The organism is uncultured Aquimarina sp. (assembly GCF_947495315.1).
Lineage (GTDB): Bacteria > Bacteroidota > Bacteroidia > Flavobacteriales > Flavobacteriaceae > Aquimarina.
This window is the reverse complement of record NZ_CANLYD010000011.1, coordinates 57,672-115,342: the sequence shown is the minus strand read 5'-3', so window position 1 is coordinate 115,342 and position 57,671 is coordinate 57,672. Positions and strand designations below refer to the sequence as shown.

Annotated in this window: 40 protein-coding genes and 1 tRNA gene; 15 read left to right on the top strand and 26 right to left on the bottom strand. The window is 34.2% G+C overall.

Annotated elements, in window-relative coordinates:
• Window positions 1-113 precede the first annotated feature (113 nt).
• From Q0910_RS18435 to Q0910_RS18355, 17 genes are all read right to left on the bottom strand, one after another.
• Window positions 114-2,057, bottom strand: a complete 1,944-nt coding sequence (locus Q0910_RS18435; RefSeq protein WP_366142683.1) for a trehalase family glycosidase — start codon at window positions 2,055-2,057, stop codon at window positions 114-116.
• Between the two features lie 15 nt (window positions 2,058-2,072).
• Window positions 2,073-3,791, bottom strand: a complete 1,719-nt coding sequence (locus tag Q0910_RS18430; protein WP_299219575.1) for a sodium:solute symporter — start codon at window positions 3,789-3,791, stop codon at window positions 2,073-2,075.
• 209 nt (window positions 3,792-4,000) lie between these two features.
• Entirely contained in the window at window positions 4,001-4,930 is a 930-nt protein-coding gene (queG, locus tag Q0910_RS18425) for a tRNA epoxyqueuosine(34) reductase QueG (protein WP_299219573.1), read from the bottom strand.
• 2 nt (window positions 4,931-4,932) lie between these two features.
• Complete coding sequence (locus Q0910_RS18420; protein ID WP_299219571.1) at window positions 4,933-5,454, bottom strand: mechanosensitive ion channel family protein; 522 nt, start codon at window positions 5,452-5,454, stop codon at window positions 4,933-4,935.
• A gap of 30 nt (window positions 5,455-5,484) precedes the next feature.
• On the bottom strand, window positions 5,485-6,807 hold the full coding sequence (locus Q0910_RS18415; protein WP_299219568.1) for a cytochrome P450: 1,323 nt from the start codon (window positions 6,805-6,807) through the stop codon (window positions 5,485-5,487).
• 23 nt (window positions 6,808-6,830) lie between these two features.
• Window positions 6,831-7,853: a Holliday junction branch migration DNA helicase RuvB gene (ruvB, locus tag Q0910_RS18410; RefSeq protein ID WP_299219566.1), complete on the bottom strand. Its 1,023-nt coding sequence runs from the start codon at window positions 7,851-7,853 to the stop codon at window positions 6,831-6,833.
• 142 nt (window positions 7,854-7,995) lie between these two features.
• Window positions 7,996-9,729: a WG repeat-containing protein gene (locus tag Q0910_RS18405; protein WP_299219564.1), complete on the bottom strand. Its 1,734-nt coding sequence runs from the start codon at window positions 9,727-9,729 to the stop codon at window positions 7,996-7,998.
• Window positions 9,729-10,997 (bottom strand): hypothetical protein, encoded by a 1,269-nt coding sequence (locus tag Q0910_RS18400; protein ID WP_299219562.1) that lies wholly within the window; start codon window positions 10,995-10,997, stop codon window positions 9,729-9,731. The genes Q0910_RS18405 and Q0910_RS18400 overlap by 1 nt, the downstream gene beginning before the upstream one ends.
• A gap of 14 nt (window positions 10,998-11,011) precedes the next feature.
• Window positions 11,012-11,467 (bottom strand): hypothetical protein, encoded by a 456-nt coding sequence (locus Q0910_RS18395; RefSeq protein WP_299219560.1) that lies wholly within the window; start codon window positions 11,465-11,467, stop codon window positions 11,012-11,014.
• 149 nt (window positions 11,468-11,616) lie between these two features.
• Window positions 11,617-13,437 carry a cbb3-type cytochrome c oxidase subunit I gene (locus tag Q0910_RS18390; protein WP_299219558.1) on the bottom strand — a complete coding sequence of 607 codons (1,821 nt, stop codon included), beginning with the start codon at window positions 13,435-13,437 and terminating at the stop codon, window positions 11,617-11,619.
• A 44-nt stretch (window positions 13,438-13,481) separates the two neighbouring features.
• The gene (locus Q0910_RS18385) at window positions 13,482-14,558 is read right to left on the bottom strand and encodes a cytochrome c oxidase subunit II (RefSeq protein ID WP_299219556.1); all 1,077 of its coding nucleotides are present in this window, start codon (window positions 14,556-14,558) and stop codon (window positions 13,482-13,484) included.
• A 33-nt stretch (window positions 14,559-14,591) separates the two neighbouring features.
• Window positions 14,592-15,920 (bottom strand): quinol:cytochrome C oxidoreductase, encoded by a 1,329-nt coding sequence (locus Q0910_RS18380; RefSeq protein ID WP_299219553.1) that lies wholly within the window; start codon window positions 15,918-15,920, stop codon window positions 14,592-14,594.
• Between the two features lie 39 nt (window positions 15,921-15,959).
• Complete coding sequence (locus Q0910_RS18375; protein ID WP_299219551.1) at window positions 15,960-16,607, bottom strand: cytochrome c; 648 nt, start codon at window positions 16,605-16,607, stop codon at window positions 15,960-15,962.
• A 5-nt stretch (window positions 16,608-16,612) separates the two neighbouring features.
• Window positions 16,613-17,152 (bottom strand): DUF3341 domain-containing protein, encoded by a 540-nt coding sequence (locus Q0910_RS18370; protein ID WP_298314272.1) that lies wholly within the window; start codon window positions 17,150-17,152, stop codon window positions 16,613-16,615.
• Window positions 17,153-17,156: 4 nt separating this feature from the next.
• Window positions 17,157-18,899, bottom strand: a complete 1,743-nt coding sequence (gene nrfD / locus Q0910_RS18365; RefSeq protein WP_299219858.1) for an NrfD/PsrC family molybdoenzyme membrane anchor subunit — start codon at window positions 18,897-18,899, stop codon at window positions 17,157-17,159.
• A 34-nt stretch (window positions 18,900-18,933) separates the two neighbouring features.
• Window positions 18,934-22,044: a TAT-variant-translocated molybdopterin oxidoreductase gene (locus Q0910_RS18360; RefSeq protein ID WP_299219549.1), complete on the bottom strand. Its 3,111-nt coding sequence runs from the start codon at window positions 22,042-22,044 to the stop codon at window positions 18,934-18,936.
• 56 nt (window positions 22,045-22,100) lie between these two features.
• Window positions 22,101-23,417, bottom strand: coding sequence for a c-type cytochrome (locus tag Q0910_RS18355; protein WP_299219547.1), 1,317 nt, complete (start codon window positions 23,415-23,417; stop codon window positions 22,101-22,103).
• Window positions 23,418-23,639: 222 nt separating this feature from the next.
• Between Q0910_RS18355 and Q0910_RS18350 the strand changes: the two genes are divergently transcribed.
• Window positions 23,640-24,092: an SPOR domain-containing protein gene (locus tag Q0910_RS18350; RefSeq protein ID WP_299219545.1), complete on the top strand. Its 453-nt coding sequence runs from the start codon at window positions 23,640-23,642 to the stop codon at window positions 24,090-24,092.
• Between the two features lie 77 nt (window positions 24,093-24,169).
• On the opposite strand, the gene infB is transcribed toward Q0910_RS18350, so the two are convergent.
• From infB to rimP, 3 genes are read right to left on the bottom strand one after another with little or no spacing between them, the layout of a single operon-like run.
• The gene (gene infB / locus Q0910_RS18345) at window positions 24,170-26,986 is read right to left on the bottom strand and encodes a translation initiation factor IF-2 (protein ID WP_299219543.1); all 2,817 of its coding nucleotides are present in this window, start codon (window positions 26,984-26,986) and stop codon (window positions 24,170-24,172) included.
• A gap of 44 nt (window positions 26,987-27,030) precedes the next feature.
• Window positions 27,031-28,263 (bottom strand): transcription termination factor NusA, encoded by a 1,233-nt coding sequence (nusA, locus tag Q0910_RS18340; RefSeq protein ID WP_299219541.1) that lies wholly within the window; start codon window positions 28,261-28,263, stop codon window positions 27,031-27,033.
• Between the two features lie 12 nt (window positions 28,264-28,275).
• Window positions 28,276-28,743 (bottom strand): ribosome assembly cofactor RimP, encoded by a 468-nt coding sequence (gene rimP / locus Q0910_RS18335; RefSeq protein ID WP_299219538.1) that lies wholly within the window; start codon window positions 28,741-28,743, stop codon window positions 28,276-28,278.
• A gap of 261 nt (window positions 28,744-29,004) precedes the next feature.
• On the opposite strand from rimP, the gene Q0910_RS18330 reads away from it, so the two are divergent.
• On the top strand, window positions 29,005-29,838 hold the full coding sequence (locus Q0910_RS18330) for a universal stress protein (protein WP_366142682.1): 834 nt from the start codon (window positions 29,005-29,007) through the stop codon (window positions 29,836-29,838).
• Between the two features lie 60 nt (window positions 29,839-29,898).
• On the opposite strand, the gene Q0910_RS18325 is transcribed toward Q0910_RS18330, so the two are convergent.
• A tRNA-Gln gene (locus Q0910_RS18325) sits at window positions 29,899-29,971 on the bottom strand.
• A gap of 217 nt (window positions 29,972-30,188) precedes the next feature.
• Between Q0910_RS18325 and Q0910_RS18320 the strand changes: the two genes are divergently transcribed.
• Window positions 30,189-33,491, top strand: a complete 3,303-nt coding sequence (locus tag Q0910_RS18320) for a DUF2723 domain-containing protein (RefSeq protein ID WP_299219536.1) — start codon at window positions 30,189-30,191, stop codon at window positions 33,489-33,491.
• 48 nt (window positions 33,492-33,539) lie between these two features.
• Entirely contained in the window at window positions 33,540-34,178 is a 639-nt protein-coding gene (locus tag Q0910_RS18315) for a polysaccharide deacetylase family protein (RefSeq protein WP_299219534.1), read from the top strand.
• Between the two features lie 23 nt (window positions 34,179-34,201).
• Here the strand turns inward: Q0910_RS18315 and Q0910_RS18310 are convergent, their stop codons facing one another.
• Together Q0910_RS18310 and Q0910_RS18305 are read right to left on the bottom strand one after the other, a co-directional pair.
• Window positions 34,202-34,498 (bottom strand): thioredoxin family protein, encoded by a 297-nt coding sequence (locus Q0910_RS18310; RefSeq protein ID WP_091407947.1) that lies wholly within the window; start codon window positions 34,496-34,498, stop codon window positions 34,202-34,204.
• 82 nt (window positions 34,499-34,580) lie between these two features.
• Window positions 34,581-35,819, bottom strand: a complete 1,239-nt coding sequence (locus tag Q0910_RS18305) for a metallophosphoesterase (RefSeq protein WP_299219532.1) — start codon at window positions 35,817-35,819, stop codon at window positions 34,581-34,583.
• 400 nt (window positions 35,820-36,219) lie between these two features.
• Here Q0910_RS18305 and polA point away from each other — a divergent pair, with 400 nt between their 5' ends.
• Together polA and Q0910_RS18295 are read left to right on the top strand one after the other, a co-directional pair.
• On the top strand, window positions 36,220-39,048 hold the full coding sequence (gene polA / locus Q0910_RS18300; protein WP_299219530.1) for a DNA polymerase I: 2,829 nt from the start codon (window positions 36,220-36,222) through the stop codon (window positions 39,046-39,048).
• A 65-nt stretch (window positions 39,049-39,113) separates the two neighbouring features.
• Window positions 39,114-39,944 (top strand): tellurium resistance protein TerC, encoded by an 831-nt coding sequence (locus Q0910_RS18295; protein WP_299219528.1) that lies wholly within the window; start codon window positions 39,114-39,116, stop codon window positions 39,942-39,944.
• Window positions 39,945-40,037: 93 nt separating this feature from the next.
• Here the strand turns inward: Q0910_RS18295 and Q0910_RS18290 are convergent, their stop codons facing one another.
• Window positions 40,038-40,523, bottom strand: a complete 486-nt coding sequence (locus Q0910_RS18290; RefSeq protein ID WP_299219526.1) for a lipocalin family protein — start codon at window positions 40,521-40,523, stop codon at window positions 40,038-40,040.
• Window positions 40,524-40,796: 273 nt separating this feature from the next.
• Here Q0910_RS18290 and Q0910_RS18285 point away from each other — a divergent pair, with 273 nt between their 5' ends.
• The gene (locus tag Q0910_RS18285) at window positions 40,797-43,343 is read left to right on the top strand and encodes an immunoglobulin domain-containing protein (RefSeq protein ID WP_299219523.1); all 2,547 of its coding nucleotides are present in this window, start codon (window positions 40,797-40,799) and stop codon (window positions 43,341-43,343) included.
• Window positions 43,344-43,451: 108 nt separating this feature from the next.
• Here the strand turns inward: Q0910_RS18285 and Q0910_RS18280 are convergent, their stop codons facing one another.
• Together Q0910_RS18280 and Q0910_RS18275 are read right to left on the bottom strand one after the other, a co-directional pair.
• Window positions 43,452-44,645 (bottom strand): serine hydrolase domain-containing protein, encoded by a 1,194-nt coding sequence (locus Q0910_RS18280; protein ID WP_299219521.1) that lies wholly within the window; start codon window positions 44,643-44,645, stop codon window positions 43,452-43,454.
• 79 nt (window positions 44,646-44,724) lie between these two features.
• Window positions 44,725-47,418, bottom strand: a complete 2,694-nt coding sequence (locus Q0910_RS18275; protein WP_299219519.1) for a DUF5916 domain-containing protein — start codon at window positions 47,416-47,418, stop codon at window positions 44,725-44,727.
• Window positions 47,419-47,692: 274 nt separating this feature from the next.
• On the opposite strand from Q0910_RS18275, the gene rplM reads away from it, so the two are divergent.
• The 8 genes from rplM to Q0910_RS18235 all read left to right on the top strand — a co-directional run bounded on the left by rplM (window position 47,693) and on the right by Q0910_RS18235 (window position 57,497).
• Window positions 47,693-48,148: a 50S ribosomal protein L13 gene (gene rplM, locus Q0910_RS18270; RefSeq protein WP_299219517.1), complete on the top strand. Its 456-nt coding sequence runs from the start codon at window positions 47,693-47,695 to the stop codon at window positions 48,146-48,148.
• Window positions 48,148-48,534: a 30S ribosomal protein S9 gene (rpsI, locus tag Q0910_RS18265; protein ID WP_298541712.1), complete on the top strand. Its 387-nt coding sequence runs from the start codon at window positions 48,148-48,150 to the stop codon at window positions 48,532-48,534. Before rplM ends, rpsI begins: the two co-directional genes overlap by 1 nt.
• A gap of 131 nt (window positions 48,535-48,665) precedes the next feature.
• Window positions 48,666-49,568, top strand: a complete 903-nt coding sequence (gene rpsB, locus Q0910_RS18260; RefSeq protein WP_299219515.1) for a 30S ribosomal protein S2 — start codon at window positions 48,666-48,668, stop codon at window positions 49,566-49,568.
• A gap of 164 nt (window positions 49,569-49,732) precedes the next feature.
• A complete protein-coding gene (gene tsf, locus Q0910_RS18255) occupies window positions 49,733-50,698 on the top strand; it encodes a translation elongation factor Ts (RefSeq protein ID WP_299219513.1) in 966 nt (321 codons plus the stop codon).
• A gap of 453 nt (window positions 50,699-51,151) precedes the next feature.
• Complete coding sequence (pyrH, locus tag Q0910_RS18250; RefSeq protein WP_299219852.1) at window positions 51,152-51,859, top strand: UMP kinase; 708 nt, start codon at window positions 51,152-51,154, stop codon at window positions 51,857-51,859.
• A gap of 51 nt (window positions 51,860-51,910) precedes the next feature.
• The gene (gene frr / locus Q0910_RS18245; protein WP_299219512.1) at window positions 51,911-52,474 is read left to right on the top strand and encodes a ribosome recycling factor; all 564 of its coding nucleotides are present in this window, start codon (window positions 51,911-51,913) and stop codon (window positions 52,472-52,474) included.
• A gap of 84 nt (window positions 52,475-52,558) precedes the next feature.
• Window positions 52,559-55,000 (top strand): DUF5686 family protein, encoded by a 2,442-nt coding sequence (locus Q0910_RS18240; protein ID WP_299219510.1) that lies wholly within the window; start codon window positions 52,559-52,561, stop codon window positions 54,998-55,000.
• Window positions 55,001-55,085: 85 nt separating this feature from the next.
• Window positions 55,086-57,497 carry an efflux RND transporter permease subunit gene (locus Q0910_RS18235; protein WP_299219507.1) on the top strand — a complete coding sequence of 804 codons (2,412 nt, stop codon included), beginning with the start codon at window positions 55,086-55,088 and terminating at the stop codon, window positions 57,495-57,497.
• The last annotated feature ends 174 nt before the right edge of the window (window positions 57,498-57,671 follow it).

Below are 57,671 nucleotides of genomic sequence, written 5' to 3'. Positions count from 1 at the left end.
ACAAAGGTACAAGTCTATGCGAGATGCAAAAGGCAAAACACAGTAATCTTCAAAAAAATTGAAACTTCAGAAAACTATCTATCTTTTTATGAATTATATTGTGAATTTATCACTTATTTACCCTTTCTGATAAAGATATCATCAGGATCTACAAGTTGATCTAATTGAGATTTTAATTTTTTATCTAAAAAACTTAACCCTAACTGATACGATGCATTCATCCATCCAAATCCGCTTGGTGTAATATAATCAAACTCTGTACCTACGTTACCATATTCAGCATACACCTTATGTGTACATTTTACAACATCATATTTTTCAGGGATGGTCCCATTATAATTAACTGCATTTTTTGTGATCATCCATAACCAACGGTATATAAGCTCTTTTGCTTCTTCTTCATATCCATAATCCATAAGACCTCTCCAAATCATCATCTGGTGTGGCGCCCAACCGTTTGGATAATCCCATTGGCGTTGTGGAGCATTAGGATCTTCTTTATTAGCAATATCAGTAGTTGCAGCAACACCGCCTTTCTGAACTAAATTATTGAATAAATTCTTTACCAAAGAGGCAGCTTGTTCTTTAGTACTTAATCCTGCCCAAAGTGGATAGTAATTGGTTGCAGATTCTATTTTTTGTTTTTTCTTGGTCACAAAATTATAATCATAGAAAACCTCTTTTTCGGTATCCCACATTAGATCATTCATTCGTTTTTTCCTTTCCTCTGCTTTCGCTAACCAAAATGAAGACGTATACTCTTTAGAATCTACTTTGAATTTATCTTCAAAAACCTCTCTAATCAAATAGGCAATATCCTGTTCATATTTGTATAGCAGACTATTTATTCCGACAGTATTTAGATGAACACAAACATCATCTAATCTATTAGAGGTATCGTGACCACTTTCTCTCATAGATCGATCGTGGGTAAAATACAAATCAAGCTCCGGATCCTTTATTTCGCCCGAATTATATTTTTCTGTAAACTCTTTTAGACTACCCTTATGTTTTTCTGCATATTTATTCAATATAAAGTCAAAATGACCTTGTTCGGTTTCAGGTGGAATTCCAATCCCTTCTCCATAAAAACGACTTAATCCAGTATTTGTTAGACGTACTCCTTTTTCCATCCATACTGTTTCATATTCTTTAATTACCATTTTTAGATTAGCTGTTAACCAATCTCTCGAAACTTTAGGGTTTTGTTGATATATTTCTTTCAGCAAAGAACTAAAAAAAGGTGGCTGCGTCCTGGTGAGGTAATAGCTTCTATTGGCGTTCAGAATCTTTCCATAATGTTCGATTTGATATCCAAAATTATCTGCCATGGACATAGCAAGATCAGCTCGGCCATCAATTAATAACCCTACCGATTCGAAATAACTATCCCAACCATACATCTCGTTAAACCTTCCTCCAGGAACTACAAATGGTTTAGCTTGATATTTTCCTTTATCATCTTTAGCATGGGCTAAATTTAAAATACCCGGAATTTCATTCAATGTCTTTACATATTCTGGTGTAATATCTTCCGGTAGTGTTATTACCTTAAGCTTAGGAATTTCTGATTTTATAGATTCAAAATACGCAATAGCTTCCTCATCTTTATAAGGCACATACAATCTAAAGGTATCTGTCTCGGATTTAGTGTCTTCTAATACTTTTGCTAATCCTGCTTTATCAACTGATCTGGTGAGATTATCCCAGTATCTAGTTTTTATTAATCTTGAAATTCGATCGCTGGGAGATTCAGTAATTCTATCTAGAGAAATCGTATCATCTTTTTCGGCAATAGCCAATTCCTGAAGCAAATTAGACAACTGATATGTTCCTTTTATTTGGTTCGCTTTTCCATTAATATCAATAAACTCAAATTGCTTTGGCCCATTATCATCAACTGTTATCTTTTTATCTCCATCTGTATCTTCCTGTTTGATCAACTTTTCCAGCATTTGCGTATGACCTAAATATGTCATCTCCTTGTCGTTTTTACAATTGACAACCAATAAAGAAAATAAAAGAATTATGAGATACTCAAACTTAAAATTTCGCATATCTAATTATTTATATTACCAGAAAAAGCCTACTACTACAGCAGTTACGATCAGCAGTATTAAGGACAAAATTCTGTAATTTTTATACCAAGGCAGTCCTGTAAGGTCTTTAGACTCTTCCCTAAACATTTCTCTTTTATACGTATACTCCTTAATTTGTTGTTCTGATTGAGGCTTGGTAGCCAAACTTACGATCATATGTAGCACTACACATATTACGAACAACCAAGTAGCTTTTGCTAAAAAGTGTAATTCATTTACTGCCGGAATCCAATCAAATGTTTGTGACATAATCATTAAAAACGCTAATGAAAAACCTGTCAATAAACTTACGATAGATCCATTACCATTGGCACGTTTCCAGAACAATCCTAAAACGAAGGTAGAAACAGCTGGAGGACAGGTATACGCGATAACTAACTGGAGATATGTCCATAGTGAATCACTAACTCTTTCTATAAAAGGCACCCAAGCAATCGCAAGAACTACTAATATAACCGTTGTTATTTGTCCCACCTTAACCAATTGCTTGCTAGTAAGCTCTGGTTTTAGTTGTTTTACAAAATCCATTGTTACTAAGGTAGAAGCAGAGTTAAAAGTTGCAGAAACGGATGACATCATTGCAGCCATCAATCCAGCTACTACAAGACCTAATACGCCTACGGGTAATAATTGAAATAATAATACAGGATATGTAAGATTAGGGCAATCCGCAAGATTGTTACAAATAGTACCGTCAGTTAATGCATAATTAAGACCTGTAATATCCAAGGTACTAAATAACAACAGGGCTAATACACCTGGAACTACCATGATAAAAATTACAGGTAACTTTAATAAACCTGCAAACAACGCGCCCCAACGTCCGTGATTAAGATCCTTAGCTCCCAAAACTCGTTGTACCATAAATTGATTATTTGCCCAAAAGTAAAATCCAAGTAATGGCACTCCTGTTAATAATCCCCACCAAGGCATGAATTCATCATTACCTGGTCTAACAAGACTAAAGACTTCATCTGAGTTAGCAGGTATATACTTTCCTTCAGCTAAACGATCTCCAAAATTTACTTCTCCGGCAGATAACATACCATCCAGTTTAGCCGTCATTGCAGACCATCCTCCACCAAGCTGATCAAAGGCGAAATAAGTTAACAAACAAGATCCAATGATCAATAAAACTGCTTGTATAACCTCGGTCTGAATTACAGAATTTAACCCTCCTGGAATTGTATAAGCTGCTGCTGCAACTGCTAGTATTACTAAAATCAAAGTAGAATCCATTGAAGGAAACAACAAGGTTAAAACAATCTTACCAACATAAAGACCTGATGCAGTATCTACTAAAATATTACCAACCACCGTTATAAATGAAAAATAATATCGTGATCTTTTATCATATCTTCTTTCTAAAAACTCTGGCATTGTATACACACCTGAGCGCAAATAGAATGGAAGAAAGAAAATAGCAAAGAAAATCAATACGACAACAGCAAACCACTCATAATTATATACATTAATATTGGTTTGATACGCATCTGAAGCTAGTCCCACTAAAGTAGAACTGGATATATTAGCAGAAAACAATGCAATACCAACGATTGGCCATGTCATGGTTCTTCCTCCTAAAAAATAATCTTCTGAACTTCCTCGTTTTGATTTAGAAATTCCATAGATAATGATCCCGATGAGATACACGACAATTACTGCAATGTCGATATAAGATAATTCATTCATGTGTAAAATATTTAATGCTTTATATAATTTTTGGCTTCTTAGAATATTAGTTAAAAAACCTATATGAGTTAAAATTAGTTAATTATTAAGCTAAAAATCTGATGAATATACAAGTTTATCTTAAAATTATTAACGTTTTTATACCAAAAGCAAGTAAAAATACCTATACAACCGTTTGTATTATGGAATCTTCAAAATAATAAAAGTTTTTATTTTAAAAACTTAATATTTCGGTTTAACCCTGAAAACTTGGTTCGTTTCACCGCTGATTTTTGGAATACTTTAGAAAACACTTCTTGGGTAATTTCTTCCCAATCTTTTTTGGTCATTTCTAGCAATTCTGGCTTTGGATTAAAAAGAGGCTCATTATGAGTTTTAGAAAAACGATTCCAGGGACATACATCCTGACACACATCACAACCAAACATCCAGTTATCAAACTTCCCCCTATAATCAGAAGGAATTTCTTCTTTTAATTCAATGGTGAAATAAGAAATGCACTTGCTACCATCTACAACATATGGATCTACAATCGCTTGGGTGGGACAGGCATCTATACAAGCCGTACAGGTTCCACAATGGTCTGTCACCGGAGTATCATATTCCAGCTCCAAATCTACAATCAACTCTGCGATAAAATAGTAAGACCCAACTTTTTGAGTTAGCAGATTACTATTCTTACCAATCCATCCTAACCCACTTTTTGCTGCCCAGGCTTTATCTAAAACAGGCGCAGAATCAACAAAAGCACGACCATGAACTTCTCCTATCGTTTCAGTAATAAATTCTTGAAGCTGTTTTAGCTTCTGCTTTATTACGTGATGATAATCCTGACCATATGCATATTTAGAAATTTTAGGAGCATCTGGATCTTTTTGAGTTTCTGAAGGGAAATAATTGAGTAGTAATGATATCACACTTTTAGAACCCTCAACCAGCTTGGTTGGATCAAGACGTTTGTCAAAATGGTTTTCCATGTATGACATCTGTCCGTGCATATTCTTGTTCAACCACTTTTCCAAACGAGGTGCTTCTTGTTCCAAAAACTCTGCCTTACTAACTCCACAAGACAGAAAACCGAGGCGCTTGGCTTCGGATTTTATTAGTTGGGTATGTTTGGCTTTAGAGTTGAATTGCATTTTTATTGATTATTCATTTCTTCTTTTGGAAATTGATTCATAATCTGAATACCTTTTTGAATTACCAAAGAGGTCGGCAATGTTATATTTTCGCCCCGATCAGTAGTCATAAAAACATAGAAGCCTGTAATATCTTTCACTTCTCCGGTCCAATCGAAATCTTTGTCTAAAATCCGAATTCTATCTCCAATTCTAACTGGATGACTAAAGAACAAAATAATACTTGCTGTAAGATTAGATAATATAGACCACTGCGCAAAAAAAGCAATCCCTATGACTGCTAATACAGAAGAAATAAACACACTAAACTCCTTTAGATCTATACCCCATATAACAATCAAAATAACTCCCGCCAAAAGGTATTGAAATAAAAACGATAGATTAAGTATTAACTTTCTTCTGTTAGGGTTTATAGATTTTAACACAGAAAATTTTCTAATTCCGTGTTTTGTTATTACTAAAATAAAAAATAAAATCACCAAGGTAATAACAGTGAATAAGATTTCATTTTTATAACCAATCATACTTTATAATTTTAAATGAAACATATTAAACTATCGAGGTATAAATTTTAATATTGCATTTACTGGCTTTAACGTAATCAGAGGTTTGATTTCTATTTCGGATATAGAAGTGGAAATTTTATATTTTCTCACCAGTTCGTTAAGCGTATAAATCATTTCATACATCGCAAAATTACTCCCTACACACATTCTTGGTCCCGCACCAAAAGGAAAATACCAATCAGAATATTCTTTCTTATTGTCGGAATGAAATCGATCAGGGTCAAAAACCGTAGGGTTTTCCCAGAAGTTCCTATTTCTATGTATTTCAAAAAACGAAATAAGAACAGTTGTCCCTTTTGGTAATTTTATATCTTGGTATTCGTCGTTTTCTATATTCACACGATCAGAGAAATACGCTGGCGGATATAGACGCATTGCCTCTTCAATAGACTGCGTAGTATATTTACTCTTCTGAAATTGTTCCATTAATGATAATTCTTCTGAACCAAATTCGTTAGCTTCCTTAAATACTTTATTTTGAATTTCGGGATGCAATGCCAATAAGCTTAAACAAAAAGACAATGCATTAGAAGTGGTTTCATGTCCTGCAACAAATAAAATCAATATTTCATCGATCAATCTTTCATTATCCATAGAACTACCATCTTCATATTTAGAGTTCAATAGCATATCTAATAGATCATCATACGTATCTTTCGATTTTCGTCTTTCTTCAATGATATTGTCCAGTATATCGCGAGCTTCTTGGGTTAACTTTAGTGTGCTCTTGATTTGACCACTAAGATGAAACCACCATCTTTTATATGGCTGTCTAATTTCTCTGATTAAAGATTTTTGTGCAGTTTCGGTTATATCCTGCAATCTAGCCATAGTATTACCTGTATCAGTGTAACTGAACAATGATTTTGCTACCACCTTAAAAGCCAAATCATTCATTAATGGATAAATATCTATCATTTTATCCGGCTCTATCCTGGCTAGTTCTTCACTGATAGTTTGCCTTATTGTTTTTGCAATTACATCTATTTTCTTTTTATAAAATGCTGGTTGTATAAGTCTTCTTTGTCTTAACCAATGCTCCCCATTAGAGGTTAACAGACCATTACCTATGTACTTCGCTAAGTCTTTTGTCTGAAGTGGAGACTTATAATACTTACGATGTTGATTTTGCAACATATGCTTTGCAAAACCAGCATCTCTAGTGAAAATAACAGAATTTCCAAATCCCAAGTTTACTTCGAATACATCTCCATGTTTTTCGAAATTCTTATGATGAAATGGCAAAGGGTTACTCAAAATGCTTTTAGCATTTTTGAGAACTTCAAAAAAGGAGACTTTAGGGATTGTCATATTTTTATTTTTACCAAACTGAATTAAAACAATCCTCCTTGGATTCCTCCTTTTACACGACCTAGATGTTTATAAGCTGCTTCTGTTACTTCTCTACCTCTGGGCGTACGCATGATAAATCCTTGCTGAATTAAAAAAGGTTCATATACTTCCTCAATAGTTTCTGCACTCTCACTTACGGCGGTTGCAATAGTAGTCAATCCTACAGGACCTCCTTTGAATTTATCAATCATAGTGGATAGAATCTTATTATCCATCTCATCAAGACCGTGAGCATCCACATTAAGCGCTTTAAGAGCAAATTTAGAAATCTCTATATCAATCTTACCATTGCCTTTGATCTGTGCAAAATCTCGCACTCTACGCAGTAAAGCATTAGCTATTCTTGGGGTTCCTCTGCTTCTTCCGGCTATTTCTATCGCTGCTTCCATAGAGATAGGAACATTTAATATATGTGCGCTTCTTTCTACAATGGTAGCTAATAGTTCTGTAGTATAGTATTGTAATCTTGACTGAATACCAAAACGAGCCCGCATTGGTGCTGTTAACAAACCTGATCTGGTTGTTGCTCCAACTAAAGTGAAAGGATTTAAATTAATCTGAACAGTACGAGCATTTGGACCACTTTCGATCATAATATCAATCTTGTAGTCTTCCATAGCTGAGTATAAGTACTCTTCTACGATTGGACTCAATCGATGAATTTCATCTATAAATAACACATCTCTATCATCAAGATTGGTTAATAATCCTGCTAAATCACCAGGTTTGTCCAAAACTGGTCCTGAAGTAACTTTAATTCCCACACCTAATTCATTAGCAAGAATATGTGCTAACGTAGTTTTTCCTAATCCTGGAGGCCCATGAAATAGTGTATGATCTAGTGCCTCATCTCTTAAATTAGCAGCTTGAACAAAAATTTTTAAATTTTCAAGAACCTGATCCTGTCCTGCAAAATCTTCAAAAGCTAAAGGCCTTAAAGCTCTTTCTATATCTAAATCTTCATTAGAAAAATTATCGCTTGACGGATTAAGATTTTCGTTCATTTTTACAATTAGCTTTTTTTGAAGATAATAGGTTTCCTTTGTATACCTAACAAAGATAACAGAAAAAGAAAAGACTCTGTTACAAATAAGTCTTGCTTATTTTAGTTATATCATTTCTTCATAACTAAATCACAATTCAGATTTACTTTTCTATAAGGTCTCCCTTATAATTATAACTCTTAGCTCCATATCCGAATTTATAAATTCTGTTACCATCACTATCTTCTCCAAAAAAGTTAATATCATCTTCTTCTGTATCTAACAATATTTCACCCTGTATATCGATAAGCTTATAAGTTCCATCTATTTTAACTGCTGTAATTCCTTGTTCAAAATCTTTTGCATCGTCATAAATGGCTGGTATTACTATAGCCCCTTTGGTATTTATAAATCCATACTTACTATCATTACTAACCAATATTCTATCATCAGATAATTTATCACCTACTCTATTTACTCCACTTACCAAACGCTCTTCCCCTTGAGCGGAAATGATATACCACTTCTCGTTTCTATAACCAAAGAGAATCGCACCTACTTCTCTTACATTCCAATATTTTTTATTGTTAATTAGTTCATTATCTGAATTAAATAATGCTATATCATCATCTTTTTGTTCTGGTTGTATTCCTATTATACCATTATCAAAAGTCATAATATCATACACCAAAAGTGTATCTAAACTTTTTTTAGATCTATTTAAATGATAGAAATAGTTATTGTCTTCATAAAAATCTCCCCCAATCTTAGCAACACCTTGATCTAAACCTGTGATTGATATTTCAGTTTCTCCTTTATTATTCAAAAACACAAGTCCATCTTCTGTATTCATTTCAAATAATTCGGCATCGCTAATAAAAGGTTTTACATTATACGCTCTAAACAATGTCTCACGAGTATCAGTTTCTTTAGCAAAATATAATTTTACAGAATTTACTGTCCCGTAATAATAATATTCTTTGTGATAAACTCCATCATTATCATTGAAAAAACCCAACACATTCAGGTTTTTTCTTAAATACTCCTGAAACTCTGCTGTGTTTTTAAAATCATCGTTATTTAATTTTTTCTGAATTTGTTTTAAATACCCAAGCATTTCAGTAAAGATACCTTCTGAGTCATCGGGAGCAATCCCATTATTTGATGAACCGCTATTATCTAAGACTTTACCATCCTCATTATAAGCTTGTATTTCTGTTGCTGAACCAATAGTATCGCTAAGAGTAATGTAGGCATAATTATCCTGCGCTTTTACTAATCTAATTTCTCCTCCTTGATAATTCACTACAGGATTATCGAGAGATACTTCTACCACATCATAATCTTTTAAGTAATCTACTTTAAACAATACATCTACACTATCTATCATTTTTGCCTTTCCCCAATTATCGCTAAAAATAAAATCGACTTCATAATTAGCGATACTATCTGTTTTCACTTCTTTATCATGATAGTAGATTTTTTTCGGAACAAAAGTCTGAGATACTCCCTGTCCTAATTCTAGAGGCTTTCTTTTTTCAGGGTTTTTAAATCCAAAACTTAGTGAGCTCTGATAATCTTCAAACTCCTGACTGAATACAACATTATCAAATTGAAGTAATGATTTACTTACACCAGTTGTATCAATTTTAAACTCTTGCTCATAACGTTCATCCTCTTTACCAATCTTCTTGATTTCGTTTGCAAAAGAACCATCAAAAAACTTAGTAAATGATTCAAATTGTTTAATATTTTTATTTACTTCTTCTTTAATCTCTTCTATTGGCTTATCATCAAATCCGGCAATAAACTCATTTAACTCTGGACTTTCTTTTTTAGATGAGTTAGAGCATCCACAAATGACTACTGTTATGTATATAAATAATAGTTTTTTCATTATCTTATTATTTTAAGTTCATTAGAACCTTCGGGCTGGTATAAATAAAAATTCATTTGCTCACTAAACTCCTTACCTGTAAAAATAATCATATCAGTTTTGTTAGTTGGATATGTCCAAATCAATCGTCCATTAGCATTAAATTCAATCGAATAATTATCTTCAATAGTATATTTGTAGCTATTATTCTGAATTTGTTTTAGCGATTCCCAATATGTTCTTGCGGTTTCAAAATTAACATCTTGATCCAATTGTTGTTTTTCGAATTGTTTTTGATAGAATAAATCATTAATAGCTTTTTCATCTTTTGAAAGGATCGCATCTCCTATCCTCTTATATAGAGTATTGACTTTTTGTTTTAGATTTTTTTCTTTCCGAAGGTTTACTCCATTATTCCAAGCTTTTGGATACCAAGGCAACTTAGGTGTGAAATCTAATGTGAATTCGACAGAAGATTTTCCAGCAATCGATGTTCTTTGGACATCTGTTATCGTTTGCTTCGTTGTTTCATCATAAATTGTAGCAGCGAAAGTTCCATTTTTATCAAATTTTGAATTATCAATAGGTATCACAATAATTTTTAACTTGGATAACTCTCCATCCGTAATATATCTATTAAGATTATGTTCTGTATATTTAGAATTTTCAGCTATAACAATATCATCTAAAATGACTGTATACTTATTACTATAGCTCCTTATGTTTAAAACATACTTAGGCTTAACATCAAATACTTTAATCTTTTTATGAATATTAGCTAAAGGCACATCGTAAATTGGTTTAAATGTTATCTTTAATTCTCCATAATCCTTATCACCGATAGCAGCAAGATGTTTTCCATTAACTAGATTTAACTTAAAATCTAAATCTTCTCTTTCCGTTTTCCAAATGAATTGAATATCATCATTATACGTGTTTTCAGAATTTATCAATCCTTTTTTAGCCTCAATTACTTCTAATAGTTTTTTACCATAATAATTAATAGTATCCGTTGTTAGAAAAGTATAACTATCCGATAACAAGGCTTTTTTAACAGGAACACCATCATAATGCATCCCATCGATCTCAATTTCATTAAGCTTAAAGAAGGAAACCGTATCTAGATCGAAGTCTTTATTTTCCTTTCCTATTTTAACTAATAGCGAATCCATTTCTGATTGTGAATTAGCTTTAGAAAAGTCATATTTAAGTAACAACTTTTTCTTATTAGTACAAGAACTAAACAAAAGAACTATTGTTACTATAATTAATGAGTATATAGTTTTCATATTGTGAATAAGTATTATTTAGTGTTAAATATTACATCTAGAGAATCAAAACTTTTAAATACTCCATCTTCTGTATTAACATTTAAGGACAGCTCTTTTTCATCCACTTTCCATTCATAATTAATTGAATTATCTCTTTGATCTATTTCTGGTTCACCGTATTTTTCAGAAAGTATTTTTTTAATACTTTCATAATCTCTTGATTCATCAAAAAACTTCAATGTCATTGTTCTTCCCCTCCATCCACTTGAAAAACTTACTTTATCAACAATAATAGAATAAAAACGTAAAAAACGTTCATCATTAAGCACAAGATCGTCATATCTATTTTCGCTTGGTAACTCATCAAAATATTCATTTAAATTAGTTTCTATTGTTATTTCTTCGAGATTTTTTATAAGACTTTTATAATCTATCTGAGCATAACTAAAAAAAGAAGCAAACAATAATAAGACCGTTATTCTATACATATCAGCAAGGGTTTAATTGATTTTTCTTTAAAATTTAATTAATAAAAAAATTCACTTTTGTGTTCTCTATCTATTTTATTAGTTTCTATTCACAAAAAAGCCTTTCCATAAAAAATGAAAAGGCTTTATATATTTTACACAAAATGCTGTTAATGATGCATTTCTTCTTCTCCATCTTGTAACGGAGTGATTTGAGAAACATAATCCTGTCCGGCAATCACATATTCACCATCTTCATTAGTCTTACTATAGTCATAAGGCCATCTGTATACGTGTGGAATCGCTCCAGGCCAATTACCATGCATATGCTCCACCGGAGTAGTCCATTCCAAAGTATTTGATTTCCAAGGATTTTGTACAGCTTTCTTTCCGTAGAATATAGAATGTATAAAGTTATATAAGAATACTAACTGCGCAGCAGCTGTAATCAATGCAAAAATTGTAATTAGTACATTAGTATCTGCTAAATCATCAAAGTATGGAAAATTACTGTTTGTATAATAACGACGAGGTAATCCAGCCATACCAATAAAATGCATAGGGAAGAATACTCCATAAGCACCTATCGCTGTCACCCAGAAATGTATATATCCAAGATTCTTATTCATCATTTTACCATACATCTTAGGAAACCAGTGATATACTCCTGCAAATAAACCATATAATGCAGAGATACCCATTACCAAGTGAAAATGCGCTACTACGAAATATGTATCGTGAACATTGATATCAAGAGTACTATCTCCAAGTATAATTCCAGTAAGACCTCCTGTAATAAATGTAGACACTAATCCTATAGAAAATAACATTGCAGGATTGAGCTGGAGATTACCTTTCCATAACGTGGTAATGTAATTAAATGCTTTTACAGCAGATGGTATTGCAATCAATAGTGTTGTAAATGTAAATACCGAACCTAAAAATGGATTCATCCCAGAAATAAACATATGGTGACCCCAAACAATTGTAGATAAAAACGCAATTGCTAAAATCGAAGCAACCATCGCTCTATATCCAAATATTGGTTTACGAGCATTTGTTGCGATAATCTCAGAGGTAATACCTAATGCGGGTAATAATACAATATATACTTCGGGGTGACCTAAGAACCAGAATAAGTGTTCAAAAAGTACAGGTGACCCTCCCTGATTATGCAATACTTCTCCAGCAATATAAATATCACTTAAATAGAATGAAGTTCCGAAACCTCTATCCATAATCAATAATAGTGCTGCAGATAATAATACTGGGAACGATACGATACCAATAATAGCGGTTACAAAGAATGCCCAAATAGTCAATGGCATACGAGTCATTGACATCCCTTTAGTACGTAAATTAATTACCGTTACTACATAGTTTAGTGACCCTAATAACGAAGACGCAATAAAAATTGCCATCGACACTAACCATAATGTCATTCCTGTACCAGATCCACCTATAGCTTGTGGTAAAGCACTCAATGGAGGATAAATTGTCCAACCAGCGGATGCAGGTCCTGCCTCTGCAAAAAGAGACAATACCATAATTATACTACTTAAGAAGAACAACCAATATGAAATCATATTTAAGAAACCTGAAGCCATATCTCTTGCTCCAATCTGTAATGGAATTAAAAGGTTACTAAATGTACCACTCAAACCAGCTGTTAATACGAAGAATACCATGATAGTACCGTGTATTGTTACCAAAGCTAAGTACATGCTTGGATCCATTACACCGTCTTCTCCAAACTTACCTAATAATACTTCGAAAATCGTAAATTTATGGTCAGGCCATGCTAATTGCATTCTAAACAATAAAGACATTGCAATACCGATAATCCCCATAATCAAACCAGTAATTAAATACTGCTTGGAGATCATTTTATGATCCTGACTAAAAATATATTTAGTTATAAATGTCTCTTTATGATGATGTCCGTGATCGTGATCTTCTTCGTGACCATCTACGTGTGCTATTGCTGACATACAGTTATTCTTTTAATAAAATATATTAATTTTTCTTTTTCTTCTTAGTTACTTGCTTGTGCAGATAATTGCTCTTTAAACGTCTGTTGCGTCTTCAACCAAGCATTATAATCTTCCTCTGACTCGACTACAATTTTCATTTGCATATTATAGTGAGAAGCACCGCAAATTTTGTTACATAGCAAATAGTACTCAAATTCATAGGTTTCCAAAGCTTCATCACCAGCTGCAACTAATTGCTTGCTTTTTTCTTTTCTGATTTTATTGATTGTAGCAACTTTTTCTACCATAAACTCGCTATTTTTCATCTCTTCAGAAGTCAAAGTAGGTGTATATGAGAACTCAGTGATCATTCCTGGCACTACATTCATTTGCGCTCTAAAAAATGGCATATATGCAGAATGCAATACATCCTGTGAACGCATTTTAAAGATTACCTTTCTGTTTACCGGTAAGTGTAATTCATTTACGATCTTATCATCCATTCCATAAGAATCTGATGCATCTAATCCAAGAGTATTCACACCTTCAATAAAACGAACATTTGCTTTCCCTAATTCATTATCTTCTCCAGCATATCGTGCTCTCCAATCAAATTGATAAGCATACAACTCAATAATTAATGGATTTCCTTCTTCTTCATCGATATTCATAATATCGGTCCAGGTAAATAATCCATATATGATTAATCCTGCTAAAACAATAACTGGAATAATTGTCCAGATAAACTCTAACTTATCATTGTCTGCAAAAAACAATGCTTTATTGTTTTTATTACCTCTATACTTATAAGAAAAGAAATGTAATAATCCTTGTGTAATAAATTGTACAATAAATATTAAGACCATTGATATAATCATCAGTCTATCATACTCAACACCATGTTCTGAAGCCGATTCAGGAAGGAAAAACGTATGATATTGCACAAAGCAATATATAGTTAAAAGGTACATGAATATTACAAAAGCAAGCATTAACTTACCTTGTAAGTTATTATCCTTGTCGTTAGCTACTTGAGAATTATCAACACCTTTAACTTGAGACAACTTCAATATTTTTGACATCTGCCATAAGGAGATTCCAATAAGCGCTATAACTACTATGGTTAAGAATACAGTCATTTTTTATCTATCTTCTTTTTTACGATCTAATTTTTAATAATGAAAGTGTTTACTTTCTTCTATATAAGGATTACCCTTAGCTAATAATGGTGCTTTGGTAAGCGCTTTGAATACTATAAATAAGAATAAACCTAAGAATAATAATACGGCACTAATTTCAGTAACACCAATGAACCAAGATTCTCCAACCGTTGCAGGCATTACCATATTAAATATGTCCACATAATGTCCACATAAAATAATGATACCAGCCATCACAACAAACCAGTTAATACGTTTGTAATCACTATTCATTAATACTAATAATGGGAAAACAAAGTTCATTACTACCATCCCAAAGAAAGGCAGCTTATAATCTTCTATACGTGTAATGAAATAGGTTACTTCTTCAGGAATATTAGAATACCAGATTAACATAAACTGAGAGAACCATAAGTATGTCCAAAATATACTTACACCGAACATAAACTTAGCTAAATCATGGATATGACTATCATTTACGAAATCCATATATCCTTTTGATTTTAAATATATCGTAATTAGTGCAATCGTAGTAATACCTGAAACAAATAAACTTGCAAAAACATACCATCCAAATAAGGTACTAAACCAGTGCGGGTCGAAACTCATAATCCAATCCCAAGAAGCCATAGACTCTGTATATATAAAGAACACTAGGAATCCGGCTGCAATCTTAAAACTCTTTTTATACCACTTATTACCAGTTGTATCTTCGTCTTGTTTTCTGGAATACTTTACAGCGAAGTGTCTATATAACATCCATCCACCTAAGAAAAATGCTGCTCTAAAAATGAACCAACCACCATTTAACCAACTAGCCTTTCCTTCTAACAATTTATCACCTACTACTTTTGTTTCGTCGGCCCACACAAATAAATGGTTCACATGAAATCCTGATAAGGCAAGTATTACAAAAAGTATAATTCCTCCAGGAACTAAATACGCTGTAATAGCTTCCATCACTCTAAATAAAACCGGAGACCATCCCGCTTGCGAAGCAAACTGGATTGCATAAAATGCCAACACACCTAATGCAATCATAAAAAAGAAAAATGCTGCTACATATAATGCTGCCCAAGGCTTATTCTGTAATTGATGTAAAGTGTGCTCATAATGAGAATCTCCACCATGTGCCTCTTCTTTAACGTGACTTTCATTTGCGTGATCTCCACTTGTTGCTTTTGCATCTCCATGTCCTCCTCCGTGAGCATCGTGCGCTGCCATCTCTTTTACATCTTCGATAGTCTTAGGAGCAGATAGAAAACCATAAGTAAGCCCTAAAGCACCTATAATCACAAGGATGATAGAAAATAATCTTAATTTACTTGATAGCGTATACATATTTATATAATATCGTTATTCTTAACTTTTACTAATGCACTAGTGTGCGTTATCGTGATTTTCTTCTGTTGCTTGATGAGGAGTTTCCTCCACTTTTACTGCTACTACATCAGAATCAATACGAGCCGTTTTGCCTTCCAAATCTGCCTTTAGTTTTTGTACATACTGTACAATCTGCCAACGTTCGTGTTCACTTGTTTGAGCAGCATAGGATCCCATTGAATTAATACCGTAGTACATTACGTGATAGATACTACCTTCTGTAATCGCTCTACCTATATCGTCATAACTAGGAACACCCAGAATCTTTTCTCTCTGAACTAGAGTTCCTTTTCCGTCTCCCTTAGCTCCGTGACAAATAGCACAGTAAATATCATACAAAGCCTTTCCTGCTTCTTCATTTTCCTTAGTGTAGCGTATTGCATTCTTTAAAGAATCTTTAGCCAATTGATAACCTTCTGTAGAATTTTCATAATCATAAGGCATCCAACCTCTCGGAATAGAACCTTCTGCTGGTAACATAGCTTCTTGACCTCCAGGAAAAACTCCGTATTGACCATAAGTTTCATAACCTACTGGTGCATACATATTAGGCATATACTGATAATTAGGTTTTGTATCTTTTTTACAAGAAACAATACTTATCATCATTATTGCTACTACTATTATATTTATACTATTCTTCATTATTACTAATGGTTATCTTCTTGCTTATCTATTACTTTAATCTCTACAGCACCTGTATTACTTAAGAAACTTGTCATCGTATCCACATCGTGATGACTAGCATCTACTTCCATTAAAAAGTGATCATCTGTAGTTCGTACATCAGGATTTTCAGCTTCTTTGAATGGCCATAATTTACTTCTCATATAAAAAGTAATTACCATTAAATGCGCAGCAAAGAATACTGTAAGTTCGAACATAATTGGAACAAAGGCCGGCATATTTTCGATATAACTAAAACTTGGTTTTCCACCTATGTTTTGAGGCCAATCTTCAATCATGATATAGTTCATCATTGTAATTGCTACCGTAAGTCCAACGCATCCGTACATAAATGCTGTGATAGCTAACCTTGTTGGAGCTAATCCCATTGCTTTATCAAGACCGTGAACAGGAAAAGGTGTGTAAACCTCTTCTATATGATAATGCTCCGCACGTACTTGCTTTACAGCGTCCATTAGGACATCATCATCTGTATATAATGCATGTATAACTTTTGATGCCATACTTCTAGTTGTTTTTTAATTTTTCAGCTTGTCCTGCCCAATCGTCGCGTTGTGCTCTTCCTGGGAAAGATCCTGTGATACTATCTAATAAATTGTATTCTGTTTCGGTCATCTTACTTACCTGATCAAAAGTATAAATACCTATCTCATTAAGTTTTTTCTCCATTACCGGACCAATACCATTAACCTTCTTAAGATCATCAGCGGTTTGAGTAGCTGCGTCGAACGTTCCTAAGTTTCCTAATAGATTATTGATATCATCCTGACTTGCTTCAGTATCTTTCGATGGAGCTTTAGTATCTGGCGATGTATCTTCTTTAATAACCTGAGCTTTTACATTAGGTAATTCATCTCTATGATCTATACCAGCTTCTCTAAGTTTTTTATATTTTTCTCCTGAAGATTTCAAAATTGTCTTTACCTCCGCTTGCGCAATCACAGGGAATGTACGAGCATATAGCAAGAATAACACAAAGAAGAATCCTATAGTTCCTATAAATATTCCGATATCTACAAATGTAGGTGAGAACATTGTCCAAGATGATGGTAAGTAATCTCTGTGAAGTGAAGTCACAATAATTACAAATCGCTCAAACCACATTCCTATGTTTACGACTATAGAAATAATAAATGAGAACATTATACTTCTTCTTAGTTTGGGGAACCACATAAACTGTGGTGAGAATACATTACAAGACATCATTGCCCAGTATGCCCACCAATAAGGTCCAGTTGCCCTGTTTAAGAATGCATATTGTTCGTACTCTACTCCAGAGTACCAAGCAACAAACAGTTCGGTTATATACGCTACACCAACTATGGAACCTGTAATCATAATTACAATGTTCATTAACTCTATGTGTTGTATAGTAATATAATTTTCAAGATTGGACACCTTTCTCATTATAATAAGAAGTGTATTTACCATTGCAAATCCTGAGAAAATCGCACCTGCCACAAAATATGGAGGGAAGATCGTTGTATGCCATCCCGGAATAACCGAGGTAGCAAAGTCAAAAGATACAATCGTATGTACAGAAAGTACTAGCGGAGTTGCTAAACCTGCAAGTACCAAAGATACTTCTTCAAAACGTTGCCAATCCTTAGCTCTACCACTCCATCCAAATGAAAGGATGCTATATATCTTTTTATTAAAAGGTGTGATTGCACGGTCTCTGATCATTGCAAAATCAGGTAATAAACCAGTCCACCAAAATACTAATGATACCGAAAGATAGGTTGAAATTGCAAATACATCCCAAAGTAATGGTGAGTTAAAGTTTACCCACAAAGAACCAAACTGATTCGGAATAGGTAATACCCAATACGCTAACCAAGGACGTCCCATATGTATGATTGGGAATAAACCTGCCTGAATAACTGAAAATATAGTCATTGCTTCCGCAGATCTATTTATCGCCATTCTCCATTTTTGACGGAATAACAATAGTACTGCCGAAATTAAAGTTCCAGCGTGACCAATACCTACCCACCAAACAAAGTTGGTAATATCCCAGGCCCATCCTACTGTTTTATTTAATCCCCAGGTTCCAATACCTGTAGATACTGTGTAAATTATACAACCTATTCCCCATAGGAAAGCAAAAAGAGCGATAGAAAACACAATCCACCAAGATTTATTTGCTTTACCTTCAACTGGTGCAGCAACATCCACAGTTACATCGTGGTACGTTTTATCGCCAGTTACTAAAGGTTTTCTTATAGGTGCTTCGTAATGAGACATAATCCTTTATAATTGAATTGATTCTTTATTTAGTTAATTAGGCTTCCGTAGTATTTCTTACTTTCGTCTGATACATCACATTCGGTTTAGTACCTACGTGCTCCAGTAAGTGATACATACGTTTATCCTCTGTTAATTTAGCTACTTCACTATCCTTGTCATTGATATCACCAAATGTCATAGCTCCTGACGAACAAGCTGCTGAACAAGCAGTTTGAAATTCTCCATCCTTGATAGCTCTTCCATCTCTCTTAGCATCCAAAATTGTTTTTTGAGTCATTTGGATACACATAGAACATTTCTCCATCACCCCTCTAGAACGAACGGTAACATCAGGATTTAATACCATACGACCTAAGTCGTTATTCATATGATAATCAAACTCGTCATTTTCATTATACAAGAACCAGTTAAATCTACGTACTTTATATGGGCAGTTGTTTGCACAATATCTAGTACCTACACAACGGTTATATGCCATATGGTTCTGACCTTGTCTTCCGTGAGATGTTGCCGCAACTGGACAAACAGTTTCACAAGGTGCGTGATTACAGTGTTGACACATTACTGGTTGGAATGCAACTTCTGGATTATCAGAAGGTACTTCCATCTCTCCAAACTCAGACAAAGAGCTTCCTAACCCTTTCATGTTATTTTTCTTTTGATTATCGCCATCAAAGCTATCTTCTGAAGAATAATAACGGTCTATACGTAACCAATGCATATCACGAGATCTACGAATCTCTGATTTACCTACAACAGGAACATTATTTTCCGCGTGACAAGCAATCACACAAGCTCCACATCCAGTACATGCATTTAAGTCTATAGAAAGATTGAAATGATGCCCAATTGAACGATCAAATTCATCCCAAAGATCAACTTCCGGAGAAGTCACTTCATATTCTATATGATTCTTACTCACTTCTGGAATTGCGTTCCATTCGTGCTTATCTTTTGTATTGAAAATTTCAAGAGTCGTTTCTTTGATGATATCACCGCGACCCATTAACGTATTGTGCAATTGTACACATGCAAACTCATGTGTACCTTCAGCTTTTGCCAATGTAACAGATTGAACTGCATTCTGATTTTGATATAAAGCATATGCATTTACACCAACTTGCATTTCTTCTTTAAGTCCAGCTTTCTTACCATATCCTAAAGCTAAACCTACAGATCCTTGAGCTTGTCCTGGTTGTATAATTACTGGTGCAGTTACATTAACTCCATTAACCGTAACAGTAGCATAACTTCCATTTAAAGCACCATTAGCTACATTCTCATTTATCAACTCTAAAGATTCCGCGTCCGCTCTGGATACAGTTAAATAGTTATCCCAAGATGCTCTGGTAATTGGATCTGGCATCTCTTGTAACCAAGGATTGTTTGCCTGCTGTCCATCACCTAATGCGGTTTTTGTATATAATGTAAGTTCTAGTCCGTTTGATTTTGCTGTAGACAATCTTCTCGCCGCAGCTCCAACATTAGGACCAACTGGAACCTCTGTTTCTGTAGTATCTCCTTCTGGGGTAGCAATAGCAGTTTCTAATGACTCCTTTGCTAATACTGGTTTCACCAATACTCCATCATGTAACGCTTGATTCCAAGAAGTTCCACCAAGAACACCTGTCCAAGCACTTTTGATATAATCGTTATACGAAGCAGTATTTCCAGTCCACTTTAATAATGTTTCCTGAAACTGTCTTGTATCAAATAAAGGTCGAATAGTAGGCTGCATTAAACTGTAGCTACCTTTCTTTAATTCAACATCTCCCCAAGACTCTAAATAATGAGGGGTTGTGGCAATATAATTACAACTTGAAGCAGTTTCATCATCATGCATACTAAATGCTACTGATACATCCACTTTTTCTAAACCTGCTTTAAACTCAGCCGCATTAGCAAGAGAGTATACTGGATTAACACCTGCAATCAAAAGACCTCCAACACGTCCTGCGTTCATATCTTTTACTAACTGAGCAACTGCTTTTGCATTACCCTGACGTATTTTTCGTGGTGTACTCTCGTTAAAAGCTTTACTACTAATATGCTTATTAATAGCTAAAACCAATAATTGCGCATCTACATCCTGAATTCCCGAAACAACAACAGCGTTACTTCCGGCTTTCTGAATTTGTTTAGCTGCTTTTACAACCGCTGCATCCAATTCAGCATCTAACGATCCTTTAGATCCAGCACCTGTTACATATTTATATAATGCTGCTAACACCTGTTTTTGTTGCGTAGGTGTTGCTTTAATTCTTTTATCAGCATTTGCTCCGGAAAGTGACATATTTGCCTCAAAATGAATATGCCTAGACATTTTTCCATTTTTTGGAATACGCCCTTTAGCATAACCAGAATCATATCCTCCACCTTGCCAATCTCCTAAGAAATCTGCCGCAACACTAACAATAGTATTTACTTTAGAAAAATCATAATCCGCTAGCGCTCTTTCACCATACATCATCTCATATGCGTCCAAAGCTTCACTAGAAGAAACAGCATCATACACAACGTGAGAAACATTGCTGTATTTAGCTTTGAATTCTGCTATTAGCTTAGAAGTTGAAGGACTAGCAAAAGTCTGAGTCAATAAAACAATTTGTTTACCACCAAGACTGTTTAGTTTAGCACCTACTTCTTTATCAAGTTCTTCCCAACTAATATCTTCTCCAGCTTTTTTAGGACCTTGTATACGAGAACTGTCATACAATGACAGAACAGACGCGTGAACCCTAGCATTTGCTTCTCCATTAGAAGTAGCTAGATTATTATTCTCTACTTTTATTGGACGACCTTCTCTTGTCTTAATTAAAACACTTGCAAAATCAAAACCGTCAGCAATTGTAGTTGCATAATAGTTAGCAACACCAGGAACAATTCTTTCTGGTTGCACAACATAAGGTATTGATTTAATCACTGGTCCTTCACAAGCTGCTAAAGATGCAGCTGCTGTACTAAAACCTACATATTTAAGAAAATCACGACGTGAAGTCGAAGAATTTTCCAGAGATGACTTATCTCCTAAAAACTCATCCGTAGGAATCTCCTGAACGAACTCATTTTGTTGTAGCGTCTCAACAATAGAGCTATTTTCTTTTAGCTCTTCAACACTTTTCCAGTATTTCTTGTTTGATGACATATATAATTGATATTAGCTTCTTACTTATTTTCTCGCTTAAACGAATAAATCATTTATTAATAATGGCATTTACCACATTCCAGTCCACCCATTTGAGCAGCGGTTAGTTTATCTACTCCATACTTCTTAGACAATTCTGAATGAATCTTTTCATAATATTCATTGCCTTCTACTTTCACGTTGGTTTCTCTGTGACAATTAATACACCATCCCATAGTTAAAGGAGCATGTTGATACATAATCTCCATCTCTTCTACAGGTCCGTGACATTTCTGACACTCTATCCCTGCAACACTTACGTGTTGAGAATGATTAAAGTATGCGAAATCAGGAAGATTATGAATACGAACCCACTTCACAGGTTCCGTATCCCCTGTATACGATTGCGTGTTTTCATCCCAACCTACAGCTTTATATAGTTTCTTAATCTCTCCATCATAAAACTCTTTAGAGTAATCAGCAGTTGCAGTAGCATCCGCAACCTCACTAATAGACTTATGACAGTTCATACACACATTTAGTGAAGGAATCCCCGAATGCTTAGATACTCTTGCAGAAGAGTGACAATACTTACATTCTATCTTATTATCTCCAGCGTGAATCTTATGTGAATAATGAATTGGCTGAATCGGCATATATCCTTGATCAACTCCTACCTGCATAAAGTAACCATACACAAAGTATCCACTAGCCAACAATAAGAATATTGCTGTTACCAAAACTAAAAATTGATTTTGTACAAATGCTTTCCAGATTGGAGTTCTAGCTTCTGCCTCTGGCAATTCAACACCATTTGCTTCTGCAAAGGATCTCAATGTTTTATTTACCAAGAACAAAACAACCAACAACATTAAAAACACTAACGCTAATGCCGCTAAAACAAGATTAGTGGAAACTCCTGAGTCTGATGCTTCTACTGTTTTTTCCCCTGGAGGTAGAGGAGGTGGATCCGCTTTCGGAACCATAACATAAGACAAGATATTATCTATATCCGTGTTGGTTAACTGCGGAAAAGCATTCATAGCAGTTTTGTTGTACTCTTCGTAAATAGCAATCGCCTGAGCATCACCAGAAGCTATCATCGCTGCACTATTCTTAATCCAAGAATACAGCCATTCTCTTTCATACTTGTCTGCCACTCCAAAAAGCGCTGGACCTGTCATTTTTTTATAACGCTTATGACAAGCAGCACAAAGCGATTTAAATAATGCTTCTCCTTTAGCCACATCTCCACCTGCGGTAGATTCTGCAGCAACAGCTTCAGCAGATACTGCTTCTTCCTGAGCAAAAACTGGATTCAATAAAGAGAACAAAAAAACAGTTCCTAGAAGTAGGAGTTTTGAGGCTGAATTTCGGTATTTCACCTGTTTCATATTATTAAGTAGAATTATCGTCTAAATTTTGGTATGGTTTTTTCACTATTTGCAAAAAACAGGTAAAAACCACGTCCATTTAATTCGACAGCAAAAGTACTATAATAAGTCGATTTTAGAAATGTTAGCGAACTGTTAAGTGCTAATTTATAACAATTCTAAATAATATTTTTGAAGGAATTTGAGTTATTAAACTTTACCTTTGTATCAAATCTATTTGTAATGAGAATTTTAAATAAAAAAAACAACCTTTTACTACTAGGTTTTTGTTTTACAGGAATCACTTATCTAAGCGCACAAGACTCTACGAATTCTGATAATCCGTCGGTTTTTACCACAATAGAGATGACTCCTCCTTCAGAACCAATTGTAACCATCAACCAAGATCCAAGGATCAAACAACTGCTGGACATCAAGACGAAAATGGACAAAGACGGCGTACTTAGCGAGAATTACAGAATCCAATTATATAATGGAAATATGAATGAAGCTCAAAAGGTCCTAAAAAAAGCAGAAGCAACTTTTCCACAATGGAGAACTGATATAAAATGGGAAACTCCAGATTTTAAAGTTTGGATCGGCAACTACCGAAGTAAACTAGAAACAGATAGAGCTTTAAAAGACATCAAAAAAGAATTTGCGGGTGCATTTCCTTTTAAACCGGAAAAAAAATAAACATCATTACACTTTAAAAAAACAAAAAGCCCGATCATATGATCGGGCTTTTTCTATATTATTTATTACTTAAAGTTCTATAATTTTTTCTTCACAGCTACTTCCTGGAAAGATTCAATTACATCTCCTATTTTAATATCATTATAATTCTTGACTTGCAATCCACAATCGTATCCTTTCGATACTTCTTTTGCATCATCCTTAAATCTCTTTAAAGAAGACAACTCTCCAGTAAACACAACTACACCTTCACGGATTAGTCGTATCCCAGCATTACGGATTATCTTACCGGTTTGTACCATACAACCTGCAATAGTACCAACTTTAGAAATTTTAAATGTTTCTCTGATCTCTGCTGTACCTGTAATCTCCTCCTTCATCACTGGAGAAAGCATACCTTCCATTGCATCTTTCAGATCATTGATCGCATCGTAAATAATCGAATATGTTCTGATATCGATTTCTTCTTTATCCGCAACCTGACGGGCATTACCAGCAGGCCTTACATTAAACCCAATTATGATCGCATCAGAAGCTGAAGCTAATAAAACATCACTCTCTGTAATAGCTCCAACAGCTTTATGAATAATATTTACATGAATTTCTTCAGTAGATAATTTTTGGAAAGAATCCGTTAAAGCCTCCACAGAACCATCCACATCACCCTTAAGGATAATATTTAATTCTTTAAAGTCTCCAAGAGCGATTCGACGTCCAATCTCGTCAAGTGTAATATGTCGTTGTGTTCTTACAGACTGCTCTCTGTGTAATTGAGCTCTTTTAGACGCTATATCCTTAGCTTCTCTTTCATCTTCTAATACACTAAATTTATCACCTGCTTGTGGCGCACCATCGAGACCTAAAATTGAAACCGGAGTAGATGGTCCTGCTTCTTTAACATTATTACCTCGTTCATCTTGCATCGCCTTCACCTTACCACTATTCTTACCAGCTAATACATAATCTCCAACACGCAAGGTTCCTGTTTGTACCAAAATTGTAGATACATATCCTCTACCTTTATCAAGGAAAGCTTCCACCACTGTACCTGAAGCAAATCGATCTGGATTAGCCTTCAATTCTAGGATTTCAGCTTCTAGCAATACTTTCTCTAAAAGTTCCTTAACTCCTTGTCCGGTTTTAGCAGAGATATCGTGGGATTGAATTTTTCCACCCCAATCTTCTACCAATAAATTCATAGAAGCCAACTTCTCTTTTATCTTTTCCGGATTAGCTTCCGGTCTATCTACCTTGTTTATTGCGAAAATAATTGGAACTCCTGCAGCCTGCGCATGACTAATTGCTTCTTTGGTCTGCGGCATTACATCATCATCTGCCGCTATCACAATAATAGCTAAATCAGTAACCTGAGCACCACGAGCACGCATCGCCGTAAACGCTTCGTGACCTGGTGTATCCAAAAATGCTATCTTTTGTCCATTTTCCAACTGCACACCATACGCACCAATGTGCTGAGTAATCCCACCACTTTCTCCTGCAATTACATTCTCTTCACGGATGTAATCCAGTAAGGATGTTTTACCGTGATCTACGTGCCCCATTACAGTAACAATAGGCGCTCTTAAAACAAGATCTTCTGGTGCATCAACAATTTCTTCAATTGACTCTTCTATATCTGAAGTTACAAAATCTACTTCATAACCAAATTCATCCGCAACAATAGATAATGTCTCAGCATCCAGACGTTGATTCATGGTAACCATTATACCAAGTGACATACAAGCTGAAATCACCTGAGTCGTAGGAACATCCATCATAGTCGCAACCTCTGAAACAGTAACAAATTCTGTTACCTTTAATACTTTGCTTTCTTGTTCTTGCTGAGCTACATCATCTTCCGCTTTTTGACGGTGTTGATCACGCTTATCTCTACGATATTTTGCTGCTTTAGATTTATTTGATTTCCCTTGAAGTTTTTCAAGAGTTTCTCTAACCTGCTTTTGTACTTCTTCTTCGCTTGGCTCTTCTTTAACAATAGCTGGTCTTTTTCCTTTTGCAGGGCCACGATTTCCGGGACCACGATTTCCAGGACCACGGTTTCCAGGACCACGGTTTCCACCTCTATTACCAGGTCCTCCAGATTTAGCCGCACCCTCTTTACTAATTCTTCTACGACGCTTTTTTGCATCTCCGTCAGAAGATTTATCAGATTTTTCTTCTTTCTTTTTAGGCGGTTTCTGAAATTTAGTTAAATCAATTTTTTGGCCTGTAAAATTAGGTCCATCTAATTTTTTATACTGTGTTTCGACCTTAACCGGCTCTGCCTGAACATCTGGTTCCTGAGGGGCTGCAGCCTCTTTTTTTGCAGTAGGTTGCTCTGCAGGTTTTGCAGCCTTCTTCTGCTCTAAATCAATAGGAGCAACTTTCGCGATTTTTATACCTTTTTTTGCAGGTCTATTAGAAACCACTTCAGGTTCCTGGACTTGCTCCTTTTCTTTTTCTTTTACCTCTTCCTTCTTAGGAACTTCTGCTGCTTCTGTTGCTTCTTTTTCTTCGGACTGTTCAGCAACTTCTTCCTTCTTATCCAATTCAATCTTACCTACTTGCTTAGGTCCTGTTAATTGGGCTTTAGCTTTTACAACTTCACGGGCTTCAGCACGCTTGCGTCTTTCTTCCTGCTCTGTCTCAATCTGCACTCGAAGCGCTTCCTTCTCTTTTCTTTTCTCCTCACCAACCTCTTTTGAAGCCACCTTCTTACTCTTGTCTGTCTGGAACTCATCAAACAACAGCTGATAGATCTCTGCAGAAATTTTTGTGGTAGGACGCGAGTCTATCTCATGACCTTTTGAATTCAAAAAGTCAACAGCCCGATCTAGCGAGATATTGAATTCGCGTAATACCTTATTTAATCTCATTGTTTTTGCTTCAGCCATAAATGCCTTTTATTTTATGCTCAAATATAAATTAATTGAAGTTATTAATCTTCAAATTCTGATTTTAATATTCTAATAACTTCACCTACAGTCTCTTCCTCAAGATCTGTTCTTTTTACTAAATCTTTAATATCTTGTTCTAAAATACTCTTAGCTGTATCTAATCCTATTTTAGCAAATTCTTCTATGATCCAAGGTTCTATTTCATCAGAAAACTCTGATAATTCAACATCTTCCTCTACTCCTTCTCTAAATACATCTATTTCATACCCTGTTAACTGACCTGCTAATCTTATATTATGACCACCACGCCCAATTGCTTTAGAAACTTCTTCAGGTTTTAGCATTACTTCTGCACGACCACCCTCTTCATTTAACTTAATAGATGTTACTCTCGCCGGACTTAATGCCCTAGTAATATATAGTTGTAAATTATTTGTGTAATTAATCACATCTATATTTTCATTTCCTAGCTCTCTAACAATCCCATGAATACGAGACCCTTTCATACCAACACAAGCTCCTACTGGATCAATTCTATCATCATATGAATCTACAGCAACCTTCGCTTTTTCACCAGGTATTCTAACCACTTTTTTAACAGTAATTAAACCATCAAAAACCTCTGGTATCTCAGATTCAAATAATTTCTCTAAAAACAAAGGAGAAGTTCTAGACATTATAATTGCAGGTTTATTACCTTTTAACTCCACAGATTCAATCACCCCTCTTACATTCTCTCCTTTTCTGAAAAAATCAGATGGTATCTGCCTGTCTTTTGGCAAAATAATTTCATTACCTTCATCATCTAACAAAATGATTGCTCTATGACGAATATGATGCACCTCTGCAGTATATATCTCTCCTTCTAATTCTTTAAATTGCTTATAAATATTAGTATTATCGTGTTCATGTATTTTAGAAATTAAATTTTGACGTAATGCCAAAATCGAACGTCTTCCTAAATCTATTAATTTAACTTCCTGAGAAACATCTTCTCCTATTTCAAAGTCAGGCTCTATCTTTTGAGCCTCAGAAAGAGATATTTCCTGATTTCCATCTTCTACTTCTCCATCAGCAACTACAATACGGTTTCTCCAAATTTCTAAATCTCCCTTATCAGGGTTTATAATGATATCGAAATTATCATCACTACCAAATTTCTTTTTTAATGCATTTCTAAACACATCTTCTAAGATCGCCATTAGCGTAACACGATCGATTAACTTATCATCCTTAAATTCTGAAAATGAATCTATTAATGCGATGTTTTCCATATCAATTTATAATTAAAATGTTATCATAACTTTTGCTTCTTGTATTTCTTTGTACGGAACACAAGCTTCCTTTGTTACAGTTATTTTTCCTTTACCCACTGGTTTCGGTTCTCTGGTTTTCCAAACCAATGTTATATTATCATCCGTCACAGAAGTCAATTCACCTTCAATAGTAGTATTTTCCTCTGTCTTAATTTTTAATTTTCTTCCTATATTCTTCTTATACTGGCGCTGATGCGTTAGTCCTTCAGAAACTCCCGCAGACATTACCTGCAATGAAAAATCTTCCTCTTCACGATCCAGATTATGCTCAATTGCTCTGCTCACAGCTATGCAATCTTCTACCGTCACACCTTCATCACCATCAATGATGATCTCAATACTATTACCTGGTTGTATTTTTTGATCAATCAAAAAAAGCGTGGACCTTTCTTCAAGGGCTTCTTCTAATAAACTCTTAACTTTATCTTTTAATGACATAAGTAGATAAAAAGAGGGGACTTTTCGTCCCCTCAATCTGGTTTTTTAATTTCAACGGTGCAAAGATAGTAATAATATCTTAGATTCAAAACCTAGTTAAGAATGAATTTATTCGTAATTTTAAATGACTATTAGGGGATTACCTCTATAATTTATCTAAAACAATACTTATAAGACATATTATAGCATAGCCCTTCCTTTAACCAAAAAATGAAATAAAATTGTCATTTTATTGACGAATTTTCCTAAACACAATTAATCATGATCAAAAAAATTCTAGTACCTACAGATTTTTCTTCTCAAGCCGAAAGCGCACTTAAAGTAGCGGCGCAAATAGCAAAAAAAAATGACTGTCAAATTTATCTTTTACATATTTTAGAAATGCCAGTTCATTTAGTCGACTTAATGTCTTCTGGAGCTTCTGCTCCTGCACCAGAAGCTATTTTTTTCATGAAGCAAACTCATAAAAAGTTTGAGGAAGTCATGGGCAGTGATTACTTACAAGGTCTAGAAATAATTGAAACAGTAAGTTTTGAAGATGTACTTCATGGCATTATGGATTCTTGTAAAAAAAATGATATCGATATGATTATCATGGGATCCCATGGCTCCTCAGGATTTGAAGAGTTATTTATTGGATCAAACGCTGAGAAAGTAGTTCGAACATCTGAAAAGCCAGTATTGGTTATCAAAGAGGATTGCGAAATTTTTAATGTCAATGATATTGTTTATGCTACAAATTTTGATGATGAAGACAAACCTTCTTTAATTGCAGCTCATGAATTTGCAAAGCAATTAAACGCAAAACTTCATTTATTATGGATAAACACCGCCAATAGTTTTAAAACCACAAGCGAAACCGAGGAGAAAATGAATTTAATGATCGCCGACCTTCCTATTGACAACTACACTTTAAACATTTATAATGACATTAATGTAGAGAAGGGAATTCTAAATTTTGCAAATTCTGTAGATGCTGGCTTGATAGGAATCAGCACACACGGAAGAAAAGGGTTATCTCACTTTATAAATGGAAGTCTTGGCGAAGATGTAGTAAATCATGCTAAAAGACCTGTTTTAACTTTTAAAATATAAAACACATAATTTACATCAATAAAAAAAGGAGCAACATTAAATTTGTTGCTCCTTTTTAAGTTGGTCTACTAGGGCTCGAACCTAGACTCTTCTGGACCAAAACCAGACGTGTTGCCAGTTACACCATAGACCAATGTATCTTTGCGGGTGCAAATTTAATATATTCTTTTTGGTCTGCAAACATTTTTTTTAAAAAATTTACTTTGTATTTGTTTTTTAACAGTTTTCACAGGATAAATTTAAATGTAAGTCTTATCAAAATATAAACTTCTGTTAAGCGTTTGCTAAAAAAACTAATAGAGAAGTATTTTTATTACTAAATTCGCCACACTTTATATAACAGTTATCTTATGAGTACATTCAACTTTAAAAAGTGGAATCAAATATTAGGATGGGTAGTTTTTACGATAGCCTTATTAGTCTATTACCTAACCGTTGAACCAACTGCCAGTTTTTGGGACGCCGGCGAGTATATTGCCACCTCTTCTAAATTACAAGTAGGACATCCTCCGGGAGCTCCTTTATTTCAGATGATTGGTGCTTTTGCTTCGATATTCGCATCAGACCCAACTAACATAGCATTTGTGGTAAATATGACTTCAGCGTTTGCTAGTGCATTTACTATTCTTTTTATGTTTTGGTCTATCACTATTCTAGTACAAAAGCTCATTATAAAAGATGAAGAATTCACACAAGGCAAAGCACTAGCAACATTAGGAAGTGCCCTTGTAGGATCTCTTGCATTCGCTTTTACCGACAGTTTCTGGTTTAATGCCGTGGAAGCAGAGGTGTATGCTATGGCTACTTGCATATTATCGATACTATTCTATCTCGGATTACGCTGGGAAAGAGATATGCATAATCCTCGAGGAAACCGTTGGCTAATCTTAATTGCTTTTATCGCCGGACTTTCTTTTGGAATTCACTTCATGGGATTACTTTCTATTCCAGCTATTGGGTTACTTTATTATTTTAAAAATTACAAGGTTACCCTAAAAAGCTTCATTACAGCTAACATTGTAGTTGTTGCAATACTCCTATTCATTTTTAAATTACTTTTACCATCTACCTTAAAATTATTTGGATGGTTTGAAGTAAAATTTGTTAATGCATTAGGGATGCCCTTTAATTCAGGAACTATCTTTCTAGGACTAGTAATAGCTGCCGCATTCTATTTTATTCTAAAATATACCCGAAAAAAAGAATATCCTTTAATTAATTCTGCAATACTTTGCGTACTGTTTATTTTTATTGGATTCTCTTGTTGGATAATGCTACCAATTAGAGCAAATGCAGGAACAGTTATTAATGAAAACAACCCTAATAATGCTCGTGAATTATTAGCATACTACAATCTGGAACAATATCCGGAAACTCATTTGTTTTACGGACCGCAATTTACCGAAATATATGCTGGACTAGATGAGGAAAATCCATATGAAGATGATAAACCTAAATACGAGAAGAATCTTAAAACTGGGAGATATGATATCGTAAATGACTGGAAAAATGCCAGACAAAATATCGATGATGCTCAAAAAGCATTTTTACCAAGAATGTGGAGTACCGAACATATATCAAACTATATGGATTTTACCGGCCCTATCAAGTTTACTATAAAGCCGGAGTATCAGGATGAATCAGAATTATTAGAAGCTGTAACACAGTTTAGAAGAGAATATGCTGTCGGAAAACTTGATAATGATGATTACAACAAATTCTTACGTTCTTTTGGAGATTATCTTAACGTCGAGAAACCTTCATTTAAGTCAAATATACAGTATCTGGTAGAATATCAAATGGGGTATATGTACTGGAGATATTTTATGTGGAATTTTGTTGGAAGACAGGATGACAACCAAGGAAAATATACAGATCTAGAAGGAAATTGGTTAAGTGGTATCAAATTCATAGACGAGATGCATTTAGGATCGCAGGATAATTTACCTACTGATGTAACAAAGAATAAAGCGCGTAATACATACTACTTTTTACCATTATTATTAGGGCTTATTGGTTTTGTGTTTCAAATGCAACGTGATAAAAAGAATTTCTGGGTATTATTAGCTTTTTTCTTATTCACTGGATTAGCATTAAAAATATATCTTAACGAAAGACCTTTTGAGCCTAGAGAACGGGACTATGCCTTAGTTGGATCTTTTTATGTTTTCGCCATCTGGATCGGTTTTGGGGTGTATGCATTATTTGATATTCTCAAAAATTCGTTAAAACCAAAGCTACTAGCACCTATAATAACTACAATATGTTTACTAGCTGTGCCGATTTTATTAGCTGCGCAGAATTGGGATGACCACGATCGTTCTAATAGATATACCGCTCAAGCAATGGCGAAAATGTATCTGCAATCATGTCAGAAAGATGCAATTCTTTTTACTATCGGTGACAATGACACATTTGCCTTGTGGTATGCTCAGGACATAGAAGAATATCGAACAGATGTGAGAACCGTAAATACTAGTCTTTTTGCAACAGATTGGTATATTGATCAGATGAAACGTGCTGCATATGATGGCAAACCTATCCCATCGCAGTTAACTCACGATTTCTATCGATTTGGGAATAATGATGCTATCTACTATAAGCCAGTTACCAATGACACTATGCTTATTAAAAACTGGATGCGATGGATCGAAACAGATGACCCAAGAACCAAAGGTGATTTACAAAACGGAAAACAAGTTAATACATTCCCTACTAAACACATTAGAATTCCTGTAGATAAAGAAGCTGTTCTTAGAAACGGGATTGTACCACAAAAGGATGCTGATCTAATTGTACCTTATATAGACATACACCTAAAAGGAGACTTACTTTTTAAAAATCGTTTACTAATGTTAGATATCATAGCTAATAATAATTGGGAAAGACCTATATATTTTACTGGAGGTAGTTTTGGAGATGACGACTATTTATGGATGAAAGATTACCTTCAGCTAGACGGTGTAACGTATAAATTAGTTCCTATCAGAACCCCAATAGATAAACGTAATCCATACGATATGGGTCGTATTGACACAGATGTTATGTATAAGAATGTAACAAGCTGGGATTGGGGGAACAGTGAAAATCCTAATATCTATCACGACCCGGAGACTCGTAAAAACGCCATAACCTACAGAAGTAATCTGGCAAGGTTAGTAGAAGCCCTTATTACCGAAGGAAAAAAGGAAAAGGCCAAAGAAATTCTTGACCTTGGAATGGAAAAAATGCCTATCGAGTATTATGAATACTATACGCTATTAGAACCTTATGTGAGTGGCTACTATGAAGTAGGAGAAAAAGAAAAGGCGCGCGAACTGTGGAATAAAATTGCTAAAAAATACCAAGAGCAACTTACCTATTTCGGAAGCCTTACATTAGAAAATCAATATCAGTATGCCAGCGAAATTGTTAGTAATGTAGAACGTTACAGAAGCGTTGTCGACCTATTACTTATCAATCAGGATAGAGATATGATAGAAGAAAAAGCAGAAGAGTTTAATAGATATCTTAGACTATTTACCAGACTCTATTCTGAAGATGAAGAATATGACGATCAAGATGCAATAGAGAAGCAAGAACGAGATTTGCAAAAAGAACTTAAGGATAGTCAAAAGCCACTAGATACTTTAGAAAAGGCGCCTAATTCATAAAATTTATTGAGTCTCTTAAAAAAAGAGGCTCATTTTTTTATTACTAGTTTGAAAATAATACCAGCCAAAACACCAGACAGTATTAAACTACTATTCCCAAATTATATTTGGGATCTTTATGCTAGAAAAGAGAAAACGATTTATCTCACCTTTGATGATGGACCCATTCCTGAAATTACTGAGTTTGTGTTAGATCAATTAAACCTATTTGACGCAAAAGCTACTTTTTTTTGTATTGGAGAAAACATTAAAAAACATCCTCAGGTTTTTAACAGAATCATTGCAGAAGGGCATCGTATTGGAAATCACACTATGAATCATCTAAAAGCTAGAAAAAACACTTTTTCTGCATATATAGATAATGTTCGAGAATGTGAAAAAAAAATAAGTGAACACACAGAAATAAAAGATAAACTTTTTAGACCCCCATACGGACAACTAAGCAAATCGAAGCTAACAGAATTAAGAAAAAGTGGGTATCAAATTATATTATGGGATGTTTTATCAAAAGATTGGGATAAAAACACATCTCCAGAAGAATGTTTCAATAATGTAATAAATAATTCAACAAGTGGGAGTATTATAGTTTTTCATGATAGCATCAAAGCTTCAAAAAATCTAGAATTTGCATTGCCTAATGTACTGAAATATTTTACAGAGAAAGGATACGCTTTTGACAAAATATAACCAGCTTTTTGATTACGCTATTATTAAACATATTCTTTCATAAGACCTATCAGTGTGTTGGCATCCTGCTCTCCACTTTGCCTCCATACCATCTCACCTTCCTTGTAAATCATTAAGGTAGGAAGACCTTTGATTCGAAGTGCTGTTGCTAGCTCTTCATTTTTATCCACATCTATCTTTATCACTTTAGCTTTATCGCCAAGAGCAGCAGCTACATCACGCAATACAGGATGCATGGATACAGATGGTTCATTCCATTCAGTATAAAAATCCAGGAGAACCGGAACTTCAATACCTATTAACTCTCCAAACTTTGACATGTTTTACAAATTTTATCTTCTTACTCTGTCATAGTAACGAACAAAGCCTATATATAATTGTAAATATAACATTTTCTATGAATTAAGCCGGCTTAGCACCTTTTCTCAATTCAATCACAGTAATTTCAGGCCAAATTCCTACTCTTCCAGGAAAGGCATGAAAACCAAAACCTCTATTTACATTCAAATAACGTCCCATCTCATCATACATTCCAGCCCATTGCTTATATACATATTGAACTGGGCTCCATTTTAAAAACCCTGGAATTTCAATACCGAACTGAAATCCATGTGTATGCCCACTAAGTGTAAGATGATAATGGTCTTCGTGTTTTTTTACCTCATATTCCCAATGAGATGGATCATGACTCAGTAAAATCTTAAAATCTTCTTTAGAAATTCCTTCTGACGCCTTCGTCAAATCACCCGCTTTTTTGAAATTATGCCCCCAGTTCTCTACACCAACAATAGCAATACGTTCCCCATCTTTTTCTACGAATGCATTTTCGTTAAGCAATAATTTAAAATCAATCTTAGAATGTACTTCTTTAATCGCTTCAAAATTTGCATCCTTTTCTTCCTCCGTATCCCAAGTCACATATTCACCGTAATCATGATTCCCTAAAATAGAGTATTTACCATGAAAAGGTGTTTTAAGTCCTTTAAAAATATCAATCCAATCATCCATCTCACTTGCCATTGTATTCACTATATCCCCAGTAAACACAAGTAAATCACTTTGTTGCTCATTAATTAAATCTACTGCATATTCAATTTTAGCAACTTCATCAAAGCTTCCTGAATGAATATCCGAAATCTGTGTTAAACGAAATCCATCAAATGCATTAGGAAGGTCTTCAAAATAAAGCACATGATTAATCACCTTAAAATTATACTTCCCTCTAAATATCCCATGAACCAGCCCAGCAAAGGGAATTGCTGCCACACCTAAAGCCAATTGGCTAATAAATTTTCTTCGATCCGGCAAATACTGGGTGGCATTTCCGTCAAAAAAGGTATTTGTCAAATAAGTATAACCTGCTACACAAAGTCTTATGATATCTTCACCAAACATAAACAATACCAAAATCAACTTAGGAACCAAAGTAACCAATAATAAACCACTGGCTCTAAGAGAATATTTGGTTGGCCCCACACTCCTGTCATAATTCGCAAAAACATATATTACATAGCCTATAATAAGCACGGAGAAAATTAAATACACTATTTGGAACCATTGATTTTTAGAAATGGTTCTAATCACCTGATAAGCATATATTTCTATTAAAACGTAAAGGATTAATGGGATGATCCAGCGCATACAACTAACAATTTTTTTATGAAACAAAACTATCTTACCTTTTTACAATCATAGCCATATTTAAGTAAAAATTAACGGTTTACAAACAATCCGTAAGAAAATACAGCAGTTAGCTATGCCTAGAGACGCTCAACACTATAAATCTTAGAATTTTCTTTCGTATGTAAATTTTTTATTCGTACCTTCGTTTCACCATTTAACTATGGGGATTTACAAAAAAAATCTACTTTATTTAGAAAATATTACTATCGTATTTATAGCAATTGATAACATTGTTATCAATTTTATTTTGGGGCGAAATGCCGTCATTCATTGACGGCATTTCTTATTTAGTATAATTTTGAAACCATATTCATCAATCTTCTTTTTATATTGCATTTCTAAAAATTGAATACACACTATGTCACAAAAACGTCTTTTCCTTCTGGATGCTTTCGCACTTATTTTTCGCGGATATTATGCTTTGATAAAAAACCCTAGAATCAATTCTAAAGGACAAGACACTTCTGCTGTCTTGGGATTTGTAAACTCACTTTTTGATGTTATTAAAAGAGAAAATCCAGATCATTTGGCAGTTGCATTTGATAAACAAGGAAGTAAAGACCGTTTAGAAATATTTCCAGATTACAAAGCCAATAGAGACGAGACTCCTGAAGCAATAAAAATTGCAGTTCCAATTATACAGGAAATACTTAAAGCAATGCATATTCCTATTATAGAAAGAGCGGGCGTAGAAGCTGATGATCTAATCGGAACCTTAGCTAAACAAGCTGAAAAAGAAGGATACAAAACCTATATGGTTACTCCTGATAAAGACTATGCACAATTAGTATCTGAAAATATTTTTATGTATCGCCCAGCACGGATGGGTAATGGTATTGAGATATGGGGAATCCCTGAAGTACAGAAAAGATTTGAAGTAGAGCGGCCAGAACAGGTAATAGATTATTTAGGAATGATGGGAGATGCAGTAGATAATATTCCAGGTCTACCCGGTGTAGGAGACAAAACTGCCAAAAAGTTTCTTGCCGAATACGGATCCATGGAAGGTCTGTTTGAAAATATAGATCAGCTGAAAGGTAAAATGAAAGAAAAAGTAGAAGCTAACCAAGAATTAGGGCTGCTTTCTAAAAAACTAGCAACAATTATGCTCGATTGTGATGTAACTTTTGATGCAAAGGATTATGAGATTTCAACACCTGATGCAAAAAAGGTTCAAGGAATTTTTGAAGAATTAGAATTCAGAAGACTAACCGATCAATTTACCAAAATCTTCTTTCCTTCAGAAGCTTCTTCAACTCCCGCAACTACCACCTCATCATCTAAAAAACAATCAGAACAAGCTGGCGCAGGTCAGTTTTCATTGTTTGGAGATAATCAAGAAACCAGCGCATCATCTACATCATTTTCTAGCAGAAAAACGATTGCAAATACAGAACATTTTTATCAAAGTATTGCTCCTGGAATGGCGATGAAGTTGTTTCTTCAGAATTTACTAAAACAAGAAAGTGTATGTTTCGACACAGAGACTACCGGTCTTGATCCATTAACAGCAGAATTAGTAGGTATTGCATTTTCCTGGGAGGCTGGAAAAGGGTTTTATATTCCATTTCCAGAAGATCAAAAGGCAGCACAAGAGTTAATCGAACAAATACGACCTTTTTTTGAAGCTGAGAATATTACCAAAATTGGTCAGAACTTAAAATATGACATCAAAGTATTAGCTAAATATAACCTGGAAGTAAAGGGGAAACTTTTTGATACTATGTTAGCGCATTATCTTATCAATCCTGACATGAGACATAATATGGATGTGCTTTCTGAAACTTACCTTAATTATACTCCTGTTTCTATTACTGAATTAATTGGTAAAAAAGGCAAAAACCAATTATCCTTCAGACAGGTTCCAGCTGAAAAGCAAACAGAATATGCTGTCGAGGATGCTGACATCACATATCAACTCAAAGAACATTTTGCTCCAGAGCTTAATGATGCTAATATACTATCATTGTTTGAAGATATTGAAGTTCCTTTGTTACGAGTTCTTGCGGATATGGAAATTGAAGGTATTAATCTGGATGAAGAATTTTTGCAATCGCTTTCTTCAACATTAGATAATGACATTAAAACTTTAGAATCCAAAATATATACAGAAGCTGGAGAAGAGTTTAATATTGCTTCACCAAAACAATTAGGAGTAATCCTTTTTGAAAAAATGAAACTGGTAGACAAACCTAAGAAAACTAAAACCGGACAGTATTCTACGGCAGAAGATGTATTATCTTATCTTGCAAAAGATCACAAGATTATTCAGGATATACTGGATTATCGTGGGCTGTCTAAACTAAAGAGCACCTACGTGGATGCATTACCAAATCAGGTAAACGAATCTACAGGTCACGTTCATACTGACTATATGCAAACAGTAGCCGCAACAGGTCGATTAAGTTCCAATAATCCTAATTTACAGAATATTCCGATCAGAACAGAGCGAGGAAGACAGGTTAGGAAAGCATTTGTACCCAGAAGTGAGGAATACACCTTATTAGCTGCCGATTATTCTCAGATAGAATTAAGAATCATTGCAGCACTCAGCGAAGAAGAAACCATGATCAATGCTTTTAAAAATGGGGAGGATATTCATGCGTCTACTGCTGCAAAAGTATTTAATGTTCCGCTTGAAGAAGTAACCAGAGAACAGCGTAGTAATGCCAAAACAGTAAACTTTGGAATCATCTATGGTGTTTCAGCCTTCGGGTTAAGTAACCAAACGGACCTTTCTCGCAGCGAAGCCAAAGAATTGATTGACACCTATTACAAAACCTACCCTAAGCTTAGAAATTATATGAGTGAGCAGGTAGATTTTGCCAGAGAAAATGGATATGTACAAACAGTTTTAGGAAGACGCCGCTACCTTAAAGATATCAACTCTGCTAATGCAATAGTTCGAGGAGCAGCAGAACGAAATGCTGTTAATGCACCAATTCAAGGAAGTGCCGCGGATATTATTAAAATTGCTATGATCAATATCCATAAGAAATTAAAAGAAGGAAATTACAAAACCAAAATGCTACTACAGGTTCATGATGAATTGGTTTTTGATGTATATAAAACTGAATTAGAAACTATAAAATCACTTATAAAATCCGAAATGGAAAACGCTTACACCTTAGCAGTCCCATTGGATGTGGATATGGGATTAGGAGAGAATTGGCTGGAAGCTCATTAAAAAAGTGTAACTACTTCTAATAATTTTATACATATAAACATAACTAACTAATCAATATTTATTTTATGGAACAACTCTTTACACTCGATAGCCTATTCACTTTACTTATGCTAGTTTTACTACAAGCAGTATTAGGTTTTGATAATCTCCTATACATTTCTTTAGAATCCAAAAAAGCACCTGCAGAAAAGCAAAGTTTTGTTCGTAAGATGGGAGTTGGACTGGCTATCGTCTTACGTATTGTATTACTTTTTGTATTAATGTCACTGATACAATTTTTTCAGGATCCTTTTGTAAGCCTGCATGGTAATAGCATCATTGAATTTGAATTTAATGTACACAGTATCATCGTTCTGGTCGGAGGTGTATTTATCATTTATACTGCTGTAAAAGAGATTTGGCACATGATGTTACTTGATGAACATGAAGCTGCTGAAAAAGAAAACAAGAAAAGTTCTACCAATAAAATCATTTTTTGGATCGTAATCATGAATTTAGTTTTTTCTTTCGATTCTATCCTTAGTGCTATGGCACTTACCAGTCATATGGAATATGTTCCTCAGTTGATCTTAATGTCTATAGCTATCGTATTTGGTGGTGTTTTAATGATTGTTTTAGCGGATAAAGTATCTGATTTCCTTCAGAAAAACAGAATGTACGAAGTATTAGGGCTCTTTATATTATTTATAGTAGGTATTATGTTATTATCAGAAGGTGGTCATCTGGCACATCTGCATCTTTTTAATAATGCGATTACTCCAATGAGCAAAACTACTTTCTATTTTGTAATCGTCGTATTGGTGATTGTAGATATTGTACAGGGACGTTATCAAAAAAATCTTTTACTCAAAAAGAGCCAACAGGAATCTATGGCACAAAAAACAGAAGATAAGTAAATTTCAAAAACTCTCTTTATTACAAACTTTTATAAATAAAAAAAGTGCTTCTTTCGTCGAAAGAAGCACTTTTTTTATTTAAGCATATCTAAATTACTGTCTGGTAAAAACCAATGCGACTGCTCCTAAATCTTCTACTTCATCGGTAAAAGACAGCATAGTTTCAGTTAAGGTAATAGTTACCATATTTGGATCCATTCCACTAGGAGTAAACGTTAATTGATCTCCATCAAGACTCCATTCACCTGTTTCGGTAAGTATTGCATCTGTGCAATCAGCAGTTACTACTGGAGGCTGCACTGTGATATCAACATCAACTATAATCTCAGTCACATTCTGACTATAGGTATTATCATCGCTCACGGTAATTGTATCTTCAAAACAAGGTAATTCTTGTAATAAATTAGTAGAAGCATTTCCATCCATATCTAGATCAACTGGTAACGCACCAGAGGCAGAAGTAAGCTTCCATGTTCCAACAAGAGAAACTGTAATTGGATCTCCCCCATCATCATCGGAGCTACAAGAAGTAAAAAACAGTGTAAAACAAATTGCAAAAAGAAAAAAATTGGTTTTCATGATTTTTAGAGTTTTAATTAATAACGGTTTATTGTAAATTTTTAGTATCACAAAAGAACAATTATATAGATCTAAAAACATCACTATTTGCGCTTACCCTCCCATAGTTGCAGTAAAAAACTGTCATAATTTAAAAAAAACGAATAATCACAGTAACAAATTGGTTCTTTATGCAATTAAACTAATACAGTATCAAACAATTAAAGTTGAGATTATTACAAATACTCAAAACTAATTTATTAATTTCGCCGACTATTAAAAAAAAGCCCTAAAATGAAAAAACTATTACTTCACTTGCCATTATTATTATTCTTTATTACTGCATCTTCTCAAGAAATATCAGAGAATGATAGAAACGCCCTTATAGCATTATATAATGCTACGGATGGAGCCAACTGGACAAACACTTGGGATCTAAATGACTCTCCAACAAACTGGTATGGAGTCGTTACCAATATTGTATTTGGATCATCAGGAGCAGAAAGACACGTAGATGAAATTAACCTTTCTGATAATAATTTAATAGGAGTTATACCCCCAGAATTAGGAAATTTGAAAGATTTAAACACATTAGACGTTTCCAACAATAATATCTCTGGATCAATTCCAGGGGAATTGGGAAATGCAGAAGATTTAAACTATTTGTATTTACAAAACAATCAATTAACGGGTGACATACCTGTCGATCTTTTTACATTAAACGAGCGCCATTTTGTAAATATTGATTTAAGTTTTAATACACTAACAGGCACACTACCTGTAGAAATAGGAGATGCCATTGCTAATATTGGGCATGTTAATGTATCCAACAATCTATTAACTGACATTCCTGATTACACCAATATTACTTTGTTTAGAATCGAAACTCTAGACATAAGCAATAATAATATTTATTTTTCAGTTTTTGAAAGACAACCCTCTCTTGACCCATTAGTCGAAGTTCTGGAAGGCAATGTTGCCAATCTTACATATACACCACAGAATAAAATAGACGCAACTGAAAACATAGTGTTAATTGAAGGAGAAAACATTATCTTGTCTGTAACTGGTCTGACTAGCACAAACAATACCTATCAGTGGTTTAAAAATAATACTTTGATTGACGGAGCCACAAATTCAACCTTTGAAATTTCTAATGCTACAACTTCAGATATAGGCCTGTATTATTGTGAAATCAAAAACCCACAAGTTCCTAATTTAACAATCCAAAGAAACTCTATAAATGTAGATACTCAAGGTGCTATTATGGATAGAACTGCGCTGCTAGCTCTCTACAATTCAACCAATGGTGCAAATTGGTCAAATCCTTGGAATCTAAATATTAGTTTCAAAAACAACTGGTCAGGAGTAGCCGTAGACTCCGAAACTAATAGAGTTGTAAGTTTAAATTTATCACAAAGAGGTCTGGAGGGTGAATTACCTGCAGAAATCGGAAATCTTTCAGAATTAACATATCTTAGTATAGTTGATAGCGGATCCAATTCAATGCTTACCGGATCTTTACCAGAAGAAATTATTAATTTATCTAAATTAGAATTTATTCAAATAAGTCAAACAGGTTTGTCTGGCACAATTCCCTTTGATTTGTTTGCGATAAACTCTTTAAATAGTGTAAATATCTCCTCATTTACATCAGATTTCTTTACGTTAGATTTACCAAACGATTTATCCCACCTTACTAATTTAGAAAGTTTAATTCTCCAACGTATTGATCTTTCTTCTGAAGGCTCTTTTCCTGAAGCACTTTTTCAATTACCTAATTTGCTAACCCTATCATTAGATAACAATCTATTAACTGGTGGAGCATTATCAAACAACATAGGAAACTTAACTAAATTACAGAGATTGAGTTTACAAGCTAATGATTTTACTGGTCCCATTCCAGATGCCATAGGACAACTTTCGAATCTTCGCAGTTTAAGTATAACAAGGTGTAGGTTTAATGGAGACCTACCAGAATTTATAGGTAATCTTACCAATTTGTTCTCCTTAACTATTTTTGGTAATGATATAGAAGGGGAAATTCCTGACTCATTTGCTGGTTTAACTAATTTAACATCCCTAGTTTTAACAGGAAATAATCTAAGTGGTTCCATTCCTGATTTCTTGGCTGGTTTCAATAATTTAAACACAATACGATTTGATCAAAATAACTTTTCTGGTCGAATTCCAGATTTCACATTTCTTAATCCAAACAATAATAGTTGGTTATTTTTTGATGATAATAATTTTGTATTTGAGGATTTTGAAAATGAATTTCCCCAGTATCAAACGAATGCTACAGTTTTTCAATTCTCTCCTCAGTCAAATGTTGATTCAGAAGAAACTATTGTAATTACTGAAGGAGAAGAAATAATTTTATCCGTAGAAGCTACACAAAGCACAAACAATTTATACCAATGGCGTAAAGATGGTGTAGAAATTGAAGGAGCTATGGAACGAACATACACTATATCTAACTCAACTACTTCTGACATTGGAGAATACGATTGTATTATCACTAATAGTATTGTGAATGACTTAACATTATTCAGAAACAAAATAACTCTTGATGTTACTCTAGGAACTGAGGATTTCGATAATGCAGAAATAAAAGCGTATCCAGTTCCTACAAAAGATAAACTTGTTTTATCCTTAGGGGCGATTAACGGAGAGCACATTACCGCTTCACTTTACGGAATGTTAGGAAATAAAGTTTTCGAACAAAAGAATTTAACAGACAATCAAACGCTGGATTTTTCTAATTTACAAAGCGGGACTTATATTTTAAAGTTACAAACGAATACTAAGACCTATGTGTCCAGAATTTTAAAGGAATAAAGTTTTAAGTTGAAAACAATCAAAAATAAGCTCTGAGTTTTCAGAGCTTATTTTATTTATAGATCGAATTGAAATAATTTTCAATAGTATACTTTTAGAAGTAGTTACTCACTTTTTGGAAACATCAGCAAAAAAATCATAGTAATTTAAAAAAGTTGGAATCACAGGACCATTAAAAGGATTAGGACCATTAAACAACACACAAACACCAATCTTATTTTCAGGATCTATCATTAATTGTGTTTTATACTGATTCACATTCCCTCCGTGATAAATAATCGTCCTATCTCTATAATCCAAAACTCTCCAGCCTTTCGCATAATAAGAGTCTGTAACGCCATCCCACAAATTTACATAAGTTTCTTTATCACTAGTACAAATCATTGGGTTAAAAACCTCCGTCAGGCTTTCTTTAGAAATTATATCGGGGCGATACCCTAACAGCACTTTTAAATATTCTGCCATATCAGAAATAGAGGCATTTATACCACCTGCTGCTGCTACATTGTAATAGTTTTTATGAAGATTCGTTAGGGAATACTTTTTAGAGTAATGATTCCATTTATGAGGTAAGGCTACATTAGGGTTTTGTTTAATATCCGCAAAGGTACTGGAAGCATTTCTCATTCCTGCCGGTATAAACAATCGTTCTTTAAGTAAGGTCTCAAAGGATTTTTCAGTAGCATTCTCCATCACCTGCTCTACCACAGAAAAAACAGCATTCTGATATTCATAATCCGTTCCTTCTTTGGCAACAACTCCATTTCTCTTAAAACTAGAAATAATACTTTTTAACGGCAGGCCTTTATGTATAAGCTTAGAATTAGTATACTTATACAATCCCGCTGTATGCGATAAAAGATGATTTACCTTCAATCTTTTAGCTTGTGCTTTATCTTTTAGATCAAAAGATTTTACGGATTCTTTTACACCTTGCTCCCATTGTAATTCATTATGATCTACCAGATTTCCGGCCAGAACTGAAGTAACCCCTTTGGATAAACTTGCAATCCTAAAAACCGTATTGACATCCACAGAATCTGTTGTATGAATTTCTTTTACACCAAAACCTCTTTTATAAATTACCGTAGAATCCTTAACAATCACTATTGCAGCACCAGGACATTCTGAGATATTAAAATTAGTAGCAAAAAACTTCTCATAATGATCCAGAAAAAATGACAAAGAATCTGCCTTTTCTGTTTCGGGCTTTTGATCCACAACCTCTTCTTTTTCCTCCATCTTAGAAGTTGTACACCCAATAATGGATAAAGAAATAAAAAATCCTATAATTTTTTTCATACAGCAATAATCTTAACTGCTGCAAAATACACGTAAAAATGTTTTATGTAAAAACTTTCTTAGAACCTTTTTTACAATTTTATAAAACAAACCTATATGTTGCTTTGATTAAAAATGTATTCTCTGGTTGTTGATCCAAAATTTGATTATCCAAACTCCTAAACAAATGATCTCCCGGATCTCCAAAACCAGTAACTCCTTGTGACCATACTAGAAAAATTTCCGATCCAGGAATATACTCCCATCTTAATACAAGATTGGATCTAAACTGTACAAATGCAAAATCAGGATCATCAAAGGTATAATCCACTCCACCACCATCTTCATCTACAGAATATACATCATCCGCAAAGGAAATTTGATCATCATCAAATAAAGTCACCCTTTCATCTAAATCCGAAGCAATAGAATTATTAACATAATTAAAATCTTTATATGTACCTCTGGAAATAAAAGGTTGGCCGTAATATTGAATAGTAAGATTAGGATTAATATTATAATTGAGTCGAATACTAGCGCTCAATGTTTGTTGATCAATTCTGGCAGTAATATATCTTGGTGTTCCTGCGAAATCGACTTCGGTCACATATTGAGTTTTATTAGGGTTTCTCTCGAATTCTGGGTTTATAGACATACTAAATGCATTAAAAGGCTGATACCTAAGCCTAAGCACATATCGTTGAAAAGAGAAATTATTCTGTTGTGCTTGAGAATTTACATGCCCCATTGTGAAACTGAACTTTTTTCTTTGATCAGAACCAAAAAACAATACCCCTATGTTTTCTTCTGAAAAACGGAAACGCGGTCCTCCCCGTAAAATCGTATTCGTAAAAATCCTAGGTTTATGGATATACTCTACCTCTGTCCACCAATTATTACTATAATTAATATATCCGCTAAGACCATACTGTATTCTATTGTAATTCCCTTCAAAATCAAATGTAGAAAATTGATTAAAATTGACATTCGCCCTTCTATAGAACTTTGTAGGCTTTAAAAACAGATAACGAACATTGGCAAACTGTCTAATTTCATCTGCTTGCCTCAGAAAACCAACGTCGTTTAATTCTAATTCTGGAGAACGCCAAAATAATCCACCTTCATATCGCCAATTCCCTCCTCCGGTCTTACCTCCAAGAATCTTACCTCCAGTTCCTGTAAGCGAAGTACGATTAGGATCTACCTCTACATGATCCGCATCTACCCTCTGAAAAAGGTGCGTTAACTCATTTTGTGTCGCTTCAATAGCTTCTTTAGATCCTTCTACATGACTCGTTACAATATTCCCCTCAATAAAATATTTTCTATCTTTCCAGTTGTGTCTAAAATCTAATCCTCCCGTATAAGCAGATTTTCTCAAAAAGTTTAGATTATTTTCTCTTACCCCGACCAGTTCTGATGTTTCATCAGTATCCAGATTATCATAATCTATATTTAAAATATCTCCTAGATTTCTATTAACCGCCGTAAAGATGCCTCCAATATATGTATTACGGTCATTAAAATCTTTTTGTACTCTACCTACAAAATAGTTTGTTAGTGGCTCTACAATTGTTTCTCTTCTATTTCCATCTGCATCTTCAATTTTAGCTATCTCTCGCTCTGTAACACTTTCTAAAATACCGATCGACCAACCATCCTTTGTCTTACCACTAAACTTAGCAGCTCCTAAAATAGTGGTGTTATTTGGCCGATCTATAAATTCCGTATTAATAGGACTTGAACCTATAGAACCCTGTGGACTTCTTCCAATTCTCCGAGAGTAAAACACGTTATCCTGCCCATTCGCAAACCGATAATCAAAAATGTTTTTATTCTCTACAAAAAATGGTCGTTGTTCTCTAAAAAAAATCTGAAAACCATCTAGAGCTATAGCAGCAGGATCTGCTTCTACCTGTCCAAAATCAGGATTCACAGTTAAATCCATAGTAAGATCATTAGTAATACCAATTTTAGCATCCAATCCCCCATTTAATTTAAAATCATCTCCATCTCTAAAAGGATTACCATCTTCTGCAGGAAAAGTGTCATATTGCATAACTCCAAAAGGCTGGATTTCTAGTTGCTTCTGTGGTTCGATATTAATCAAGCCATGCAATTCTCCAAATTCACTAACCCATCCTGGCGCATCTTGTGGAACACGTTGCCATACTGATCTTTCTTCTTTTCTAAAAAACCTTCTAGTTAACTGAAGTCCCCAGATTTGTTCCTTACTTTTTCCAAACTTTAATTGACTTAAAGGAATTTTTACCTCAGCAGTCCACCCTTCATCATCAATATTAGTAGCAGTATACCAAATAGGATTCCAGCTACCATCCCAATTATCTCCATTATTAGATATAAATTCATCTCCTTTTACGCCTGCAGCTGTTATTGTAAACGAAAATCCAGTTCGCTTATCATGATAACTATCCAGATTGATTTCTACCCAATCTCCAGCAAAACCGTCGCGTCTAGATAATCTTTTTTCTATTTTATCCGGTTCCGTATCATAACATCTATATGCGATATAAAGATATTTCTGATCATATAATATTTTAAATTTAGTCTGCTGACTTGGTGGGGTATTCTCGTCTGGTTGATTCTCAATAAAATCACCAGACCATGCTACCAAATCCCAACTTGACTCTTCTATTAAGCCATTAATTGTTGGTGCTTCTGCCCCGTTAAGAGGTTTGGTAGTATAGACTCTCTTTTTTACAATTGTAGAATCCTGTGCATTAATAAATAGTGTAAAAAGGAAGATTCCCAACACTTGCAGAGTGTACTTCATGATGATTAGTTTTGTTGATTGATGTTTAATACAGGACTCAAATTATGAATCTTTGTCACAGTTCTCTTACTTATTTAGTAAAAAATTAACACGAAAAAGAAGTTTTAGGAGTTAAAACGATAAAAAAACATTAGGTAATTGATCTACCTGAAAACCAATAGATCATCTTCTTGAAATAATATGAACTACCTATTTGCTATATAAATATATAATTGTACATTTGCACCCCTATTTTATATAGGAAAGGAATGTTTAATTAGTAAAATTAGTTAGTGTGGACACATTAAGTTACAAGACAGTATCTGCCAATAAGGCAACCGTTTCTAAAGAATGGTTACATATAGATGCTGAAGGACAGACTTTAGGACGTCTATCTTCTGTAGTAGCAATACTATTAAGAGGAAAGCATAAGCCTAACTTTACCCCACACGTTGATTGCGGTGATAATGTAATTATTACAAATGCCGAAAAAATCAACTTAACAGGAAAAAAGTGGACAGATAAATCGTATATCCGTCATACTGGTTACCCTGGAGGGCAAAGGAGTCTTACTGCTCAGGAGTTATTTGACAAAAACCCAGAGCGTTTAATCGAAAAAGCGGTAAAAGGAATGTTACCTAAAAACAAATTAGGAGCAGTTTTATTCCGTAATTTAAAGGTACATGCTGGAGCAACTCACAATCAAGAAGCTCAGCAACCGAAAACTATTAACTTAAAAGAATTTAAGTAATGGAAGTTATTCACAAAATTGGCCGTAGAAAAACGGCTGTAGCTCGAGTTTACCTTAAAGAAGGTTCTGGAAAAGTTACGATCAACAAAAAAGATCTTAACGATTACTTTCCTACTGCTACATTACAATACAAAGTGAACCAACCTTTTGCCTTAACAGACAATGAGGAAAAGTTTGATGTAAATGTAAATGTATACGGTGGTGGTATTACAGGACAAGCTGAAGCAATTCGTCTTGCAATATCCAGAGCAATGTGCGAGTTAGATCAAGAGAACAGAGCAGTCCTTAAACCAGAAGGTTTATTGACCAGAGATCCTAGAATGGTCGAGCGTAAGAAATTCGGACAGAAGAAAGCTCGTAAGAAATTCCAGTTCTCTAAACGTTAATTTATTAAAACAGTATTTGTTGTTATCCCCTATTATAGGGAGTTAGTTTAGCATCTAAATACTCAAGGCCATATCAAAAATGATAGCCACTTGGGTATTGCTAATTCAACAGAACGTAAACTATTACAAAAATGGCAAACAATATCGAAGTAAAAGACTTACTTGATGCAGGTGTACATTTTGGTCACCTAACAAGAAGATGGGATCCTAATATGGCACCGTACATTTATATGGAGCGTAATGGAATTCACATCATTAATCTATATAAAACAGCTGCAAAGATTGACGAAGCTAGTGAAGCTTTAAAGAAAATCGCGGCTTCTGGTAGAAAAATCCTTTTTGTTGCTACCAAAAAACAAGCAAAAGAAATCGTTGCGGAAAAAGCAGCAAAAGCTAACCAACCATACATCACAGAAAGATGGCCTGGTGGAATGCTTACTAACTTTGTTACTATTCGTAAAGCAGTAAAGAAAATGGCTGCAATCGATAGAATGAAGAAAGATGGTACTTTCAACACTTTATCTAAGAAAGAGCGTTTACAAGTAGACCGTTTAAGAGCTAAATTAGAAAAGAACTTAGGTTCTATCTCTGATATGACTCGTCTACCTGGTGCGTTATTTGTTGTAGATATTACTCGTGAGCACATCGCAGTAAAAGAAGCTCAAAAATTAAACATTCCTATTTTCGCAATGGTAGATACTAATTCTGACCCACGTCAGGTACAGTACGTTATCCCTGCAAATGATGATGCTTCTAAATCTATCGACAAAGTAATGACATACGTTAGTGATGCTATTATCGAAGGATTAAGTGAGAGAAAAGCTTCTAAAGAGGCGCCAAAAGGTGAAGCTCCTGCTAAAGCTGAAAAAGCACCTGCTAAGACAGAAGCACCAGCTAAAGCTGAAAAGGTACCTGCAGCTGCCGAAAAAGCACCTGCTAAAACTGAAGCTCCTGCGGCACCAGCTGTAGAGGCTCCTGCTAAAACTGAGGAAGCACCAGCAGTAACTGAAGCTGCTAAGCAAGAAGAAGAATAAACATTCATTGATTGCTTTCAATCATTAAAAATTACAAAGTTAAAGTCTAAGCCTTAAAACTTAACTTTAATATAAAATTAATGAGTCGTTTAGTTCTTTACTTTCGTAGTAATCATAACTAAACGACTTATTTTTTTACACAAACACATTAAATATTTAAAGATATGGTTAAGATAACCGCCGCAGAAGTTAATAAATTAAGAAAAGCTACAGGTGCAGGAATGATGGACTGCAAAAAAGCATTAGTCGAAGCTGAAGGAGATTTCGACAAGGCTATAGATGTATTACGTAAAAAAGGACAGAAAGTTGCAGCTAAAAGAGCAGACCGTGATTCATCTGAAGGAGCTGCTATTGCCAAAATTAATGCGGACAACACTGCTGGTGTATCTATAGTTCTAGGTTGTGAAACAGATTTCGTTGGTAAAAATGAAAGTTTTGTTGCGCTAGCAAATGAATTGGCAGAATCAGCATTAAATTACAATTCTAAAGAAGAGTTTTTAGCTTCAGATTTTGGAGGAATGACTGTTGCAGAAAAATTAATTGAACAAACTGGTGTTATTGGTGAGAAATTAGAAATTAATGCATTTGCTAAATTAGAAGCTCCTTATGTTGGTTCATACGTTCATATAAACAAAATTGCTGCTCTAGTTGGGCTTTCTTCTAAAATAGATAAAGTTGATGTATTAGCTAAAGATTTAGCTATGCAGATTGCTTCTATGGGAGCCACAACACTTTCTTATAAAGATTTTGACCCTGCTTATGTAGCTTCGGAAACTGAAGCTAGAATTGCTGTAATCGAAAAAGATAACGAAGAATTAGGTCGTTTAGGTAAAACACTAAAAAATGTACCTCAATACATATCGATGTCTCAACTAACTCCTGAAGTTTTAGCAAAAGCAGAAGAAGACGCAAAAGCGGAACTAAAAGCAGAGGGTAAGCCAGAACAAATATGGGATAGAATTCTTCCAGGAAAAATGGAAAGATTTATTTCTGACAACACTACGCTGGATCAAGAGCAATGTCTTCTTGACCAAAATTTCATCAAAGATGAAAAAATTAGTGTTGCTAAGTATGTTGAATCATACGGGGATGTTAAAGTTACTTCGTTTGAAAGAGTATCTCTAGGTTAATATCCTAGATACTATATCACCTATTTAGTGAAAAATCAAAAGCCGCTTCAATTGAAGCGGCTTTTTTCGTCATTTTTCGAAATATTTTCTCCCAGTATTTAAAATGCTTTTCTAAACATTCTGGACCCCTCCAAAATGCTACCCCAAAAAAGACTAACTCCCCAATCAGTCTAGAATACATATTACACTTTCGTGAATATGTAAATTCTTAAAAAACATTTCAACACTAATTCAAAAATATTCCTCATCTCCCCTATTTTTGTTTTCCTTTTACAAACGTATAACATTATCCAAAGCCAATCAATAGCGGGATCAGGGGAAAAGAACCCTTTTTTAATACCACTACCTCAACTTTAACATTTCTGTGCTATTTCAGAAAGATTTACCTTTAGCTATTAAAGTATTTTCTAAATTAAGAATATCATTATATTTGCACCACAGTTCAAGCAAATGATGAAATACAATAGAATATTACTAAAATTATCAGGAGAAGCCCTGATGGGAGATCGTCAATATGGTATTGACCCCAAAAGATTAGCAGAATATGCTAATGAAATCAAACAAATAACTAATAAAGGCGTAGAAGTAGCTATAGTTATAGGTGGTGGTAATATTTTTAGAGGTGTTGCTGGCGCTAGCAAAGGTATGGACAGGGTTCAAGCGGATCATATGGGAATGCTTGCAACTGTGATTAATGGCTTAGCACTACAAAGCGCATTAGAAGATGCAGATATACCTACAAGACTTCAATCTGCTATAAAAATTAACGAAGTAGCAGAACCATTTATCAAAAGAAGAGCCATTAGGCACTTAGAAAAAGGAAGAGTTGTAATTTTTGGAGGAGGAACAGGTAATCCATATTTCACAACAGATTCTGCAGCGGTATTAAGAGCAATAGAAATCAATGCCGATGTAATCCTTAAAGGAACAAGAGTAGATGGAATCTATACGGCAGACCCTGAAAAAGATTCGCAAGCTACTAAATTTGATTTCATTACATTTGATGATGTTTTAAGAAAAGGACTTAAAGTAATGGATACAACAGCATTTACTCTAAGTCAAGAAAATGAATTGCCAATTATAGTTTTTGATATGAATAAAACCGGGAACTTATTAAAAGTTATTTCGGGAGAATCTATTGGAACAAAAGTAAACCTATAAGAATAGTGGCTCGTTTTTTGATCAACTAATAAACAAAAGAACTATATTAAGATGAACGAAGAAGTAAATTTTATTCTGGATTCAACTAAAGAATCTATGCAGGGCGCAATAGCTCATTTAGAAAAACAATTAATTGTAATTAGAGCAGGGAAAGCATCTCCAGCTATGTTAAGTGGTGTTATGGTAGAGTATTACGGAAACCCTACTCCATTAAATCAAGTAGGAAATGTAAATACTCCTGATGCCAGAACAATTACTATTCAGCCTTTTGAGAAATCGTTAATTCAGGAAATTGAAAAAGCAATTTTAGCGGCTAACCTTGGCTTTAATCCTATGAATAATGGCGAAAGCGTAATCATAAGTGTACCGCCTTTGACGGAAGAACGTCGTCGGGAATTAGTAAAACAGGCAAAAGCCGAAGCTGAGGACTCAAAAGTTGGTGTACGTAATGACCGCAAAAATGCGAATACCGAAATAAAAAAATTAGAAAAGGATGGATTGTCTGAAGATATGGCGAAAAATACTGAGGCAGACATCCAGCAATTGACTGATACTTATATCAAGAAAATTGACGATATGCTTGCTGTTAAAGAAAAAGAGATCATGACAGTCTAATTATATTAAACACCTAAGACAGAAGTGTTTTCTTTTATAAAAACACTTCTGTTTACCTTCAATTTTTATGAATCAATTCGGATAATGCAAAACAAACTCTTCTGTTTACTATTTTTCACTCATTTTGTTTTACTATCCCAAATTAGCATTACCGGAAAAGTAATTGATCAAAGCACCAACCAACCATTACCTTTTGCCACGGTAAAAACGGATCATAACTCCTATGCACTAACCTCTTCAAAAGGCGAGTTCGTAATAAGATGTGATAGTTACCCCGTTAATCTAACAGTAAGTTATATTGGATATAATAAGAAAAATTTTTCCATTAAATCCGAAGATATAGTAAAAGTAGAGATTCAACTTTCTCCTACACAAGAAAATTTAGAAACGGTAAAACTAGATGTTCCGGGAAGTATTGCCTCTAATATTATTAAACAAGCTATTATCAACAAAAACGATAATAACCCAAATAAAGCTTTACAAAGTTATAGCTATAAAAGTTATAACAAGTTTAAAATTACTGAAGATAATCAGGCAAGGTTCGAAACTCCAGATACTACAGGAGCAGATATGGAACGTATCTTTAACGATGCTCACTCTTTTCTTTCTGAAAAAGTAAGCCAACATCAATTTAACAAAGGGCGCGATGAAAAAGAAACTGTTCTTGCTTCCAGAATGACCGGATTTAACAAACCAGTGTATAATGTACTAGGGATAAAAATTCAGTCTAACTCGCTATATCAAGAAAATTATGTAATCTTTAATAACCGATATGCAAGTCCTTTATCTAATAGAGCTCTCAAAAATTATTATTATAAGGTACTAGACACCACGCAAGGTAAAAGACCTGCGTATGTAATACTCTTTCAACCAAGACGATCTAAAAAAATAGCAAGTCTTGAGGGAGTTTTATATCTGGATATGGAAACATTAGCCATCCAGAAAGCAGTTGCAGAATTAAGAGGAGAGCTCAATGTGATGGTAACCCATGATTTCGAATACAATACCGAAGAAAAATTATGGCTTCCACTAAATCAGGAAGTAACTATCAGACCTGGTATTGGAAAACAAAAGGTTACTTTGTTTGGAGGCCAAATATCAGTTGGCAGATTAGGGAATGATCAGAAAAGTTTTACAGGCAACAATGACTTCTTAATTTCTAAAACAGATTTCTTTGATTATACAATCAAGCCAGATTCTAAAATTAAGCTTCAACAATCCGCGATTGAAATAGCCCCTGAAGCAACTACTCGAAGCGAAGAATATTGGAACACATATAGAACAACTGCAATTACAGAAAAAGATTTAAAATCCTTTCCTATCGTAGACAGTATTGTTCAAGCACAGAACATAGAGCGAAGAATAGATGTTATTCAGAGTTTTAATATTGGCTACTACCCTGTTGGATTTTTCGATTTTGACCTAACTTACCCTATAAAATATAATAATTTTGAAGGATTACGCTTAGGACTTGGGGGATTAACAAATGAGAAGTTTTCTAAACGATTTCGCGCGGAAGGCTATCTCGTTTACGGCTTTAGAGATGGTAAGTTTAAATTTGGGTTAGGTGGTGGAGTTTTATTAAATAAGGATTCAGGTTCTTGGTTAAATGTTAATTACACTGATGATCTTAAAGAGGTAGGTAGTTTTTTCTATTTAACCGATAGACGCGTATATTCCTTATTCGAACCACGCTTGGTAAACATAGATTTCTACTACAAACATAGAACCTGGAGCGCAAGCTTACAGCATAGGATTTTACCCAAATTATTATCAGAAACTCAACTTTCTGTTAGTAATATTGATCAAACTGGCGGTTATACATATTTTGATGATGGTAATTTATTCTCACAATACAAAACTGCAGAATCCACCATAGCGCTTAGATGGAGCCCATTCAGTAAGTTTCTAAAAACACCTAATGGTTATAGAGAAATACAAGATGGGTATCCAAAAATCACAGCCCAATACACACAAGGGTATAAGGGGATATTTGATAGTAATTTTAATTATAGTAAAATAGGAATTAAAGCAGAATATATAATTAATCGTCTTAATCAATCAAGCACAAGTTTACTATTAGAAGCTGATATCGCAAGTGGTGATGTACCACTGACACACTTGTATCACGCGTATCCAAATTCCCCAACCAAAGAAACCATTTTTCAAAGATTTTCTGTTGCAGGACGAAGAAGTTTCGAAACTATGTATTTTAGTGAGTTTTTTAGTGACCGACTTGCTACTTTACAAATAAGACATAGATTGAGACCCTTTAAAATAGCCAGTTGGCTTAAACCAGAAATGGTATTAATCACTAGATATGCTATCGGAGATGTAAGTAATCGAGTTAAACACCTGGGCGTTAATTTCGATTCTCTTCAACAAGGCTATCAGGAATCTGGATTCGAAATAAATAAACTTTTTGCTGGTTTTGGGCTAAGTTTTGCCTACCGCTATGGAGCATATCATCTACCAAAGATTGAAGATAACATTGCCTTTAAATTCACTTTTTACCTAAAGCTTTAACACATTATTATTTATTAATTTTCTTTTGAAAATTTTTTAAGTATTAAAAACTCAAATTCTTACATTTGCACCAGGAAAATAGAGAATGGCAAAGTTATTAACTTTCGGGTTTTGGAATACATTAGCTGGAATTATACTCCGTAATAGAGCAGCAATATTCATAATTATTATCGGTATAACCGTTTTTCTTGGCTTTCAGTGGAAAAATATGCGTTTTTCTTTTTCTGAAGCGAATCTTCTTCCGGATGACCATGAAGTAAACATAAAATACCAAGAGTTTCTAGATAAATTTGGAGATGAGGGCAATCTCATTGTAATGGCAGTAAATGACAGCTCTCTTTTTACTCCAACAAAATTAAAGGCCTGGAATGATTTTAACGATTCATTCAAACAATTTAGTGAAATCGATCTGGTAATTTCAGTTAGTGATTTAAAGATACTTAAAAAAGAAGATAATCCTGCTAGGTTCGAACTTGTATCCTTTATAAAAGACAGCACATACACTGAGAAGAACGTTTCGGAATACGAAGACAAATTGTTCAACAAATTACCCTTTTACGAAGGGCTCATTTATAGCAATAAATCCAATACCATACAAAGTGCTATTTATCTTAATAAAGATATTGTAAATACAATTGTAAGAAAAAAGTTTATTGAAGATGTTCTAAACCCAAAAGTTATAGAATTCGAAGAGAAATTCGGCATGGACATAAAAGTCTCCGGTATGCCATATATCAGAACGATGAATTCTCAGAATATCATGGATGAGATTCAGATATTTATTTTAGCAGCATTACTAGTTACATCATTGATCTTCTTTTTCTTTTTTAGATCTTTCAGAGCTACTTTTATATCGATGACAGCAGTAATCATAGGGGTAATGTGGGCTTTTGGATTACTAGGACTTTTACAATACGAAATCACTGTTCTGACCGCTATTATACCACCATTAGTAATCGTTATTGGAATTCCAAACTGTATATTTTTAATCAACAAATATCAACAGGAAATAAAAAAGCACGGTAATAAAGCAAAATCTCTTCAACGTGTTATTACTAAGGTTGGAAATGCAACACTAATGACCAATGTTACTACTGCTGCAGGTTTTGCTACATTTGCTTTAACAGAAAGTAAATTATTAAAAGAGTTTGGTATTGTAGCAGCATTAAATATCATAGCGTTATTTATTCTATGTTTACTGGTTATTACGATTATCTACAGTTATATGCCTCAACCCAAAGAAAGGCATCTAAAACATTTAGGAAAAAGATGGGTTGAAACGTTGGTCAACTGGATGGAACACGTCGTTAAAAACCAAAGAATTACCATATACATCTCCTCTATTGTTATACTTATCGCAAGTATTATTGGAATTTATACCATAAAAGTTTCTGGAAGTTTATTAGAAGATATGCCTAAATCAGCAGGTTTTTTTAAAGATATTCAGTTTTTTGAAGATGAGTTTGATGGCATCATGCCATTAGAAATATTAATAGACACAAAGCGTAAACAAGGAGTTCTAAAACTACCTACTCTTCGGAGAATGGAACAATTAGAAGAACTACTGGAAGAAACACCAGAGTTATCTAAGCCTATTTCCATTGTTAACTTAGCAAAATATGCTAAACAAACATACTATAACGGAAATCCAAAATATTATCAACTACCAACAAGCCAGGAGCGTAATTTCATTTTACCATACATCAAAAGCTTCGAGTCCAAAACAGCAGCTATGAATAGCTATGTAGATTCTACAGGTCAATATGCTAGAATCACTACATTTATGAAAGATGTAGGCACTGAAGAAATGGAGCGAATAGAAGCTAATCTTGCTCCGAAACTGGAGAAACTATTTCCTAAGGATCGTTATGAAGTTACTTTTACGGGTAAAGCCTTAATTTTTCAGAAGGGAACAACATATTTGGTATGGAATCTTATATTCTCCTTAGGGCTGGCCATTATATTAATAGCACTATTCATGGCTTGGATGTTTAGATCCGTTAAAATGATCGTTATATCATTAATACCTAATCTACTTCCTTTATTAATGACCGCGGGCTTAATGGGATTTTTAGGAGTTCCTATAAAACCATCTACGATATTAGTTTTTAGCATCGCTTTTGGTATCTCTGTAGACGACACCATACATTTCTTAGCAAAATATCGACAAGAATTAAAGTCTAATCACTGGAGAATTCGTAAATCAGTTTTTGCTGCATTAAAAGAAACCGGAGTTAGCATGTTTTATACTTCTACAGTTTTATTCTTTGGTTTTTCAGTATTTATGATTTCGAGTTTTGGAGGAACCAAAGCATTAGGTGGATTAGTTTCAGCTACGTTGTTATTTGCAATGTTAGCCAATTTATTATTATTACCATCATTATTGCTTTCTTTAGAAAGAAGTATCGCGAATAAAAAAACATTGAAAGAACCTGCATTAAAAATTATTGCAAGTGATGATGACGAAGAACTTCCTGAAGAAGAAGAAAAACAATAAAAATTTACCTGTTACTTACTTTAAAAAAAGAAGCCTCGCCAGTAAACTAGCGAGACTCCGTGTAAGATAGATTACCCCAAAACCTATCGAACTAAACTTAACGTAAACACAATCGTCATAATTGCATATGCAAGATACACTCCCTTTTTGTATTTTGAAACTCCTTCATGGGGG

What these genes read in the sequence shown, in the direction of transcription:
- Q0910_RS18435 (WP_366142683.1), bottom strand. Translation starts at nt 2,057, where the DNA reads ATGCGAAATTTTAAGTTTGAGTATCTCATAATTCTTTTATTTTCTTTA.
- Q0910_RS18430 (WP_299219575.1), bottom strand. Translation starts at nt 3,791, where the DNA reads ATGAATGAATTATCTTATATCGACATTGCAGTAATTGTCGTGTATCTC.
- queG (WP_299219573.1), bottom strand. Translation starts at nt 4,930, where the DNA reads ATGCAATTCAACTCTAAAGCCAAACATACCCAACTAATAAAATCCGAA.
- Q0910_RS18420 (WP_299219571.1), bottom strand. Translation starts at nt 5,454, where the DNA reads ATGATTGGTTATAAAAATGAAATCTTATTCACTGTTATTACCTTGGTG.
- Q0910_RS18415 (WP_299219568.1), bottom strand. Translation starts at nt 6,807, where the DNA reads ATGACAATCCCTAAAGTCTCCTTTTTTGAAGTTCTCAAAAATGCTAAA.
- ruvB (WP_299219566.1), bottom strand. Translation starts at nt 7,853, where the DNA reads ATGAACGAAAATCTTAATCCGTCAAGCGATAATTTTTCTAATGAAGAT.
- Q0910_RS18405 (WP_299219564.1), bottom strand. Translation starts at nt 9,729, where the DNA reads ATGAAAAAACTATTATTTATATACATAACAGTAGTCATTTGTGGATGC.
- Q0910_RS18400 (WP_299219562.1), bottom strand. Translation starts at nt 10,997, where the DNA reads ATGAAAACTATATACTCATTAATTATAGTAACAATAGTTCTTTTGTTT.
- Q0910_RS18395 (WP_299219560.1), bottom strand. Translation starts at nt 11,467, where the DNA reads ATGTATAGAATAACGGTCTTATTATTGTTTGCTTCTTTTTTTAGTTAT.
- Q0910_RS18390 (WP_299219558.1), bottom strand. Translation starts at nt 13,437, where the DNA reads ATGTCAGCAATAGCACACGTAGATGGTCACGAAGAAGATCACGATCAC.
- Q0910_RS18385 (WP_299219556.1), bottom strand. Translation starts at nt 14,558, where the DNA reads ATGACTGTATTCTTAACCATAGTAGTTATAGCGCTTATTGGAATCTCC.
- Q0910_RS18380 (WP_299219553.1), bottom strand. Translation starts at nt 15,920, where the DNA reads ATGTATACGCTATCAAGTAAATTAAGATTATTTTCTATCATCCTTGTG.
- Q0910_RS18375 (WP_299219551.1), bottom strand. Translation starts at nt 16,607, where the DNA reads ATGAAGAATAGTATAAATATAATAGTAGTAGCAATAATGATGATAAGT.
- Q0910_RS18370 (WP_298314272.1), bottom strand. Translation starts at nt 17,152, where the DNA reads ATGGCATCAAAAGTTATACATGCATTATATACAGATGATGATGTCCTA.
- Q0910_RS18360 (WP_299219549.1), bottom strand. Translation starts at nt 22,044, where the DNA reads ATGTCATCAAACAAGAAATACTGGAAAAGTGTTGAAGAGCTAAAAGAA.
- Q0910_RS18355 (WP_299219547.1), bottom strand. Translation starts at nt 23,417, where the DNA reads ATGAAACAGGTGAAATACCGAAATTCAGCCTCAAAACTCCTACTTCTA.
- Q0910_RS18350 (WP_299219545.1), top strand. Translation starts at nt 23,640, where the DNA reads ATGAGAATTTTAAATAAAAAAAACAACCTTTTACTACTAGGTTTTTGT.
- infB (WP_299219543.1), bottom strand. Translation starts at nt 26,986, where the DNA reads ATGGCTGAAGCAAAAACAATGAGATTAAATAAGGTATTACGCGAATTC.
- nusA (WP_299219541.1), bottom strand. Translation starts at nt 28,263, where the DNA reads ATGGAAAACATCGCATTAATAGATTCATTTTCAGAATTTAAGGATGAT.
- rimP (WP_299219538.1), bottom strand. Translation starts at nt 28,743, where the DNA reads ATGTCATTAAAAGATAAAGTTAAGAGTTTATTAGAAGAAGCCCTTGAA.
- Q0910_RS18330 (WP_366142682.1), top strand. Translation starts at nt 29,005, where the DNA reads ATGATCAAAAAAATTCTAGTACCTACAGATTTTTCTTCTCAAGCCGAA.
- Q0910_RS18320 (WP_299219536.1), top strand. Translation starts at nt 30,189, where the DNA reads ATGAGTACATTCAACTTTAAAAAGTGGAATCAAATATTAGGATGGGTA.
- Q0910_RS18310 (WP_091407947.1), bottom strand. Translation starts at nt 34,498, where the DNA reads ATGTCAAAGTTTGGAGAGTTAATAGGTATTGAAGTTCCGGTTCTCCTG.
- Q0910_RS18305 (WP_299219532.1), bottom strand. Translation starts at nt 35,819, where the DNA reads ATGCGCTGGATCATCCCATTAATCCTTTACGTTTTAATAGAAATATAT.
- polA (WP_299219530.1), top strand. Translation starts at nt 36,220, where the DNA reads ATGTCACAAAAACGTCTTTTCCTTCTGGATGCTTTCGCACTTATTTTT.
- Q0910_RS18295 (WP_299219528.1), top strand. Translation starts at nt 39,114, where the DNA reads ATGGAACAACTCTTTACACTCGATAGCCTATTCACTTTACTTATGCTA.
- Q0910_RS18290 (WP_299219526.1), bottom strand. Translation starts at nt 40,523, where the DNA reads ATGAAAACCAATTTTTTTCTTTTTGCAATTTGTTTTACACTGTTTTTT.
- Q0910_RS18285 (WP_299219523.1), top strand. Translation starts at nt 40,797, where the DNA reads ATGAAAAAACTATTACTTCACTTGCCATTATTATTATTCTTTATTACT.
- Q0910_RS18280 (WP_299219521.1), bottom strand. Translation starts at nt 44,645, where the DNA reads ATGAAAAAAATTATAGGATTTTTTATTTCTTTATCCATTATTGGGTGT.
- Q0910_RS18275 (WP_299219519.1), bottom strand. Translation starts at nt 47,418, where the DNA reads ATGAAGTACACTCTGCAAGTGTTGGGAATCTTCCTTTTTACACTATTT.
- rpsI (WP_298541712.1), top strand. Translation starts at nt 48,148, where the DNA reads ATGGAAGTTATTCACAAAATTGGCCGTAGAAAAACGGCTGTAGCTCGA.
- rpsB (WP_299219515.1), top strand. Translation starts at nt 48,666, where the DNA reads ATGGCAAACAATATCGAAGTAAAAGACTTACTTGATGCAGGTGTACAT.
- tsf (WP_299219513.1), top strand. Translation starts at nt 49,733, where the DNA reads ATGGTTAAGATAACCGCCGCAGAAGTTAATAAATTAAGAAAAGCTACA.
- pyrH (WP_299219852.1), top strand. Translation starts at nt 51,152, where the DNA reads ATGAAATACAATAGAATATTACTAAAATTATCAGGAGAAGCCCTGATG.
- frr (WP_299219512.1), top strand. Translation starts at nt 51,911, where the DNA reads ATGAACGAAGAAGTAAATTTTATTCTGGATTCAACTAAAGAATCTATG.
- Q0910_RS18240 (WP_299219510.1), top strand. Translation starts at nt 52,559, where the DNA reads ATGCAAAACAAACTCTTCTGTTTACTATTTTTCACTCATTTTGTTTTA.
- Q0910_RS18235 (WP_299219507.1), top strand. Translation starts at nt 55,086, where the DNA reads ATGGCAAAGTTATTAACTTTCGGGTTTTGGAATACATTAGCTGGAATT.